Below are 56,490 nucleotides of genomic sequence, written 5' to 3' on the forward strand. Positions count from 1 at the left end.
GGATCAGCTTGCGGGATTTTTCAGGGTCGTCGAGTACCTCGATGCCGGCGCTTTTAAGCAATGGCAGGATGTCGTCGAAGATGCGGCCCTTGGATAAGGCGAGCGTGATCATGCTTTGACTCGCTCTATGTCGGCACCGATTCCGCGCAGCTTGGCTTCCATCTGGTCATAGCCGCGATCCAGGTGGTAAATACGGTCCACCATGGTTTCACCTTCGGCCACCAGGCCGGCAATCACCAGGCTGGCGGAGGCGCGCAGATCAGTGGCCATCACGGTGGCGCCCGACAGCTTTTCAACACCCTCCATAACCGCGACCTTGCCTTCGATCTGGATCTTGGCGCCCAGGCGCACCATCTCGTTGACGTGCATGAAGCGGTTTTCGAAGATTGTCTCGGTCACTGTGCTGCTGCCCTGTGCAATGGCGTTCAGCGCCATGAACTGGGCCTGCATGTCGGTCGGGAAGCCGGGGTATTCGGTCGTGCGGAAGGATTGCGCCTTCATTCGGCCGCTGGCCTGGATGCGGATAAAGCCCTCACCCGCAGTCACCACGGCACCGGCTTCACGCAGCTTGTCGATCACCGCGTCGAGGTGGTCGGCGCGGCCGTGCCTCAAGACAACGTCGCCGCCGGCAGCGGCCACCGCGCACAAAAAGGTGCCGGTTTCAATGCGGTCGGCCACCACCTGGTGGGTGCAGCCATGCAGGCGCTCCACACCCTGAATACGGATGCGGCGCGTGCCGTGGCCTTCAATCTTTGCGCCCATCTTGATGAGCATTTCAGCCAGGTCGCCAATCTCGGGCTCCTGTGCGGCGTTCTCCAGGATGGTTTCGCCTTCTGCCAGGCTGGCGGCCATCAGGAAGTTTTCAGTGCCGGTCACCGTCACCATGTCGGTGGTGATGCTGGTGCCCTTGAGCCGCTTCTGACCGGCCGGCAGCTTGGCGATCATGTAGCCATGCTCCACGGCGATTTCAGCGCCCATGGCCTGCATGCCCTTGATGTGCTGGTCGACCGGCCGCGAACCAATGGCGCAGCCGCCGGGCAGTGACACAGTCGCTTCGCCAAAGCGCGCCAGCAACGGGCCGAGGGCCAGCACGGAAGCGCGCATGGTTTTGACGAGTTCATAAGGAGCTTCGGGTGAGCTCAGGCCGCCGGCATTGAGCACCACGGTGCTGGGCACGTCCTGGCTGCGTTCGGCCTGCACGCCCATGTTGCGCACCAGCTTGAGCATGGTGGCCACGTCCTGCAGGCGCGGCACGTTCTGCAGCGTCACCGTGTCGGCCGTCAGCAGGGCTGCACAAAGCTCCGGAAGCGCAGCATTCTTGGCGCCGGAAATTTCGACCGTGCCGGCGAGTGATTTGCCGCCCCTGATGAGTAATTTGTCCATGTTCTTATTGCGTGTTGTTGTTGGCCCATTCGGTGGGCGTATACGTTTTCATCGACAGCGCATGCACTTCGTCGGTCTGCATGCGGCCACCCAGCGTGGCGTACACCTTCTGGTGGCGCTGGATCAAGCGCAGTCCCTCAAAGGCGCTGGAGATGATTGTCGCGTACCAATGGCGGCCGTCGCCCGACAGCTCGATATGTTCGCACGGCAGGCCTGCGGTGATGATGGATTGAAGTTCTTCGCTGGTCATAGGTTGTCTATTGGGGCATGAGACGAGTGTCTTCGCAAGCAGGGGCCGCGGAACTGGCTTTGCCAGGCCGCAGGCGCAGCGCCCCCTCGGGGGCAGAGAGCGACACGAAGTGCGCGAACGTGGGGGTCATATCTCTAGTGTCTTATTTTGTAGCCGGTGCGCAGCATGTTCACGGCAACGGAGCTAACGACAAGTAAGGCCGTCAAAACAATCCCCAGGCTCAGCCAGGGCGAAACATCGCTGACGCCAAAGAATCCGTAGCGGAACCCGTCAATCATGTAGAAAAACGGGTTCAGGTGGCTGACCTTTTGCCAAAACGGCGGCAGCGAGTGGATCGAATAAAACACGCCGCTCAGGAAGGTCATGGGCATGATGACGAAATTCTGGAAGGCCGCCATCTGATCGAACTTTTCAGACCAGAGGCCGGCAATCACGCCCAGCGCGCCCAGCATGGCGGCGCCCAGCACCGCAAACAGCACAATCCACAGCGGCGCCACAAAAGCGGGTTGGCCGAAAAATACGGTGACGGCAAACACGCCGGTGCCCACCAGCAGGCCACGTGCAACGGACGAGCCGACGTAAGCAAAAAACCAGTGCCAGTGCGACAGCGGTGTGAGCAGCACAAACACCAGGCTGCCCATGATCTTGCTCTGGATCAGCGAGGAAGAGCTGTTGGCGAACGCGTTCTGCAACACGCTCATCATCACGAGGCCGGGCACCAGGAAGGCGGTGTAGCTGACCTGGTCGTAGACCTTCACCTGGTCCTGCAGCACATGACCGAAGATCAGCATGTAGAGCACGGCGGTCAACACCGGGGCTCCGACCGTCTGGAAGCCCACTTTCCAGAAGCGCAGGGTTTCCTTGTAGAGCAGTGTTTGCCAGCCAGTCATTCAAAAGCCCCCACGCTTGTCGCTTCGCGTACTACGCTGCCCCCCGAGGGGGCTGTGCTTGCTTGGGGCGGCCCGGCGCGGCGCACGGCCCGTCCCCGGATGAACGCGATCATGTTGCCACTCCCATTAAATTCAGTTCGGTGGCTTCTCCGGCCGGCTTTTTGTTCATGACGTCCAGGAACACATCTTCCAGGTCGGCCTTGCGGATTTCAACGTCTTCCGCGACCAGCCCGGCCTCACGGATGGCCACGAGGTATTGTTCGATTTCATTGGCGTTGTGCGCCGGGAACTGCACGATGCGCCCGGTGATACGGGCCTGCGCGGCCAGGTGCACCGGTAATTCGCTGTCGATCTTGAAGCGCAACACGTTCGACGAAGCCGCTTTGAGCAGCTCGGAAGTCTGGGCTAGCGCCACCACCCGCCCCTGCTTGAGCATGGCGATGCGGCTGCACAAAGCCTCGGCTTCTTCGAGGTAGTGCGTGGTGAGCAGCACCGTGCTGCCCTGCTTGTTGAGTTTGGCGATGAACTGCCACAGCGTCTGGCGCAGTTCCACATCAACGCCGGCGGTGGGTTCGTCGAGCACGATGACCTGCGGCTTGTGCACCAGCGCCTGCGCCACCAGCACGCGGCGTTTCATGCCGCCGGAGAGCTGGCGCATGTTGGCATTGGCTTTGTCGGCCAGCCCCAGGCTGACCAGCAGTTCGTCGATCCAGTCGTCGTTGCGTTTGATGCCGAAATAGCCGGACTGGATGCGCAGCGCCTCGCGCACGGAGAAAAAGGGGTCGAACACCAGCTCCTGGGGTACGACGCCGAGCTTTCGCCTTGCATTGGCATAGTCGGTGAGCACGTCGCTGCCATGCACCAGGACCCGGCCGCTGCTGGCGCGCGAAAGGCCGGCCAGTATGCTGATGAGAGAGGTTTTGCCGGCGCCGTTGGGACCGAGCAGCCCAAAAAACTCACCCTGCCGGATGTCAAAACTGACGTCGTCAAGCGCCCGGACAATGGGGCCTGTTTGGCTTCGCGCAGAGGAATAGGTTTTGGAGACGGACTGAAATGAGATCGCTGGCATTAGCCCATCATTTTAAGGGCTGGCGCCGTTTTATCCCGGCGGGTACCTGAATGCCCTGTGAGGGCCACTGCGGGCGGCCAGTGCCGAAGCAGTGCGGCTCAGACCGTGGCAGGCACCAGCTCCGCCACGCCATAAAGGCCTGCCAGCTGGCGCAAACGGACAGGCAAGCCGGTTACCGTGAACCCCTTGCCGGCGGCCAGTGCCTCACGGCGGCATTCGAGCAGGACGGCCAGGGCGGAAGAATCAAATTCCGTGAGTGCGCTCGCATCCACCACCACCCCGCCCGGCTGGGACTGCACGGCCTGCTTCAGGCCGCGAGAAAAACCGGCAGCCACCGCATGGGTCAAGGCGGAAGGGAGTGTCAGCATGGCGCGGTCGCCGCTCAGGATTTCTTGGCGCCCGCGCCGGTATTGGACTGATTGCGCTGAACCAGGGAAGCGATCAGGCCGTCGACGCCCTTGGCGCTGATTTCCTGGGCAAACTGGGTACGGTAGGTTTCCACCAGCCAGACGCCCAGCACGTTGAGGTCATAGATCTTCCAGCCCGTGGCGGTTTTTTCCATGCGGTAATCCAGCTGGATTGGATCGCCCCGGCCCAGAACTTCGGTGCGGACGACGACTTCAGTGTCTTCCGGAGCCGCACGCAGCGGCTTGACATTGACGCTCTGGTCGCTGACCTGTGCCAATGCGCCGGAATAGGTGCGGATCAGCAGGATCTTGAACTCGTCCTGAAGCTTCTTTTGCTGCTCAGGCGTGGCCTGGCGCCAGTTGCGGCCGACGGCAGAGGCCGTCATGCGTGTGAAGTTCACGTTAGGCATGATCTTGCTGTCGACGAGCGTGAGCACCCGGGTGAGGTCACCGGCTTTTACAGCCTTGTCCGTCTTGATGTTGTCCAGCACATCGGCCGAGACGCGCTTGATCAGGGCATCGGGTGCCTCATCGGCTGCGCGAACGAGAGGCGCGGCCCCCATCAGGGCCAGGCTGAGGGCGGCAGTAAATAAATGGCCAAGTGTTCTGCGTTTCATGATTTTCCTTCTATGACGAAGCATGCAGCTGCGAAAATTGCAGCACCCCTATGGATACGTCGCTGCTGCAACCGATGGTTCGATGGTTATTCTGCGGGATGGTTTCCGGGCTGAGAATGAAGTTTTACGGCAGTCTTGTAAATATTGTTTGCAATCACCAGCCTTTTGACCCCTGTTCAAACCCGGGATGACACTATTTGGCGGCGGAGGCTGGTGTCGCTGGGGCGGCCGATGCGCCTTCCGGCAAATCGTAACGCTCCTCTTTCTCCTCCGAAGGCCCACCTATCAGGCTACGGCGACGCTGCAGGTAGATTTCGCGGGTGAAACTGTATTTGTCGAGTGCGGCCTGGTCCAGGACATCACCGGCCCCGAGCACGTTGGCCCTGGCATTCACCAGGCGCAAAGTCGTCAGGGAATTGCGGGCACGGACATTGTCGATCCGGCTTACCAGGTCGCCCTGGTAATCAACCAGCGAACCTACCGAATCACGCGCGGAAGAAGGGCCCAGCAAAGGCAGCACGAGGTAGGGGCCCGAGCCCACACCCCAAACGCCGAGCGTCTGGCCAAAATCTTCCGAGTGTTTGGGAATCTTCAGATCGCTGGCAACGTCAAAAATGCCACCCACGCCCCAGATGGTATTGGTCGTGACGCGGAAGAAACTTTCGATAGAAGCCTGGCCTTTACCCTGGAGCAGGTTGTTGACGGTGGACCACACGTCTGAAATGTTGCCGAAGAAATTGGTGACACCGGTGCGCACAGGCGCAGGCGTGATATCCCGGTACGCGGTTGCCACGGGTTTGACGACGGCGCGGTCCACACCGTCATTGAAATTGAACATGGTCCGGTTGAACGGCTCCAGCGGATCGGACGGGCTCGCATTGGGACCGGTAGCACACCCCTGGAGAAGTGCCAGTGCAAGCACTGCCGCAGCCCAGCCGGCCGGTTTTTTCATCGTGATTTCTGCTGTCATTTTTTTTCTGGCGTCCCTGATGGCGGCGCAGACCCTGATCCGGAACTGCTGTCTGCCGCCTTGCTGTATAAAAACTGGCTGATCAGATTCTCAAGCACCACGGCGGACTGCGTGTTTTTGACCACGTCCCCCGCAGCAAGATTTTTCTCGTCCCCACCGGCCTCTACGCCGATGTACTGCTCGCCCAGCAATCCACTGGTCAAAATCTTCAGCGAGCTGTCTTTCGGGAATACGTAACGGCTTTCCATGGCCAGATTGACGCTGGCCTGGTAGGACTTGTCGTCGAAAGTGATATTTTCAACCCTGCCCACTACCACGCCAGCGCTTTTGACCGCGGCTCGCGGCTTGAGACCGCCAATGTTGTCGAATTTCGCCGTCACCTTGTAGGAGGTATCGAAATTCAGGCTGAGCAGATTCGCGGACTTGAGCGCCAGAAACAGGATGGCGGCACCGCCAATCAACACGAACAAACCCACCCACAGATCATTTTTGGAACGTTGCATCGTTTTCTTTCAGTGGCCTGGTCCGGCGTTTTCGCCATTCCGGGCTGTTTTGTCCTTGCGGGGTTCACCCAAGGCAAACACTGGGAAGCAGGATTTTCTCATGGGCGAATTAAAAATGTATGAAGACGGTTTTAAAGGCTGAACATCGAGGCGGTCAGCAGGAAATCCAGCCCCAGCACGGCCAGCGACGCAACCACCACGGTCCGCGTGGTCGCGCGCGACACGCCCTCAGGCGTCGGCTGGGCCTCGAAACCCTGGTGCAAGGCCACAAAAGTGACAGTGACGCCAAACACAAAACTCTTGATGATGCCGTTGCCTACGTCGCGCCAGACGTCCACGCCCGACTGCATCTGGCTCCAGAAGGAGCCCGCATCAATACCGATCATGACCACGCCCACCAGCCAGCCACCCATGATGCCCACAGCGCTGAACACGGCAGCCAGCAGGGGCATGGCGATGATGCCGCCCCAGAAACGGGGCGCCAGGATGCGCCGCACCGGATCCACCGCCATCATTTCCATGGCCGAGAGCTGTTCGCCGGCTTTCATCAGGCCGATTTCGGCCGTCAACGCCGTGCCGGCGCGGCCGGCAAACAGCAAAGCAGTGACCACCGGCCCCAGCTCACGCACGAGGCTGAGCGCCACCAGCAAGCCCAGCGCTTCTGCCGAGCCATAACGCTGCAGCGTGTAGTAGCCCTGCAGGCCCAGCACAAAACCGACAAAAAGGCCCGACACGGCAATGATGGCCAGCGAGTAGTTGCCCAAAAAGAAGATTTGGTCGCGCACCAGGCCAAAGCGGGCCAAGGCGGGGCCGGTGAGGGCCACCAGCCGGGACATCAGCCGCGCGGCGTAGCCCAGCTCGGCCAGCTGGCTGCGCACGGAAAAACCGAGGCCGGAAATCAGGGCGACAGGGCTATAGCGGCTCATGCGCGCTTCCCTGATTTGGCCGCAGGGTTGCCGAAATCGGCATCCACAGTGGGGCCCGGATAGTGGAATTTCACGGGGCCTTCGCTTTCGGCATTGACGAACTGGTGCACCAGCGGATCGGTGGAGCGACGCACCTCGTCAGGTGTGCCCTGCGCCGCAATGCCGCCATTGGCCAGGATGATGACCTTGTCGGCAATGCGGAAGGTTTCTTCCAGATCATGCGACACCACCACGCTGGTAATGCCCAGCGTATCGTTGAGCTGGCGTATGAGCTGCGCGGCGGTACCGAGCGAGATCGGATCGAGCCCCGAGAACGGTTCGTCATACATTATGAGTTCCGGGTCCAGCACAATGGCCCGCGCCAGCGCGACCCGCCGGGCCATGCCGCCCGAAATTTCGCTGGGCAGCAGGTCCCGCGCGCCGCGCAGACCCACCGCATTGAGCTTCATCAGCACGATATCGCGGATCAGGGCCTCACCCAATTCGGTGTGCTCGCGCAAGGGAAACGCCACATTGTCGAAAACACTCAGATCGGTGAACAACGCACCGAACTGGAACAGCATGCCCATGCGACGGCGCGCGGCGTAGAGTTCCGCCTGGGCCAGCTTGCCGACGTCCTTGCCGTCGAACAGCACAGCGCCGCTGACAGCCTTTTGCTGCCCGCCGATGAGGCGCAGCACGGTGGTTTTGCCGCCTCCCGAAGCGCCCATCAGCGCGGTAACCTTGCCGCGAGGCACGGACAGCGTGACCTTGTCCAGGATGACGCGATCACCGGCAGAGCCGGGATAGGAAAACGTCACATCCTTGAACTCAACCAATGATGATGCGGAAATGTCGGGCATTGAAGGAGAAAAGACAGGCCAGCAGGTGTGTTGGCTTGGGTAAGTAATACCGAATGATACGGGGTTTGCCCTTATACAGCCCCTGACCGGAAACCAAAAACCTTGGGCTGAGCGGCCTAAAGCAGCGCGGGCAGCCCAAAAAGGCTGCCGCTTTGTCGGGCAGATAGTGGCCGCAAGCCGCGACTATCCGGCGCAAGCAGCTATTTTTTTGATAGCACCCGGGGTTTTCGGTGTTATTTGCCAACCAGGCAGATGTGCGCAAAGCGCAACGGACCGTCACGCCAATTGGGTGATTCCTGGGGGTTTGGCACCACTTCTCGCAACCCGGGCACCAGCTTGGGCCTCTCAATCGCCCCTTTTTGGCGATTTGCGAAGGCCGGGCGCGGCGCTTAGCGGCGCAGGTCGCTGTAGCCCATCAGGAACTCGTCCACCGCGCGCGCAGCCCGGCGGGGCCTTCGCGCACCCCAAGCGCAAGCGTGGGGTTTATTGAGCCGCCCCTTGGGGCGATTTGTGAGGGCCGGGCGCGGCGTTCAGCGAGGCAGGTCGCTAAAGCCCATCAAAAACTCGTCGACGGCGCGCGCGGCCTGGCGGCCTTCACGAATCGCCCACACCACGAGGCTCTGGCCGCGGCGGATGTCGCCGGCAGCAAACACCTTGGGCACGTTGGTGGCGTAGCCACCGGTGAAGTCGGTGCCGGCCTTGGCGTTGCCGCGGTTGTCTTTTTCGATGCCGAACGCATCCAGAACCGACGCCACCGGCGAGATAAAGCCCATGGCCAGCAGCACCAGGTCGGCCTTGAGGGTTTGCTCGGAGCCTGGCACTTCCACCATCTTGCCGTCTTTCCATTCGACACGAACGGTCTTCAGGCCCGTGACTTTGCCTTTTTCGCCGATCAGTTCCTTGGTGGAGATGGCGAACTCGCGCTCGCAGCCTTCTTCGTGGCTGGAAGAGGTACGCAGCTTGATCGGCCAGTAAGGCCAGGTCATGGGGCGGTTTTCTTCCTCGGGCGGCTGGGGCATCAGTTCAAACTGGGTGACGCTGACCGCGCCGTGGCGGTTGCTGGTGCCCACGCAGTCGGAGCCGGTGTCGCCGCCGCCAATCACGATGACGTGCTTGCCGTCGGCGCGCAGCTGGCCTTTGACCTTGTCACCGGCATTGATCTTGTTTTGCTGGGGCAAAAACTCCATCGCGAAGTGAACGCCGTCCAGGTCGCGGCCGGGGACGGGCAGGTCGCGCGATTGTTCGGCGCCGCCGGTCAGGATGACAGCATCGAAGTCTTTTTGGAGTTGCTCAGGGGTGATGCTTTCTTTCGCCCAGTTGGTGACTTTGGAGTCCTTAGGCAGGCTGCCGACCATCACACCGGTGCGGAAGTTCACGCCTTCGGCCTTCATTTGCTCGACGCGGCGGTCGATGTGGACCTTTTCCATCTTGAAGTCAGGGATGCCGTAGCGCAGCAGGCCACCGACGCGGTCGTTCTTCTCGAACAGCGTCACCTCATGGCCGGCGCGCGCCAGTTGCTGCGCGGCGGCCATGCCGGCGGGACCGGAGCCGACCACGGCAACCTTCTTGCCGGTCTTGTGCTTGGGCATCACAGGCTTGACCCAGCCTTCGGACCAGGCGCGGTCGATGATGGCGTGCTCAATCGACTTGATGCCCACGGCGTCGTCATTCACATTCAGCGTGCAGGCGGCTTCGCAGGGCGCCGGGCAGATGCGGCCGGTGAACTCGGGGAAGTTGTTGGTGCTGTGCAGCGTGTCGATGGCGTTTTTCCAGTCGGCGCGAAACACCATGTCGTTGAAGTCAGGAATGATGTTGTTGACGGGGCAGCCGCTGTTGCAAAACGGCGTGCCGCAGTCCATACAGCGCGCGGCCTGCTTGTTGGCCTGCGCGTCGTCCAGCCCGATGACAAATTCCTTGTAATTCTTCAGGCGCTCCGGCACGGGCTTGTAGCCCTCTTCGATGCGCTCGTATTCCATGAAGCCGGTGATTTTTCCCATGATGCGTCCTGTGCAATTCTTTAAGCGTTTTATGCCCTTAGCCCTTTAAAACCGGGCGCAAGCAGCTATAAATTCGATAGCAGTGAGTTTTGTGTGTGAAAGGCGCAACCGGCTTATTTAGCCGCCACCGCTTCCTGGTTGGTGGCGACCTGAGCCCGGGTGGTCTCGGTCGCGGCTTCCAGGCGGCGTTCCTTGCGCTCGATCAATGCCTTCTTGTATTCGTTCGGGAAGACCTTCACAAACTTCAGGCGTGACTCGCTCCAGTTGTCCAGCAACTCGCGCGCGCGCTTGCTGCCGGTCCAGCGGTTGTGGTCTTGCAAGAGGCGCTTGAGCAATTCCTCATCGCTTTGTTCAGCATGCCAGTCGGCCTTGTCGTGGGTGTGCTGCTCGGCTGTGGTGACGATGCGGTCCATGGACACCATGGAGGTGTTGCAGCGCGTCGCAAACAAGCCGTCTTCGTCGTACACATAGGCCACGCCGCCGCTCATGCCGGCGGCGAAGTTGCGGCCGGTCTTGCCCAGCACCGCGACCGTGCCGCCCGTCATGTATTCGCAGCCGTGGTCGCCCGTGCCTTCAACGACCGCCGTGGCGCCCGACAGGCGCACGGCAAAACGTTCGCCGGCCACACCGCTGAAGAAAGCTTCGCCGGTGGTCGCGCCGTACAGCACGGTGTTGCCGACGATGGTGTTTTTCACCGCGTCGCCGCGAAAGTCGATGCTGGGGCGCACGACGATGCGGCCGCCCGACAGACCCTTGCCGGTGTAGTCGTTCGCGTCACCGATCAGGTACATGGTGATGCCCTTGGCCAGGAAGGCGCCGAAGGACTGGCCGCCCGTGCCTTCAAGCTGGATGCGCAGCGTGTCGTCCGGCAGGCCTTGCGGGTGGTGGCGTGTCAGCTCACCCGACAGCATGGCGCCGACGGTGCGGTTGACGTTGCGCGCCACTTCGATGAACTGGACTTTTTCGCCCTTTTCAATGGCGGCCTTGGACTTTTCGATCAGACGCACATCCAGTGCTTTTTCAAGCGCGTGGTCCTGCTCCATCACATGCATGCGCGGCACGTCGGCCGGCACGTTCGGCTGGTAGAACAGGCGAGCGAAGTCAAGGCCGCTGGCCTTCCAGTGCTCGATGCCTTTTTGCGTGTCGAGCAGGTCGGCGCGGCCGATCAGGTCGTCAAACTTGCGCACGCCGAGTTGCGCCATGAGCTGGCGCGCCTCTTCGGCGACGAAGAAGAAGTAATTGACCACATGCTCGGGCTTGCCGCTGAATTTCTGGCGCAACACAGGGTCTTGTGTGGCCACACCCACAGGGCAGGTGTTGAGGTGGCACTTGCGCATCATGATGCAGCCCTCAACGACCAGCGGCGCGGTGGCAAAACCGAACTCATCGGCGCCCAGCAGCGCGCCGATGATGACGTCACGGCCGGTCTTCATCTGGCCGTCGGCCTGCACGCGGATGCGGCCGCGCAGGCGGTTGAGCACCAGGGTTTGCTGGGTCTCGGCAAGACCAATTTCCCAGGGCGAACCGGCATGCTTGATGGACGACCAGGGCGAAGCGCCCGTGCCGCCGTCATGGCCGGCGATCACCACGTGGTCGGACTTGGCCTTGGCCACGCCCGCGGCAATGGTGCCCACGCCGACTTCACTGACCAGCTTGACGCTGATGCTGGCGCGCGGGTTGACGTTCTTCAGGTCGTGGATCAGCTGGGCCAGATCTTCAATCGAATAGATGTCGTGGTGCGGCGGCGGAGAGATCAAACCGACGCCGGGCACCGAGTAGCGCAGGTGGCCGATGTATTCGCTGACCTTGCCGCCAGGCAGCTGGCCGCCCTCGCCGGGCTTGGCGCCCTGCGCCATCTTGATCTGGATCTGGTCGGCAGACACCAGGTATTCGGCCGTGACGCCAAAACGCCCCGACGCAACCTGCTTGATGCGCGAACGTAGCGAGTCGCCGTCTTGCAACGGTAAATCAACCTCAACCTGTTTAGGGCCGATCACGCTTTTGAGGGTCTCGCCCTTCTTGATCGGGATGCCTTTGAGCTCTTGCCGGTAACGGTTCGGGTCTTCACCGCCCTCGCCCGTGTTGCTCTTGCCGCCGATGCGGTTCATGGCTACGGCCAGCGTGGCGTGGGCCTCGGTGCTGATGGAACCCAGAGACATGGCACCGGTGGCAAAACGCTTGACGATCTCTTTGGCCGGCTCGACTTCATCAATCGGGATGGCTTTGGACGGATCAATCTTGAACTCGAACAGGCCGCGCAGCGTCATGTGACGGCGGTTCTGGTCGTTGATCAGCTGGGCGTATTCCTTGTAGGTGTTCCAGTTGTTGGAGCGCGTGGAATGCTGCAGCTTGGCGATTGCATCGGGCGTCCACATGTGGTCTTCGCCGCGCACGCGCCAGGCGTATTCGCCGCCGGCGTCCAGCATGTTGGCCAGCACCGGGTCGTCGCTGAAGGCGGCGCGATGCATGCGCAGGGCTTCTTCAGCGATCTCGAACACGCCCATGCCTTCGACCTGGCTGGCGGTGCCGGTAAAGAACTTCGCCACGGTGTCGCGGTTCAGGCCGATGGCCTCGAACAGTTGCGCGCCGCAGTAGCTCATGTAGGTCGACACGCCCATCTTGGACATGATCTTGGACAGGCCCTTGCCGATGGCCTTGGTGTAGTTGTAGACGGCCTTGTCGGTGCTGAGGTCGCCCGGCAAACCTTTGGACAGCTCAGCCAGCGTTTCCATGGCGAGGTAGGGGTGCACGGCTTCGGCGCCGTAGCCGGCCAGCACGGCGAAGTGGTGCACTTCACGGGCGGAGCCGGTTTCGACCACCAGGCCGGCGGTTGTGCGCAGGCCTTCCTTCACCAGGTGCTGGTGAATGGCCGACAGGGCCAGCAGGGCCGGGATGGCAACCTGCGTGGCGCTGATGCCGCGGTCGCTGATGATCAGGATGTTCTTGCCGTCCTTGATCGCGTCGACCGCCTCGGCGCACAGCGAAGCCAGCTTTGCCTCGACACCTTCATGGCCCCAGGCCAGCGGATAGGTGATGTCCAGGGTGTAGCTCTTGAACTTGCCCTGGGTGTGCGACTCGATATCGCGCAGTTTCTGCATGTCGGCCACGTTGAGCACCGGCTGGCTGACTTCCAGCCGCATCGGCGGGTTGACCTGGTTGATGTCCAGCAGGTTGGGCTTGGGGCCGATGAAGGACACCAGCGACATCACGATGGCTTCGCGTATCGGGTCGATAGGCGGGTTGGTCACCTGCGCGAACAACTGCTTGAAGTAGTTGTACAGCGGCTTGTTCTTGTTGGACAGCACAGCCAGCGGGCTGTCGTTGCCCATGGAGCCGGTGGCTTCCTCGCCGTTGGCGGCCATCGGGGACATCAGGAATTTGATGTCTTCCTGCGTGTAGCCAAAGGCCTGCTGGCGATCAAGCAGCGCGATGTTCGAAGCCGCGGGCACAGTGACCGGAGCGGTCTTGGCGGCCTTGCCTGCCACGTCGTCCAGCTTGATGCGCAGGTTTTCAATCCATTGCTTGTAGGGCTTGCTGTGGGCCAGCGTGGCCTTGATTTCCTCGTCGTCAACCATGCGGCCCTGTTCCAGGTCGATCAGGAACATCTTGCCGGGCTGCAGGCGCCATTTGCGCACGATCTTGTGCTCAGGAATCGGCAGCACGCCGGATTCGGAGGCCATGATGACCAGGTCATCGTCGGTCACGCAGTAACGCGAGGGGCGCAGGCCATTGCGGTCCAGCGTGGCGCCGATCTGGCGGCCGTCGGTGAAGACGATGGAGGCCGGGCCGTCCCAAGGCTCAAGCATGGCGGCGTGGTATTCATAGAAGGCCTTGCGGCGCTCGTCCATGGTGGTGTGCTGCTCCCAGGGCTCGGGGATCATCATCATCACGGCCTGGCTGATGGGGTAGCCAGCCATGGTCAGCAACTCAAGGCAGTTGTCGAAGGTGGCGGTGTCGGACTGGCTGGCAAAGCTGATGGGATAGAGCTTTTGCAGATCGGCGCCCAACACCGGCGAAGACATCACGCCTTCACGCGCCTTCATCCAGTTGTAGTTACCCTTGACGGTGTTGATCTCGCCGTTGTGCGCCACATAGCGGTAGGGGTGGGCCAGCGGCCACTCGGGGAAGGTGTTGGTGGAAAAGCGCTGGTGTACCAGGCCGAGCGCCGAGACGCAGCGTGGGTCGGTCAGGTCGCGGTAGTAGGTGCCCACCTGGTCAGCCAGCAACAGGCCCTTGTAGACCACCGTGCGGCTGGACATGCTGGGCACGTAATATTCTTTGCTGTGAGTCAGGCGCAGGTTCTGGATGGCCGCGCTGGCGGTTTTGCGGATCACGTACAGCTTGCGCTCCAGCGCGTCCTGCACGATCACATCGTTGCCGCGGCCGATGAAGATCTGGCGCAGGATGGGCTCTTTTTCGCGCACGGTGGGCGACATGGGCATGTCGCGGTTGACCGGCACGTCGCGCCAGCCCAGCAGCACCTGGCCCTCAGCCTTGACGGCGCGCTCCAGCGCCTGCTCGCACGCCAGGCGGGATGCGTGCTCTTTGGGCAGAAACACCATGCCGACGCCGTACTCACCGGGCGGCGGTAGCTGCACGCCCTGGCTGGCCATTTCTTCGCGGTACAGCGCGTCGGGCAGCTGGATCAGGATACCGGCGCCGTCGCCCATGAGCTTGTCAGCGCCCACTGCGCCCCGGTGGTCGAGGTTCTCGAGGATCTTCAGGCCCTGCTGGACGATGGCGTGGCTTTTGTGCCCCTTGATGTGCGCCACGAAACCGACGCCGCAGGCATCGTGTTCGTTCGCACCGGAGTACAAACCGTTTTCTTCAAAATGCTTGATTTCAGCAGCCGTGGTCATGGCAATTCCTCGTCAGTTGGGGATGACGGCGATGCCCGAACGACCGTTAAAGGCCCTGGCAACGCTTCCATCCGCAAGGTTCATAATTTTTCGCAGGGAATGGGAGCATATTGCATTGCAACAACAATGCCAAGCGCTTTAAATGGGGTCAGATTCTAATTAAATGTCGATTAATTTAATCAACAATAAATTGGGGACATATTAATTCCAAGCGCATCAAGCCTGGATAAATAAGGAATCAATCGTCATCCAGCATCTCAGCCACGCGTAGAGGCGGGCGCCCCGCCTGGTTCCTGGTGACACGGCGCTCCGTGCGCTTCTGCAACTCCACCAAAAAGCCATCTCCACCCAGGGCCCAGCCGCTCAGGGCGGATCGGGTCAGCTGGTCTTGCTGCTCCAGCGTGATGCCGGCGCGCACCAGTTCGGCGTAGGCCGCTTCACGGGCGAAGGGCGTGTTGCCCAGCGCCCAGACCAGCGGGTGCGGCGTAAGCAGGCCGTCGACCCGCAGGCCTGCGTAATGGCCGTAGCTGGACCACGGATAGTCTTTGACCTCGGCCACCAGTCCCGCGCGGACCGGATTGAGGTCCATGTAGGCCATGCACGCCAGCAGGTAGCGCTCGGCCTCGATCACGGTGGCCCGGTAACGCCCTTCCCACAAGGTGCCGGAGCGGGCCTGGCTGTCGTTGAAGTAACGCACATAGCGCCGCCCGGCCGCTTGCATCATCTGCGGGAGGCTTTCTGCTGTGGACGGCGTGGCGAGCAAATGGAAATGGTTGTCCATCAGCACGTAGGCATGCAGGGCAACGCCGAATTTTCGGGCGCTTTCGTCCAGCAGCGCCAAAAACATCTGATGGTCGGCAGCTGAAGAAAACACGGCTTGCCGGTTATTCCCCCGCTGGATGATGTGGTGGGGGTAACCGGGAAGCGTCAGACGGGGAAGACGGGCCATGGGATGCAATGTCGGGAGTTTGCACCATGATAAAAGGAATCTGACCCCGATTTTTGCCGGCAGCAGTCCATCGAAGCGCCGTTAAAACACCCCGGAGTAAAGGCGCTTAACGAACGACTTTGCCGTCAGGCGTGATGGTGACGAGGTCAATCGCACGCACTGATTCGTATTTCTTGGGGCGCAGGTTCACACGAAAGCCGCCCACGTCGTAGTCCGTCATGGTTTCAAACGCCTTTTGCAGGCCTGCCCGGTCGGGCTTGCCGCTGCCGGCCGCACTGCGACGCACGCCTTCGGCAAAAGTACGGGCAGCAATATAACCCTCCACACTCTCGTAACTCGGCGTCTGGTCCGTCTGGTTCAATACATCCAGGTACTCCTTGATGATGGGCGTACCCGTACTGCGTGGCGACGGCACCACCTGCGAGATCACCACACCGCCTATCTCCTTGCCCAAGGCACTGAATAGCGGATCGATACCCACGACGGAGAAATTGAGGAACTGCCCGCCGAAGCCGGCCTGGCGCATCTTGCGGATGAACGCTGCCGATGAATTGAACAGGCTGACCTGAATCACGGCCTGGGGTTGCGCCTTCATCAGCTGCGCCACCGCAGCATCGACCTTGTCGCTGTTGACGGGCGACAGGGCGCTGCCAACGATGGCTGGGCGCTTCAGGTCGATCAGGGCCTGGTTCACCGCTGCAAGGCCGCCCCGCCCCATGGCGTCATCTTCGGCAAATACACCGATACGGTCCTGGTTGAGGGTGGCGCAGTGGCGTGCAATTTTGTAGGCCTCGTCGGCCAGCGCCGGGCGCACATGAAAGATGTTTGCCAGAGCAGGATCATGCAGCGCGTCCGACGCCGCAAAAGGTGCGAAAAAGAGCGCCCCGGATGCCTTGGAAGCGGCAAACGCGGCATCACAGCTGGCTGTACCGGCAAAGCCGAACAGCGCATCGACGCCTTCGTCGATCAACTGCTTGGCATTGGCGGCAGCCTTGGCCGGGTTGTAGCCGTCGTCGAGTGTCTTGACTTCTATCCTGTGGCCGCCGGCACCGCCCTTTGCATTGATGGCATCGAAATAAATCTTTGCCCCATTCAGATACGCCAGGCCGATCTGGTCGGCTGCACCTGTCAAGGGCACTGATTGGCCAAGAAGAATCTTGCGGCTGGTTTTGCTTTGAGCCCAGAGCGCAGGGCTTGCTACCGCAGCGCCCGCGGAAACCCCGCGAAGAATTAGTTGACGTCGATTGAAACCCATGAAAACACCTTTTGAGAGACGAAATAGCCAAAGCAGGTTTGATGCCCGTACTCCAGCATGCGCTCAATATTCCGAAGAAATGTCACAAATTGTGCGCAGACCCTCAGCGTAATCTGTGCGACCCCCAAAAACCACCGTGGAAATGCCAACACGTCATAAGCCTATGCGCATGGGGCGCCAACATGCGCCCGTTCAAGTGCGTTGTCGGGCAGATCCAGGCAGGCGATGAAGCAAGATTGCCAACACGAGGGCGATGGCGCAGCTGGCCGTCGCAAGCCAGCCCGTCCATTGCCATCCTCCCGCAGTGCCGGCCACCCAGGCAACCAGCGGAGGACCGACAAATTGCCCCAGCGCCGACCACTGCTGGACCCAGCCGACGGTGGTGGACACGGCATCACGGCGGGGCGCAAGCTGGATGGCCAGGTTAAACAGTGTTGCGGGGATCAGGCCGCCCACCATCGAGAAGACCAGTATGGCCACGTACTGTATTTCCGGGAGCAATTGCACGGCAAATGCGAGCTGCGCGCCTCCAGCCATCGACAGGAAGCCTGCGCCAAGCAGAACCACCGGTCGTACACCACGCTCCAGCAGCCTGCCTGCCGCGACGTTGCCGATGATATTGACGGCCGCCGCAAGCGCCGTAAGCCATGCCACCCACACACCGCTCACGCCAGCCTGGGTGTAGATGGACGGCAGGAACCCGACCACGGCAAGCCACTGTCCCGAGTACATCGCAAAAGCAACAGCCATGTACCAGGCTGCGCGCGACCGCAGGGTCGCACGGACAATATCTCCGCCACGGAAATGAGGAGCCGGCGATTGCCGGGGGGGCATGCCATCATGCAGATGCCCCTCTTCTGCAGGAACTTGCCACACGACCAGCAAAGCCAACACTGCGGCCAGCGCGGCCAGAAGCCACCACAAGATTCGCCAACCCCAGTCAGGTGCGGCCAGGCCGATGATCGCGGGGCCGCCCAGCAAGGCCAGAGAGGCGCCCAGCGGCATGTAGGCGCCCCATACTCCCAGCATGCCGTTGAGCCGCTCTTGTGGCACCAGCTGGCGGATCAGGGCTGGAGCCGGTAACACCACCCAGAGGAATCCCAGCCCTTCGAATACACGTGCGGTCAGCAGCCAATGCACATCGGGAGACATGCCGCCCAACAGGCCGGCACCGGACAACACCAGCAGCCCGGCCACCATGCTGCGCTTGAGGCCGGCACGCTGCACAACAAGCCCGATGAGCAGCCCGAGCACCATACCCGCCAGCTGCACCAGCGACAGCAGAAATCCGGCCTGCAGCAATGTCACGCCCAATACCTTTCCCAGCACAGGCAGCGCAGGCGGTAGTTTTCCCACGTAAAGGGCGGCCACCACACCGGCAGCCACCACGTACCTGGCCGCATTCGGGCCCGGGGTTGTTGCTGGCCGGGGCTCAGTCAAGTTGTTTGCTGCGATGGGCGGCCACAATTCCACCTAAACCGGAAAGGCTGCGCGCCCCTTAAGGCGTTCATGCTCTTTGGCGGCAAAGCGGTCTGTCATGCCGGCAATGTAGTCGGCGACCACCCTCTCGGGTTTTGCGCCCGCCGCATGGGGGGCATCAATGCCGTCAAACCGGTCGATGTGAGCCTGCGGCATCTGGGCCGGGTCGGCCATATAGGCTTCGAACAGATCACGAACTACCTGCTTGGCAGCCTGCGTGGTTTCCACCACTTTCGGGTGGCGGTACAAGTTTCGCAGCAAAAAACGTTTGAGGGATGCAGACTGCGTCGCCATTTCTTCGGTAAAACACACCAGCGCCGGATGCCTGCGAACTTCGTCCACGCTGGCAGGGGCAACCTTGTAAATCGCAAGCGATGTCGCATCCATCACGTTATAGACCTGCGCACTGAGCATGCGCCGTATGGTCTCAAACAGCAGCCGCCGGCCTTTCAAGGCCCGGTGCGCCAGCTGCGTTTCCCGGCAGTGTTGCGCGAACAGCTCGACACCCTCCAGTTGCTCCAGGCTTAACAGGCCGGAGCGCACGCCGTCGTCAATATCGTGTGCGTTGTAGGCTATTTCGTCCGCAAGATTGGCCAGTTGTGCTTCCAGACCGGGTTGCTGCCAGCGCGGCCCGTCAGCGGGCTCTACGAACCGGCGGGCAACACCGTCCGGCTCGCGGGCTTCAATATGGCGTGCATTGCGCCTGGAACAATGTTTCAGGATTCCCTCGCGCGTCTCAAAGGTCAGGTTCAGCCCGTTGTAGGCCGGATAGCGCTCCTCAAGGGAATCCACCACGCGCAGGCTTTGCAGGTTGTGCTCAAAGCCTGCGCTGTCTGGGTTACAGGCTTTCAGACACGCGTTCAAGGCATCCTGGCCGGCATGGCCGAACGGCGTGTGGCCCAGGTCATGCGCCAGCGCAATGGCTTCCACGAGATCTTCATTGAGCTGAAGCGTGCGGGCGATGGACCGTCCCAGCTGGGCGACCTCCAGCGAATGAGTCAGCCGGGTGCGAAACAAATCACCTTCGTGATTCAGAAACACCTGGGTTTTGTACACCAGGCGCCGAAAAGCGGTGGAGTGCACGATACGGTCGCGGTCGCGCTGAAACTCGGACCGGGTTGGCGCAGCAGGCTCGGCAAAGCGGCGGCCGCGCGAACGCGAAGGGTCACAGGCGTAGGGCTGGAGATTCATGGATTAAGCATAAAAACGACCGGAGTCCCATACCGTATAAGCGCAAGAAGCTCCTGAATTGATAGCAATCTCAGGTACTCCTTCCATATTTTCCGCCGCTTATGCACAGCACATATCTATGACACTGCGCACCATGGCATCCGGCGCGCTGCGAACGGCTGCCTTCCCGGGGCCGTCGATCACAACAAACCGTATCTCCCCCGCTTCGGATTTTTTATCGATTCGCATCAATTCGAGATAGCGGCCTGCATTATCGGTGGTTGACAGCACAGGTCCTCGCACCGGCAGGCCGCATCGTCGGACAAGATTGGTCAGGCGCTCCGTAAAAGGCTTGTCAACCAGGCCCAGACGCTCTGACAGATGCGCGGCCATCACCATGCCGCAGCCCACACCTTCGCCATGCAGCCATTCCCCATAGCCCAGGCCGGATTCAATCGCGTGGCCAAAGGTGTGACCGAAATTCAGGATGGCCCGCAAGCCCGACTCCCGTTCGTCCTGGCTTACAACCCATGCCTTGATCTCACAACTGCGCCGGATGGCGTGGGCCATGGCAACGGGCTCCCTGGCAAGCAGCTCTTGCAAGTTGGTTTCGATCCATTCAAGGAATGCCATGTCGGCAATGGGGCCGTATTTAATGATCTCGGCCAGGCCCGCACTCAGTTCGCGGGAAGGCAGCGTCGCCAGGACATCCAGGTCGCACACCACCTGCAAGGGCTGGTAGAACGCGCCGATCATGTTTTTACCCAGCGGATGGTTGATCGCCGTCTTGCCCCCTACCGACGAGTCCACCTGGGCCAGCAATGTCGTGGGCACCTGCACAAAAGGTACGCCGCGCATGTAGCTGGCCGCGGCAAAGCCGGTCATGTCCCCGACCACGCCGCCACCCAGGGCAAACAGCACCGTCTTTCGGTCGCAGCCGTTTTCCAGCAGGGCATCAAAAATCAATTGCAGGGTTGGCCAGTCTTTATGGGTTTCACCATCCGGCAGGGTGACCAGCAGCACCTTGTCATAGCGTTGCTGCAACGCACGGGTGAGTTGCACGGCATACAGCGGTGCTACGGTGGTGTTTGAGACTACCAGTGCGGTTGCGGCCTTAGGAATACCCAGATAGGTATTGCTGCTTCCCAGAAGCCCGCTGCCAATGACGATCGGATAGCTGCGTTCGGCCAGATCAATCCGGATTGTCGCAACGGCGGAAGAGGAATTTTCTTGCATGCAAGAAGTGTAGAGGCTTCCACCCTTTCCAAGGCTTGCCAATGGTTATGGCCGGCCAGGATGCGGAGCCATCGCGCCTGCCAGCTCCAGCTGCATCAGGATCATGTTGACCAGCGTAGAGACCGAGGGACGGCCTGTTTCAATGACAAAGTGTGCTGTTTCCCGATAAAGAGAGTCGCGGGCGGCGTAAAGGTCCCTCAGTCGCGCCAGCGGGTCAGCCACCTGAAGCAAGGGGCGGTTCTGGTCATGCCGCAAACGGCGAAAAACCTCTTCGGGAATGGAATGCAGGTAAACCACCTGCGCCCGCCCCCGAAGATGTTGGCGGTTGGCGGGGCGCAGCACAGCCCCTCCGCCGCTGGAGAGCACACAAGCCTCACCCTGAGTCAACTCATCGATGACCAGCTGCTCGATGTCGCGAAATGCGTCTTCACCTTCGCGCTCAAAAAACTCCCTGATAGAGCAACCGATACGTTGCTCTATCACCTGATCCGAGTCAATGAACCGCAACCCCATTCTTCGGGCAAGATGCCTGCCGACGGTGGATTTCCCCGACCCAGGCAAACCCACGCAGGCGATTCTCAACGGATGTGCATTCAATTGATCCATGAAACGGCTGCCGGGCGCGCAAGCATCGCCGGTCGGCCTGCTTGCGCATGAAGATAATAAACCAGCTATTTCAACGTTACCGGCGCTGCGCCGTGCAGCTGTGAAGCCTGACCTCCAATGCGCGCTGATAGCCCATTATCTGGTTTAACGCAGCGCGCCTCCATTTGTCAGCATCTTGGGAGTCAGGAACACCAGCATCTCTGACTTGGTGGCTGAGCGTGTTCTTTGCTTGAACAGATTACCGACGCCCGGAAGATCACCCAGGAAAGGAACCTTTGTTTCGTTATCGCGATCATTCTGCTCAAAAATTCCGCCAATCACCACAGTTCCACCATTTTCCACGAGTACCTGTGTCTGGATATGTTTGGTATCAATGGCAAAACCGTTAGAGGTTTCTCGCCCCACGCTGTCCTTGTTCACGTCAACATTAAGAATGATGTTGCCTTCCGGCGTAATCTGGGGGGTGACCTCCAGCTTCAGATTGGCCTTGCGGAAAGCAATAGACGTCGCACCGCTGGAAGTTGCCTGCTGATACGGCAATTCCGTGCCCTGCTCGATCAGAGCTTTGACCTGGTCTGCGGTAATGATTCGAGGGCTAGACACAATTTTGGTTTTGCCGTCTGCTTCCGAAGCAGAAATTTCAAGGTTCAAAAGCCTGGTCATTGACGAGTTGAAGAGTGACAAGGCAAACGTGGAAGCTCCAAATCCATTCTGACCAACGGCGGGCATACTCAGGAAGTCACCGGCATTGGTCCCAATGTTTCCTCCGAGAATAGCCGGTGTACCCGTAGGAACATTGGGTGCGATGTAAGTACTCCCGAACATAACGTTATTGGTAGTATTGAATGGCCGACCGCCCAACCTGACACCTAATGATTTACCCCATGAATCGGATGCTTCCACAATACGGGCTTCAATCAATACCTGACGGACGGCCACATCGAGCTTTGCAATCAGCGCTTGGACTTGCTCCAGTCGAGAGGGTATATCGGTAACGAATAACTGATTGGTACGCGTTTCTGAAATCACGCTTCCACGAGCCGAAAGTATCTTTGTTGCGCCGGCATTGGTGCCCAGCAATCCTGCGGCAATATCCGTCGCCTTTGCATAGTTAAGCTTGAAGTCCTGAGTACGAAGCGTTTCCAGGCTTTGAATCGCATTCTTTGATTCCAGCTCCAGCTTGTCTTTTGCTGCGAGTTCATCTTTGGGCGCTATCAGCAAGACGTTGCCCGTTTTACGCATCCCCAGACCCTTGGCTTGAAGAATAATGTCCAACGCCTGATCCCACGGCACATCTTTTAGGCGCAAGGTAACCGCACCAGTCACTGAATCCGACGTCACGATGTTGAAGTTTGTAAAGTCGGCGATCACCTGCAAGAGCGAGCGAATTTCAATGTTCTGGAAATTCAGGGACAGCTTCTCACCGTTATACCCAGGTCCTTGCGTCAGTTTGCTCGGATCAATTTTTTGCTGACGTACTTCCAATACAAACTGGTTATCGCTTTGGTACGCACTGTGCTCCCAAGCACCTTTGGGTTCGACCACCATGCGGACTTTGTCGCCCGTTTGAAACGTGGTGACGGTTTGTATCGGTGTACCGAAATCGCCGACATCCAGGCGCCGACGCAAGCCTTCGGGCAGCGCAGTTTTGAGGAACTCAACTACCAGAGTCTGGCCTTGCTGGCGAATGTCCACGCCCACCTGGTTATTAGGCAGGTCCACAACGATGCGGCCAGAACCTTCGACGCCCCGCCGAAAGTCGATGTCCTTCAAAGGAAGTGTGTCAGTGTTGCGGTTTTCTGCAAACACTGGCGGTGTAATGGCCGAGGGCGCCGCCACCGCTACGGAATCGAGGGTGATCAACAGCGATTTGCCCTGAATCTCGGCCTTGTACGCCGTTGGCACTTTGAGATTCAGGACCACCCGAGTCCTCTCCCCTGCTTGTACAACATTTGCCGAACGCAAATTTCCCAGGTTGATATCTACTGCAGACCGCCCCATGGAATTTCCCACACCCGGGAAATCCAGTGCGATGCGCGCTGGCGTCTGGATACTAAAGCCCGTTGGTACCGCGGCCAAAGGCTCTGCCAAATCGATTCGAATGACTTCTGCGCCTCCCTGAACTGATCCGGAAACGGCCTGGATGGCATTCTGTGCCTGCGCCAGCAAAGGAGAGGCAGCTACTGAAAATGCCAAACTGAGCGAAGCGCAACGCAACACACGCCCAAACAAAAGCTGCAGGCGGCCCCTTTTTTCCTGCGTCTCTAGTACCGGTGTCTGCTTGTTCATTTTGATCCCTCTAATAACTGTAATGTCGCGGTCCGCTCTATCCATTCACCCGCTGCGTCTTGCACTATTTCGCGCAAAGCGAGATCCGTTTCAGTGACTTTGGTGATTCGGCCGTAGTTCTGACCCAGGTAATTCCCAACCCGAGCCTGGTAAACCAGGTTGTCCACCCGCACCAGTGCGACGGGCTGTCCAACCTTGATTAGGCTGCCCACCATGACAATGGCATCCAAGGGATACGCCTCCAATGGTTCTTTGCGCCGGCTCAGTTCGGGTGCAATCAAGGCGGCGTTGGCCGTCGCCTGATTGGATTCGCGCTTCAAGGCCTGTGTCAGTTTTTGGTTGCTAAAGGGTTCAATTGAACTCTCCTGACCATATGGTTGCGGCGAAAACTTCGTGGGCTCCGGCAACGGCTCCACTTTTGGCTTGGTGGCATTACGCTGTTGCGTCATCCACTCCTGCAACTCCTCTTGCTCAGAAGAACCACAACCGGACAGGCCCAATAACGTTCCCGCCAGACTACAGACGACTATCGTGTATTTGCCTGCATTCATTTTTTGGCTCCCGGAGCACTCTTGCGCTGCAAGGCTACTTCGTCAGTATCCAGATAGCGGAACGTCTTGGCTGTGGTGTCCATGACCAGGATGCCGTCCTTGACTGGCGTTATGGTCAGGTTATTCAAAGTGACGATGCGGGAAAGATTGGCGATATCAGCGGCAAAAGCACCCATGTCATGGTATTTACCGGTGACTCGAACAGCGATCGGCAATTCTGCGTAATACTCTTTCACGCTGACCTGGCCAGGACGAAACAATTCGAACTGCAGACTGCGGCCCAAACCCGCCTGGTTGATATCGGAAAGCAACGCATCCATTTCGGCTTTGCTAGGCAGTTGCTTTTCAAGCTGCGTGACATATTGCTGAACCTGCTCGCGCTGCTTCTTTAGTGCGTCCAGATTAACGGCCTGCGCAAGCTTCTTTGAGTAATCGTCTTTGAGTTGAACCTCCTTGGCTTTCTCCAAGGTCAACTCTTCATCTGACGCACTGAGCCATACAAACCATAGAGCCACGACGACAAAAATCGTCACAGCCACACACAGGAGGTAACGCGGAAGCGCAGGCCAGGAAGGTGGGTCGTTGGCATCCAGACCCGTGAATTGGGATTTGAGACTGCTTTGAATCGCAGCAACGTCAATGGAATTTTTAGAGATTTTTGCCATGATCAAACTCGTTCATTCCGCCTCATACCTTGGCCGGCGCCGAGGCGGCCGAGGCTGGCTTGGCAGCCGCCCCAGACACCACCGGTACCGTCCCTGGGCCTGCCGGTGCTGAACCAGCCGTCTTCGGATCGCTGGCCCGCTTCAGCCCGACCCTCATCGAAAAATTGGATACCCTGCGCTGGTCACGTGCAGTCAAGGCCACCGTACTGGCGGTGATTTCAACAAGCTCCGGCCGGGTTAACCACGCACTGTTGTTAGCAAGGTTGCGCAACAGCTCCGAAACTCGCTCGTTGGACTGGGCGACACCGCTGATCAATACTGTCTGGTTTTCCTGCCGCATGGTTGTGATGTACACGCCATCCGGTAACTGCTTGACCAGTTCGCTCAGCAAATACACCGGCAGATTGCGGTTTCCCTGCAGATCTTCCACGGCATTCTGGCGAGCCCTGAGTGCGGAAATTTCTGCCTGCAGCGTGGCGATATCCTTGATCTGCCCTTCTAATCGGGTAATTTCCGTTTTCAGAAAATTGTTCTTTCCCCGCTGACCCTCAATCTGGGCAAGGTACCAGGAATAAACAGCGCCGCAAATAAGACCGCCGACCAAGGCCGCCATACCCAGCGTGGCAAAAAATACTTCGCGCCTGCGCTTGCGCGCAGCTTCGCGATGGGGAAGCAGATTGACGAGAATCACTGCAGAAACCTCCGCAAAGCCAGACCGCATGAGGTCAGATAGGATGCCGCTTCGCGCCGCATCTTCTTTTCACGTACGCCGTCACCGAGTTCCATTCCTTCAAAAGGATTGGCAAGCACGCAGGCAAACGACGTCTGCTGGGTAACGGAGTCGGTCAGACCTGGCAGGGCGGACGAGCCGCCGGCCAACATGACATAGTCAACTTTGTTGTGCGGTGTACTGGTAAAGAAAAACTGCAAGGCCCGTCCGATTTCCTGCGCCATGCTCTCGACAAAAGGCTTCAGCACGCCGGATTCGTAGTCTTCCGGCAAATCGCCACTGCGTTTTTTGCTTTCCGCTTCTTCAGGGGAAAAGCCGTACTGCCGAATGATGAGCTGCGTCAGCTGTGCTCCACCGAAGGCCTGGTCACGCTCGTAAAGTACTTCGTCGTTTTTGATGACCTGCATGCTGGTCGTCAATGCACCCACTTCAAACAGGGCCACCATGGTGTCCACGCCCTTGTTGGGAAGGCTCTCAATGAGGCGTGCGGTGGCCAGGCGAGAGGCATACGACTCCACATCTATAACAATAGGCTTGAGCCCGGCGGCTTCTGCCAGACCCTGCCTGTCCTGTACTTTTTCCTTGCGCGAAGCGGCAATCAGTACTTCAACGTCGCCGCTGGAGGTAGCGCTCGGGCCCACCACGCAGAAATCGAGACTGACTTCATCCAGAGAGAACGGAATATATTGATTGGCTTCGGATTCGACCTGGATTTCCAGCTCTGCGTCGCTGAGGCCGCCCGGGAGGATGATTTTCTTGGTAATGACTGCCGAAGCCGGCAGGGCCATTGCCACATTCTTGGTACGGGTTCCGCTTTTTTTAACGAGCCGGCGCACCGCGTCGGCCACTTCGTCGAATTTTTCGACGTTACCATCGGTAATCCAGCCTCGCTCCAGTGGTTCGATCGCACAGCGATCCAGCACCAGATTACCGGCCTTGTCACGGCTCAACTCCACCAGCTTGACACTGGATGAGCTGATATCTAAACCCAGCAAAGCGGGTTGTTGGCGGTTGAATAACGATCCCAGAGAGATCAAGGCGGTCCCCAAATGACGGCTAATATGTAGCCCTGCATACTTAAGAAATCACTTGAATAGTAGCAGTAAGCTCTTTGTGCAGTAAGGATTTTTCCTGTTTTGGGCGCTCGGAACGTTGTCAAAAGCAGACGGTCTTACCGAGCCATGTCCTGACAGGGTTCCCCAAAACGATGTCTGCAAACGTAAAAGTATGGGGCTTGCGCTGACACCCCGCCCGCCCGGCTTGTCAGGATTTTTATAATGGTGACGCGACTTTACGATTGTCTACATGCCCTCCACACCCACGTCTTCTGATTCAAACTCTGCCCCGGTCAAGCAAGGTCGCGCAAAGTCCCTCGTCCCCCGCTGGCTGGTCATGCTCTTTTTGTGGAGTGGCGGCCTGTTGCTGGCTGGTGTTGCCGCCGTCTTGCTGTTTGTGGCTGTAGCGCTGTCGGTTGCCTACCCCAATCTGCCGGATATCTCTGACCTGTCAGACTACCGGCCAAAGTTGCCATTGCGGGTTTACTCCGCCGATGGGGTGGTTATTGGCGAGTTCGGGGAAGAACGCCGCAGTCTCACCCCGATCAAGGACATCCCGCAGGTCATGAAGGACGCGGTGCTGGCCATTGAAGATGCCCGCTTTTTCTCGCATGGCGGCGTGGATTACCTGGGCGTGATCCGGGCCGGCTTTGCCAATGTGGGTCGAGCCAAGAGCCAGGGCGCCTCCACTATCACCATGCAGGTGGCCCGCAATGTCTATCTGTCAGCCGAGAAAAGCTATACCCGCAAGATCTATGAAATCCTGCTGACCTTCAAGCTGGAGCACCTGCTGACCAAGGACCAGATCCTTGAGATCTATATGAATCAGATTTTTCTGGGGAACCGGGCTTATGGCTTTGCCGCGGCCTCAGAGGCCTATTTCGGCAAGCCCCTGAAGAACATCTCCATCTCCGAGGCAGCCATGCTGGCGGGCCTGCCCAAGGCGCCTTCGGCCTACAACCCCATCATCAATCCCAAGCGAGCCCGGGCCCGCCAGCTCTACATCATCGAGCGCATGGAAGAAAACGGCTTCATTACCGCCGAACAGGCCAAGGCCGCCAAGGAAGAAGAGCTCAAGGTCAGGACCGGGCCAGACGCGGGCCGGGTACACGCGGAATATGTCGCTGAAACCGTGCGCCAGCTGGTTTACAACCAGTACGGGGACGAAACCTACACCCGCGGCCTGAATGTCTATACCACCCTGCGTGCCACCGACCAGATGGTCGCCTACAAAGCCTTGCGCAAGGGCATCATGGACTATGAGCGCCGGCAAATTTACCGGGGCCCCGAGAAGTTCATCGATCTGCCGGCCAATGCGCAGGAAACAGAAGATGCGATTGACGACGCACTGACCGACAACCCCGACAACGGAGATGTGATGTCGGCGATCGTGCTGGAAGCCAATCCCAAACGGATTCTGGCCATGCGCCAAAACAGCGAAACGGTTGAAATTACCGGCGACGGCCTGAAACCCGCTCAATCCGGGCTGGCTGACAAGGCGGGGCCCAACATCAAGATTCGCCGCGGCGCCCTGATCCGCGTGGCGAAAACACAAAAAAACACCTGGGAAATCACCCAGTTGCCTGAAGTGGAAGGCGCTTTTGTGGCCCTTGATCCGCGCGACGGTTCCATCCGGGCACTGGTGGGCGGGTTTGATTTCGAAAAAAACAAGTTCAACCATGTGACCCAGGCCTGGCGCCAGCCGGGTTCCAGCTTCAAGCCTTTTATATACTCCGCCGCCCTCGAGAAGGGCTTTACCCCAGCGACCGTGGTGAATGACGCCCCGCTGTTTTTCGACGCCGGCGTCACTGGGGGCCAGCCTTGGGAGCCCAAAAACTACGACGGCACTTTCGACGGCCCCATGAGTCTGCGGACCGGCCTGAAGAAATCCAAGAACATGATTTCCATCCGCATACTGCAGGCTATCGGTGCCCCGTATGCGCAGGATTGGATCACCCACTTCGGCTTTGAGGCCGAAAAACATCCCGCCTACCTGACGATGGCGCTGGGCGCCGGATCGGTCACCCCGATACAAATGGCCACCGCTTATTCGGTATTTGCCAACGGCGGTTACCGCGTCAATCCCTACCTGGTCACCAAAATCACCGACCAACGCGGCAAAGTCCTGCTGGAAAGCAAGCCCCCCGTGCTGGACGAATCGGCCCGGGCCATCGATGCGCGCAATGCGTTCATCATGGACAGCCTGCTGCAGGAAGTCGCACGCTCGGGTACCGCGGCCAAAGCGCAAGCCACGCTCAAGCGCCCCGACCTTTTCGGCAAGACCGGTACCACCAATGACTCGATCGACACCTGGTTCGTGGGTTTCCAGCCTACTCTGACGGCGGCGGTGTGGATGGGTTACGACACGCCGAAAAAACTCGGCGACCGTGAAACCGGCGGCGGCCTGAGCCTGCCGATCTGGATCAACTTCATGGAATACGCCCTCAAGGGCGTGCCGGTGACCGAATACCCGCCGCCCGAAGGTGTCGTCAACGTTGGCGGAGAGTGGTATTACAGCGAATATGCCAAAGGCTCCGGGGTCAGCACGGTCGGTATACAACAGGACCCGGCAGCAGCGGCCACGCCGGCAGCGCCAGGCGCGATCCAGGTGCTACCGCCTTCGGACGAGAAAAAGCGCATTCTGGATCTGTTCAAAAACTGAGATGAAACGCATCAAAAAAGGGCTCCACGGAGCCCTTTTTTGTTTCAACGCCAAGCACGGCACACCTGCAAGCTCCTGCTGCTACGCCTTATTTGCTTCCGCCGAAGCCGCGAACACCAATGTCTGGCCGGCCTGCTCGCTGGCATAGCGAGACAAATTGGCAAAAAACTCGCTCGAGTCCTTGGTGTCAGCCCAGTGCCCGTCCCTGAATTTGTAGTGGAATCCGCCGGCCTTGGCCGCCATCCATATTTCCTGCAAGGGTTTCTGGAGGTTGATGATGATCTGGCTGCGGTTGGAGAAAGTCAGTGTGACCATGCCGCCAGTGCGCTGGTTATCGATATCCGCGTCGGTCTCATCATTGATCCGGTCACAGGCGGTTTCAACGGCCCTGAGCGCGCTCTCGGCCAGATCCTGGTATTCAAGGTCCGTCATTACAATCCCATCATGGTTTCTTCAGCTCAAATTTTAGGCCGCATCCGCCCTTCGGCCTCCCGCTATGGCCTTGCTGCAATTGTGGTCGGCGCGGCCTTGCTGGCCGGTTGCGGACAAAAAGGCGCACTTTACCTGCCAGTTCCCCCGAAGGTGCCGGCCACGGCCACCACAGCGCCGCCGGCTGCCGCGCCTGCAACACCGCCGGCGTCAGCCGCTCGCTGACCTGCAACCTGGCCGATTCATTGAAGATTCAGGCCATCCGGTGGCTGGGCCTTCAATCTAAAGGCGCCCGACCGTTCATGCCGTCAATCGATCATGGCGCGCAAGCCCTGCGCTCCTTAAGATAGTTGCCAATAACTCCAACCGCTTCAAAGCCCATTCTTCATGACCCGCCAACCTCTCCCCGGCCACCCCCATTTCGCTTACCGCGATACCGAGCTGTTTGTTGAAAATATCCGGCTTCGCGATCTGGCCGCGGCACACGGCACGCCGCTGTTTGTGTATTCCAAGGCGGCCATGCTTTCGGCGCTGGCGGCTTACCAGCGTGGCTTTGCAGGGCGCAACGCGCAAATTTGCTATGCCATGAAGGCCAACTCCTCCCTCGGCATCCTGCAGGCGTTTGCCCGGGCGGGTTGCGGCTTCGACATCGTTTCGGGCGGAGAACTCAACCGCGTACTGGCCGCCGGCGGCGAAGCGCGGAAGATTATTTTTTCGGGTGTGGGCAAAACCCGCGGCGAAATGCGCCAGGCCCTGAGCGCCGGCATCGGCTGCTTCAATGTCGAAAGCGAAGCCGAGCTGGATGTGCTGTCCGGGGTAGCCTTGGCCATGGACATGCGTGCGCCCGTCAGCATTCGCGTCAACCCCGATGTGGACCCCAAGACGCACCCCTACATTTCCACGGGCCTTAAAGACAACAAGTTCGGCGTGGCACACGAAGACGCATTGCGTATTTACCGGCATGCGGCTTCGCTCAAAGGTTTGCAGGTCGTGGGCATCGATTGCCACATCGGCTCGCAGATCACCGACACCACGCCGTACCTTGACGCCATGGACCGGGTGCTCGACCTGGTGGCGGCCATTGAAACCGCGGGCATCCCGCTCGAACATATCGATTTCGGAGGTGGCCTGGGCATCAACTACAACAACGACACCCCGCCCGAAGCCGACGCGCTCTGGCAGCAGCTGCTCACGAAGATCGACGCACGCGGCTATGGCAGCAAAAAACTGATGATCGAGCCGGGCCGTTCGCTGGTCGGCAATGCAGGGGTTTGCCTGACGGAAGTGCTCTACGTCAAGCCGGGCGAACACAAGAACTTCTGCATCGTCGATGCGGCGATGAACGACCTGCCGCGCCCCGCGATGTACCAGGCTTTCCACGCCATCGTGCCCGTGTTGGCCGAAGGCAAAACTGCCGAAGCGACGTATGACGTCGTGGGCCCCGTCTGCGAAAGCGGTGACTGGATAGGCCGCGACCGCGTGCTGTCTGTCACGGCGGGTGACCAGTTGGCCGTGATGTCGGCAGGTGCGTATTGCATGAGCATGGCCAGCAACTACAACACACGTGGCCGGGCCGCCGAACTTCTGGTTGACGGTGGCGAAGTGCACCTCATACGCCGCCGGGAAACCGCCGAAGACCAGATGCGGCAGGAACAGCTGGTAGCGGGTTGAGACTGGAGCCGGGCTCACCGGTCACAAGCCGGCCTCGTGAAGCGCGCATATTGCTATTATTATGATAGCTGGTTGCGCACGTCGTATATGGGTTTCAGCCTCTTTTTCCTCAAGAACTGCTGCGCACGCCAGCCGAGCAGTACGGCGATGATCACAGCGTAAACGAACACTTCGGCAAAATTGTTCTTGCCGGCGCGCATCCAGAAAAAATGCAGCAGCCCCAGCCCGGCGATCAGGTAAACCAGCTTGTGCAGCCACTGCCAGCGTTTGGCACCCATGGCTTTGATGGCCGCGTTGAAGGACGTCGCCGCCAGGGGCGTCAGCAACACAAAGGCCGAGAACCCGACCAGGATGAACGGCCGCTTGGCGATGTCTTTGGCAATATCGGCAAAGTCAAAGCCCATGTCAAACCAGCTGTAACTCAACAGGTGGACGACTACATAAAAATACGCGAACAGCCCCAGCATGCGCCGAAAGCGCGCAAGTGCAGGCGTGCTGGTGATGACCCGAAGCGGCGTGACCGTCAGGACGATGCAGATAAAGCGCAACGTCCAGTCGCCGGTGGCGCGTATCAACGCCTCGGCCGGGTTGGCGCCCAGCTGGTTGGTGAAGGCGCCGTAGAACAGCCAGGCAAAGGGCAGCAGGCAGACGAGGAACAGCACCGGTTTGGCGGCAGGGTGCAGCAACCATTTTTGCGCCGTCGACATCACAGCAATCCACCGCCGGGTCGACCTACATCGAAACACAGCGCAGCGTGCGTCCCAACCCAGCAGGGGCCGCGGAACCGGCTTTGCCGGGCCGCAGGCGCAGCGGCCCCCTCGGGGGGCAGCGCAGTACGCGAAGCGACAAGCGTGGGGGCCATATCTTTTAGAAGTTCTTCTTGAGGTCCATGCCAGCGTAAAGCTGGCCAACCTGCGCTTCGTAACCATTGAACATCAGCGTCTTGCGCTTCTTGGCAAAGAGGCCGTCTTCACCGATACGGCGTTCGGTGGCCTGGCTCCAGCGCGGGTGGTCGACGTCCGGGTTCACGTTGGAATAAAAACCGTATTCCTGCGCAGCGGCCTTGTTCCAGGCGGTGCGTGGCTCCTTGTCGGTAAAGCGGATCTTGACGATGCTCTTGCCGCTCTTGAAGCCGTACTTCCAGGGCAGCACCATGCGCACCGGTGCGCCGTTCTGGTTGGGGAGCACTTCGCCATACATGCCGAAAGCCAGCAGCGCCAGCGGGTGCATGGCTTCGTCCATGCGCAGGGCTTCCACATACGGCCAGTCGAGCACGCGGGAGCCTACAAACGGCATGGTCTTGGGATCGGCCAGGGTGACGAATTCAACGTATTTGGCGTTGCCGAGCGGCTCGACCTTCTTGATGAGTTCCGACAGCGAATACCCCACCCACGGGATCACCATGGACCAGCCCTCGACACAACGCAGGCGGTAAATACGCTCTTCCTGCGGCGCCAGCTTGATCAGGTCTTCGAGCGTGAAAGTCTTGGGCTGTTTGACCAGGCCTTCGACAGCCACCGACCAGGGCTTGGTCACCAGGGTGTGGGCGTTCTTGGCGGGGTCGGCCTTGTCGGTGCCGAACTCATAGTAATTGTTGTAGGTAGAGGCGTCTTTGTAGTCGGTGATCTTTTCCATGGTCACCGCACCGGCCACCGCCGATTTGCCACCGGCCAGCGCCGCCAGCTTGCCGGGTTTTTGTACCGTTTGCGCCATCGCCTGGCGCCCGGCCCATCCGGCCATGGCAGCACCTGCGGCGCCAGTGGCCATCAGTTTGATGAGGTCGCGCCGGCCATGATAAATGCCCTGCGGCGTGATCTCGCTGGGAACGGGGTGGTCGAAGCCGCTGGCGTGGGTCCTGATGAGCATGTGAGGTCCTTGAAATCCGTTTAAGGGTTAGTCTGAATACGCAGCAACTTCTTACAGGGATTCAACCCGGCCGGCGAATTAACCCGACCTTACAAGGACTTGCTGCCGGCTACAAGGTTCCGTAGCTGTGCAGGCCAGAGAGGAACATGTTGACGCCCAGGAAGGCAAAGGAAGTCACGACCAGCCCCACCAGCGCCCACCAGGCAGCGACCGTGCCGCGCAGCCCTTTCATCAGCCGCATGTGCAGCCAGGCGGCGTAGTTGAGCCAGACAATCAATGCCCAGGTTTCTTTGGGGTCCCAGCTCCAGTAGCCGCCCCAGGCCTCGGCGGCCCACAAGGCACCCAGCACCGTGGCGATGGTGAAGAAGGCAAAGCCTACAGCGATGGCCTTGTACATCAGGTCGTCCATAACGACGGCATCCGGTGTGTGCGCATTAATCGCCTTGCGCGCCCAAATGACGGCCACAAAGAAGATGACGGTGGGAACGACCATGCGCAGAGCCTTACCCATGGCGGGAGCCATTTCAGCCGATCCGAAAAACATCACGGCCGTCAAAGGCAAGACAACAAGGACGGTCGGCAAGGCAACCAGGCCAATCCACAGAGATTTGCTGGTCGCGGTTTTCAGCAACATGGTCAGCGCAACCATCGCGGAGAGTGCGAAAGTCCCGTAGCCGATAAAGTTGGCCGGCACATGCAATTTCATCCACCAGCTTTTGAGCGCAGGCACTAGCGGCTGGATCTCATGCGCTTCCCGCACAACGGTGTACCAAAGCAGAAAACCGACGGCTGCGCTGACCACCAACATGACAAACGCCCCTAAAGTGCGCGTGTTGTACTGCGCTTCGAAATAGAGATAAAAGGTGGTGGTCAGCCAGCAGAAAAGCACGAACACTTCATACAGGTTGCTGACCGGAATGTGTCCCACATCTGCGCCTATCAGGTAACTTTCGTACCAGCGCACCAGCGTACCGATCAACGCCATGCTGACGGCGGCCCAGGCAATTTTTGAACCTACCGACTCGAGCACGGCGCTATGGCTGCTATGGCCCTGCGCATTGGTCGCGCCGCTTGCGAACATGCCCAGCCAATAAAAAATCGTGCTCATGAAGAACAGCACGCTCATCCACAAAATGGCCGACTGGCTGGAGAGGAAATACTTGAGCCAGAACACCTGTTCGGCGCGCGCCAGATCTCCCTGGTAGGACGCGATGCCCAGCAGCGCGAAGGCGCTGACCACCATCATCAGCACCCGCAACGGCCGCCAGAACCAGCCCATGGCGATAGCCGCCGGAATGGCCGCGAACAGGATGCCTTTTTCATAGACATCCATGAAATCACTGTAGCGGGCGAAGGCATACAGCAAGCCGCCGGTGACCAGCGCAGCAAACACCCAGTCCAATACATTGCGCCGGGCGAAATAGCCCTCGTTCAGGCTCAGCGTGCTGTCGCCGCCGGCCTTCAGCGTGGTGGTGTTCACTGCGGTGTGGTTGATCGTGGAGGTATTCATAAAGGCGCCTGCAACAGTTTCGTTTTCAACATCTCAAACTCCTTGTCACCGTCCATGGTCTTGCGGTTGGTCGACAAGGCCATGGTGGCCTGACTGTGGCCTTCGGCCGATTCTGGCATTGAACCCGCAACATTGCCATCTTCTGCCGGACCGCCCCCTGCGCCGCGCGGTGCCAGCCAGACCCAGACGCGGCGTTCGCGCACATAAAGCATGGCGAACACGCCCAGGATCAGGAAGGCGCAACCCAGGTAGACGATGGTCTTGCCCGGTGCACGCGCCACCTGGAACACACTGGCCTGGACCTGGGTGAAGTCTTTCAGCTCAAACGCCATGGGCGCGGGATAGAAATTGGCGTCCGACAGGCTCAGCACCATTTGCGACATAAAGGCCCGCGTCTTTTCATCCTGGCCCAGCGGCTTGAGCCCGGCCTGCTCGCGGGTCATCTGCGTCAGCTCAAACAACGCGCCGTTGAGGATACGGATCAGCACCTCGCCGGCGCGGTTGCGCTCGGCCTCGGGCACGTTGGCCTCCATGAAATCAGAGATGGCCTGCAGGCCTGCAGCGGTTTTGGGCTTGCCCGTCGAGCCTTGCGCTGCGCCCGCTGCGTCTGCAACGTCACCGGCAAAAAGGGCCAGTGCCCGCGACGTCGACGCAGCAAGCTGCTGCGTCAGCTCCGGCCGCTCCCGGCCAATGGCCTGGCTTGCGTAGCGCCTGACCGCCAGCTCACGCTGCGCCGGATTGGCGAGCGCCGCGCGCAGCCGCAAAAAGGTCTCCATGCCGCCTTCGGCATCCACCGGGATCCGGAGGTACTGGAAAGGCGCGGACGGTGTTTCGCGCACGCCCATCAGGTAGACCGCCGGGCTGTCTTCCGCCGGATCCGTCTTGACCGGCAGCATGTAGTTGTGAAATTCACGGGCCTGCCCGGATGCATCGCGCAGCTTGTAGCTCACGCTGGGGCCTACGTTGCGCAGCTCTTTTTGCGTCACGGTCTTGTTCGCCGCGCCAAGCCGTGTGTCAATCGCCTGGTGCAGGTCGACCTTGCGCACGTCAGCGCCGGAACCCATGCTCCCGCCCGACGCGAAATTTTCCACGTTGATGACCCGCAGCGCGGTGTATTCCAGCGTCAGCTTTTCGGCGCCATCGCCCTGCCCGTTGGTCAGGCCGCTTGAGCCGCCAATCGTGCCCTGAATTTCAAACGGCTTGCTCGCCGCAGCCATCGGAATGGCCTTGAGCGTCACGCTGGAGCCGCCGTCGTCGAAGCTCGACTGGTAAATCTCGATCCCGCGGTGGTTGGCCGGGTGATTGACCTCCACCCGCGCCGGGATCTTTTCGCCGGTTTCCTTGTCGTGGATGATGATGTCGCTGGCAAAGAGCTTGGGCATGCCGGTCGAGTAATACTCAACGATGAACTTCTTGAGCTCAATGGAAAACGGCAGTTCCTGCAGCAATACGCCGCCCGGCTGGTTCAGGATGGCGGTGCTGGACTGAGTGCCTTCGGCCACCAGCAGGTTGGCGCGAAACGTCGGGTTTTTGTCGCTGAGCCGGTGCTGGGCCGGCACATCGGCAATCAGGCCGCCGCCGGCATAAATCGACTTGCCGTTCAGCCACATCTGCGCGCGCACGATCATGTCGCCGTCGAGCAGGCCGCCCACGCAGACCAGCACGATGGCGCTGTGCGCTGCGATGTAGCCCAGTTTGTTGGCCGCGCCTTTTTTGGCCGCCACCATCCAGCCGTTGCCGGCGCGCTGCTGCAGTTTCACCTTCCAGCCGCTTTGCACCAGCGTCTGGCCAATGCGGCGCGCAGCCGTTTCGGGTGACTCTGCCAATGCAGCCTCGGCACGGTGGCCAAAGGCCTTGAGGCTTTGCTCCCGGACGTTTTCCTTGAGCTGGTTCAGGTCCGCGAAGATCTTGGGGGCGTTGCGCGCAATGCACAAAGAAGTAGAGACCACCAGAAAAGCCAGGATCAACAGGAACCACCAGGCGCTATACACGGTGTTGAGGCTGAGCAGGCTGAACACCTGCGCCCAGAACGGGCCGAACTGGTTCACGTAGTTGCCCAGCGGCTCTGCCTGCTTGAGCACCGTGCCGATGATCGATGCAATGCAGATCACCGTCAGCAGCGAAATGGAAAACCGCATTGACGACAGCAGTTCCACCGCCGCCCGCCAGCTGCGGGAGCCCCAATTGACCTTCATACCCTCGGTGGAAACTGTCATGCTTGAAATGGAACCTGCGGTTGGCTCAGGAAAGCCTGCGAACCAGAAAAAGAAGGGAAAAAGAAAAAAGGCGGGCTTTCATCAGAAAGACCCGCCTTGGTGTGATTGGTTTTGGAGGCTTGGGTTCAATACTGCAGGCAGCCTGCGGGTACTTTCAGCAAAAAAACGCTCGCCTGCCAGTCCTTTGCTGTACTTTGCTTAACGCAGGCCGGCAATGTAGTCGGCCAGCGCACGGATTTCACGGTCGTTCAGCTTGGCAGCCACCTGGCTCATGGGCAGGCTGTTGCCTCGGCCGCCGTCACGGAAAGCCGTCAACTGCGTCACTGTGTAGTCAGAATGCTGGCCGCTCAGGCGGGGATATTGGGAAGGAATGCCGGCGCCAGTCGGGCTGTGGCAGCCTGCGCAGGCTGCGATCTGGCGGTCCTGCACGCCGCCGCGGTAGATACGCTCGCCGAGTGCAACCAGTTCCTTGTCTTTGGCAAAGCCGGTTTTGGCTTTCTTGGACGTCGCCCAGTAAGCGATGTTTTTCATGTCGTCTTCAGACAGTGCCGCCGCAAAGCCCTGCATGATGGGGTTCTTGCGCTTGCCGGCCTTGAATTCCTGCAGCTGCTTGACCAGGTATTCGGGGTGCTGCTGCGCCAGCTTGGGGTTGGCAGGGGTGCCGGAATTTCCGTCAGCGCCGTGGCAGCTGGCGCAAACCGCGGTGAAGCTGGCCTCGCCCTTGACCAGATCAGGCTTGGCAACCTTGGCCGGGGCTGCTGCAGGAGCCGAAGCGGCGCCGTGTGCAGGTGCGGCTTCACCGGCAGCAAAAGACGACACGGCAGGCACGGCCAGCAAGGCGGCCAGGAGAGAAGTAACGAACAGCTTCATATCGGGGGTTTTAATTGGTTGGCGCACAAAACTTATAACTTTCTGATTTTACAATGGCTTCAGGGCACCCCCGATTATTCGGGTCTTGCCGCGGCAACGGGCCAGCAGCTCCGCACCGCCTCAGCGCTTCCCGGGTTCCGTCCCCGAAGCCATTGCTCCCTCCAACGCATGCCGGTAGCGTGCAACCGATCTCCAGGGACCGCCCGATCATGACCTCACCTTCTCCATCCAAACCATCTTTAGCGGCAACCGGCGCGCCCGACCCCAAAATCGCGATGGGCTGGCTGCACACGGCCAAATTCCTGACCACAGCGCCCGAGCTCAAGCACCTGCCCCGTGTCGACGTGCCCGAAATCGCCTTTGTCGGCCGTTCCAACGCCGGTAAGTCCACCTGTATCAACACGCTGACGCAGCAACACCGGCTGGCATTTGCCTCCAAGACACCGGGCCGCACGCAAAGCATCAACCTCTTCAGCCTGGGCAAACAGGGCGTGACGGATGCCGTGCTGGCCGACCTGCCGGGCTACGGCTATGCGGCCGTGCCCAAGGAAGCCAAGTACCGCTGGCAGCAGGTGATGGGCAACTATCTGCAGACGCGCGACAACCTCAAGGCCGTGGTGCTGCTGTGCGACCCGCGCCTGGGCCTGACCGAGCTCGACGAAATCCTGCTGGACGTGATCCGGCCGCGGGTGGAAGACGGCCTGAAGTTCCTCGTGCTGCTGACCAAGTCCGACAAGCTCAACAAGACCGAAGCGGCCAAGGCGCTGTCCATTGTGCGACTGCAGGCCGGCGGCGGAGACGTCAAACTCTTTTCTTCGCTGAAGCGCCGCGGTGTCGAGGAAGTAGCCCAGCATTTGTGGGACTGGGCCCATCCGGCAGAGAAGCCGGTAAAACCCGCCAAAGCGGCACCTGAAGAGCTGCCTGAGATTAACGACTGAGCAGTTTCAGCCGCAAGGAGTGCCGGGGCCTGGATTTTTAAGGAAAAAGCGGCTTTAACCCCACAGGAGCGGGCGCAAGCAGCTATAAAAAATATAGCAACATGATCGCCACCAGCTTGTGCACATTGCCCCACGGCATCACCTTGTCTTGCCGGACTGCCGGTGAAAAAGGCCGCCCTGTCCTGATGTTCCTGCACGGCTTTCCGGAAGCAGCTTTTGTCTGGGACGGCTTGCTGGAACACTTTGCGCGGCCTGAAAACGGCGGTTTTCGGTGTGTGGCACCCAACCTGCGCGGCTTTGAACATTCCAGCGCGCCGCTGGAGGCGGCCGCCTACCGGCCCAAACACCTGGTGCAGGACATTGCAGCGCTGATTGCGCTGGAGGGTGGCCAACTAGCTTGTCTGGTGGCCCATGACTGGGGCGGCGCGGTGGCCTGGAACCTGGCCGCGGGCCACCCCGCGCTGATGAAAAAGCTGGCCATCATCAACTCGCCGCACCCCGGCACTTTTCTGCGCGAACTGCAGCATTCACCGGCACAGCAAGCCGCCAGTGCCTACATGAACTTCCTGATTCGCCCCGATGCCGAAGCCTTGCTGGCCGAAGATGACTTTCGGCGGCTCTGGGATTTTTTTACCAAGATGGGCGCAGCCGATGGGCCGCACGCCTGGCTGACCGAAGCCGTCAAGAACCAATACCGCGAAATCTGGCGCCAGGGCCTGACAGGCCCCTGCAATTACTACCGTGCTTCGCCCTTGCGCCCGCCCCGGCCCGGGCCGCCGCACAACGACCCGGCCGCCGCCGCAGTGAGCATTCCGCGCGACATGCTGCAAGTTCACCTGCCGACGCTGGTGCTCTGGGCACTGGACGATACGGCCTTGCCGCCCGCGCTGCTGGAGGGCCTGGGCGACTACGTGCCGCAGATGGATTTACGCCGCATCGAAGGCGCAACCCACTGGATCGTGCACGAGCAGCCCGCATTGGTGGCGGCCCACCTGCAGGATTTCCTGCGCTAGATTGCTATTGATTTAATAGCTGCTTGCGCTCGTCCTGCCTGGCCTGAAGGCCTGTTTCCCTAAAATTTTGGCCCCAACCCGCCAGCCATCAATACAGGGACGGCTCGCCTTCGGGCCGGGTTTTAAAGCGCTTGTGCACCCAGTAGTACTGGGCCGGCATGGTGTTGATGTAGTCCTGCAGCTGCGCATTCATGCGCGCGGTGTCGGCCACCGGGTCGTCGCTGGGGAAATCCACCCAGGCCGGCAGCACCTCCACCTTATAACCCGTCGGGGTGATCCGGGGCAACAGGGGCAGCACCTTGGCGCGGCCCAGGCGTGCAAATCGAGAGAGAGATGGGACCGTTGCGGTGGGTATGCCGTAAAAAGGCACGAACACTGAATCGTCGGGGCCGAAGTCCATGTCGGGCAACAGGTAAAGCGGCTGCCCTTCCCGAAGGGCGGCCACAATGGGTTTGACGCCATCACCCCGCCCAAAAAGCCGCAGGTTGCCAAACCGCCGCCGGCCTCGCAGTATCCAGCGGTCGACCAGTTTGTTCGACTGGTCGGTGTAAATGGTGGTCGAGGGCCGCGGCATCTGCAGCGCCACACCGGCCCATGCTGCATCCAGGCCGACGAAATGCGGCAGGAATATCACCGTGGGCTCATTGCCCTCCAATTCCTGCACAGCCCCCGTCACCTGAACGCGCCGCTGCACCCAGGCCTGGGGCGCATGCCAGAGCCACGCGCGGTCCAGCCAGGCCTGGGCAAAAAATACAAATGTCAGCACCGTGAGGCGGCGCCGCTCTGCGACCGGGTAATCGGGAAAGCACAACGCGAAATTGGTGGCCACCACGCGCCGGCGCGAGCCTACCACCGCATACAACATCCAGCCGAGCAGCACGCCCAGGCCACGCGTCCAGGAAAGCGGCAGCAGCGCCAACACGCGCATGAAAAAAATGCCGCCGCGGGTCACGATCCGGCTGGCCATCTGGCGGGGAGTCTTCAAAGGGGAGTTTCCTTGCGAGGTGTCTTGTAGCGTGCATAGCCCCACAAATACTGGCCAGGCTGGCTCAGCACAATGGCTTCGATCGCCCGGTTGATCTGTGTCACCCCATGCAGCAGGTCGGCGCGCGCGCCGGAATCTGAGGCGTCCATCCCCTGCACCGGTGGCCATATCTTGAGGAAATACCCTTTGCCGCGGGCCAGGCGCTCGCAACTGACGGGCAGCAGCACCGCACCGCTTTGCAACGCCAGCCGCGCAGCCAGTGTCATCGTGTAGGCCGGCTTGCCAAAAAAAGGCGCCCACACGCCCAGGCCTTCGGGCGGCACCTGGTCCGTCAGCAGAGCCACGGCCTGGTTGGCCTTGAGGGTTTTATGCATGAGGCGGATACCGCTCAGGGAGGCGGGCACGACAGTGAGGTTGGCCCGGTCACGCGCAAGGCGTTCCAGACGGGCCAGCCAGGCCTTGCGCGCGGGCCGGTAAATCGCGGTAATGGGCCCATACAGTTCGGCGAGCGCCTGAGGGCCCAGCTCGAAGCTGCCGCAATGCGGGCCAAAAAATATCACCCCGCGGCCTTCGGCAAAAGCCTGCTCCGCGTGCACCTGGCCTTCAACACGGACATTACCCAGGCAGGACTCCGAAGCCGGCCGCATCCACAGTTTGGGTAGTTCGGCAATAAAGCGCCCAGCCTCGGCAATCGCCGGGCGGGCGACCGCGAACGGCAGTCCGGCCTGCGCCACATGTGCCCTGAACTGGGCGCGGTAGCGCGGACTCAAGCCCCACACCAGCCAGCCCAGCATGCCGCCCAGCGCATGCAGGGCGGCCAGCGGCCAGAGGGAAAAGAAGCGAAACAACCAGGGCATGAATCAGGCGAAAGGGGTATCGAAAGGTTACGCCGGCCAAAAACCAGCCGTCATATAATGCGGGCTGTCGCCGAGTTACTGAACTACTTGCAGGGCGACATTAAACCAAACTGCTAAAGCGTTCGCCGAGGCATTCCAGCCGGCAACGCGCCGACAAACTTCATGGAGTGTACGCAATGGCGAACGATTTTCTCTTTACATCCGAATCCGTCTCTGAAGGCCATCCCGACAAGGTCGCCGACCAGATTTCCGACGCAATCCTCGACGCAATTTTCAAGCAGGACCCACGCAGCCGCGTCGCCGCCGAAACCCTGACCAACACCGGCCTCGTCGTGCTGGCCGGTGAGATCACCACCAACGCGCATGTCGACTACATCCAGGTCGCGCGCGACACCATCAAGCGCATCGGCTACGACAACACCGAATACGGCATCGATTACAAGGGCTGCGCCGTCATGGTTTGCTATGACAAGCAGTCCAACGACATCGCCCAGGGCGTAGACCATGCCAGTGACGACCACCTGAACATCGGCGCCGGCGACCAGGGCCTCATGTTCGGCTATGCCTGCGACGAAACCCCGGACCTGATGCCCGCGCCGATTTACTACGCTCACCGCCTCGTCGAGCGCCAGGCCCAGCTGCGCAAGGATGGCCGCCTGCCTTTCCTGCGCCCCGATGCCAAGAGCCAGGTGACCATGCGCTACGTGGACGGCAAGCCGCACAGCATCGACACCGTGGTGCTGTCGACCCAGCACAGCCCCGACCAGAGCGAAACCGCCCACAAGATGAAGGCCTCGTTCACCGAAGCCATCATTGAAGAGATCATCAAGCCGGTACTGCCCAAAGAGTGGCTCAAGGACACCAAGTACCTGATCAACCCGACAGGCCGCTTCGTTATCGGCGGCCCGCAGGGCGACTGCGGCCTGACCGGCCGCAAGATCATCGTCGACACCTACGGCGGCGCCTGCCCACACGGCGGCGGCGCGTTCAGCGGCAAAGACCCCAGCAAGGTGGATCGCTCAGCCGCCTACGCAGCCCGTTATGTGGCCAAAAATATTGTGGCCGCGGGCCTGGCACGCCAGTGCCAGATCCAGGTGGCGTATGCCATCGGCGTAGCCCGCCCCATGAACGTCACGGTCTACACCGAAGGCACCGGCGTGATCTCCGACGAGAAACTCTCGGCCCTCGTCAACGAACACTTTGACCTGCGCCCCAAGGGCATCATCCAGATGCTGGACCTGCTGCGCCCCATCTACGAGAAGACGGCAGCCTACGGCCACTTCGGCCGCGACGAACCGGAATTTACGTGGGAAAGAACTGATAAAGCTGCTGCGCTTCGCGCTGCAGCCGGCCTGTAAGGCCGCCGGGCGGACAGCCCGGTATCAGTTCTTCAGCGCAGGCTCACTTCGCGCAGCGAAGTTAAGGGCCGAAGGCCTGCGCCGACGCTAAACGACCGATAAAGCAGCTGCGCTTCGCGCGGCTGCAGGCCTGTAAGGCCCCGAACGAAACAAGCTTGTGCGGCTTTCAGCGCAGGCTTGCTTCGCGCTGCGAAGTTAAGGACCAAGAGGTCCCTCCCCCTCGCTAATCCAGAAGATCACCCCGCGATTCAACCGCGCGTGTAGGGGCTTTTCCCGACATGCGGGGTATTGCCCAACTCTTCGGACGGCGCGTTGTCGGCTTTGGGCTGCGCGATGGTCTTGTTGGTGCCCTCTCTGCCGTATTCCTCGGCAGATATGGCGTCAGGCTGTGCGGCTGACCCGTTCTTGCGGTCACGATCACTCTTTGGATCGATGCGTTTTTTCAGGCCCATCTTGTGTCCTTCGTGTCGCCGGACATCAGGTAACAAAGCTGCTGAAATCCGCGGCGGGAAATGCAGATGCCGACATTGATGGCATTCCCCCCCTGGAATCACGGGCAGCGTGCGATACACCAAAACCGTTGCCGGTAACGATGAACGGCCAGGCACTGCGGGATTTCCCCGTTTCCATGGCGATTTCGCGTGCAGGCCGGGTTGCCCGGATTTCCGGTTCATGCAGGGGAAAGCTGTCTAGAAACATGGCGGCGCCAATGAAGGCTTTGAGTGGCTGGGTTTTGACTGTAGGTTCACGCCTGGCCGCGATGCGTCAGCGGGATAGGAAATGCGTGTAGGACAAGCTCGAATCAGGCACCACTTCCTTTGGTTGGAGCTTTAATTCCCGGCATTCCGGCCGCTGCTTTTTACCCACATCAGGCAACGAGGCAGGACATCAGGCTTTCGTAATCCACCGGTTTGACCAGGTGATGGTTAAACCCGGCCAGACTGGCAAGGGCTTTGTCTGTTGTCTGTCCCCAACCAGTGAGTGCAATAAGGACCATGGTTTCAGTGGCCGGCTGCTGGCGGATCAAGCGTGCTGCGTCGTACCCGTTCATGCCGGGCATTCCGATGTCCATGACGATAACGTCCGGCCTGTGAGCCTTGGCGGCGGCAACGGCGGCCACACCGTCATACGCCGTTGTCACTGCAAAACCATCCATGCCAAGCAAAGCTCCCAAGGTATTGGCCGCGTCCACGTTGTCGTCCACCACCAGGATTTTTTTGGCGTTTCCGGACCGGGCGGGGCCCGCCACTTGAACAGGCGATACAGGATGCCCGCCCTCCAGAACCACCGGCAGCGCCAGGACGAACTCACTGCCATGACCAAGGCCTTCACTGCTGGCATGCAGAGTGCCGCCGTGCATCTCGGCAAACTGCCTGGCCAGGCTCAGACCGATTCCCAGACCGGTCGGCGCTTCGCCAGGCACGGGCGTCTGGGCAAACAGGTCAAAGATTTTTACCAGAGAAGACGCCTCAAGCCCGATCCCGTTGTCGGCGACACGGAAAGTCACCACAGGCCCCTCGACGTCCGCGCGCAGCACGATATGACCGCCTGGATGCGTGAACTTGGCGGCGTTGACCAGAAGGTTGGCGACGCTTTGCACCAGGCGCGCGTGATCGGCATCCAGCAGATACGGTGCGTCCGGCTCCTGCACGTCCAACCGGTGCTGCTTGCTTTCCATGGCGGTACCAGAAATCTCCACCGCATGGTTAATCACTGATTGCAGTGTGATCTGCCCCCTTTTCAGGGTGACCTTGCCGCTGGTGATGCGGGCCACGTCCAACAGGTCATCCACCAATCGCGTCAGGTGAGCCACCTGGCGGTCCACGACATTGCGCAGTTGCGTGATCTGGCCCGAGTCCGGGTAAAGATGCCTGAGGATTCCCATGGACGTACGGATCGGCGCCAGCGGATTGCGCAGCTCATGCGCGAGCGTAGCCAGGAACTCGTCCTTGCGCTTGTCGGCATCGCGCACCTGGTATTGCCTTTCGCGTGCCCGCACGGCCGAGCGGGTGGCGGTAATCAGGGCAATGGTGCGCACGGGCCGTTCCACCAGCGTCACATTGCCAAGATGCTCGACCGCCCGCTGCACATCCAGCGAATCTGCGCCGCTGCGCGTCAGCAGCAGGATGGGGATGTCCGACCAGGTGGGTTGTGAGGCCACGTAGTCAGCCAATGGCCGCATGGCGGCACCACTGACAACCTCTTCCACCAGCAAGAGGGCGCCGGCACCCAGCGGGAGTTGCGTCATAAGCTCATCGCTGTTTGCACACACAATGCTGTGGATACCCACCGACTGAAGCACCCTGGCGGTCAGCGCCGCGTCCCGCCCTGTAGGCGCACAAATGACGATTCGCCGCTCCACCTATCTTGCTCCGCGGGCAGCACCCACCTCAGGATCGTTGCCGAGGTAGACGGGCACCCCCGTCAGAATGCCGCGGAAGCCGCGCAGCGGCGCGCCGACATGGATGCCCTTGTGCGACATCGAGAATTCGCGGATGGTGCGCTCGTGCAGGCTGCCTCGCTTTTTGAACACCGATACGGCCTGCTTGACTTCGCCGTCATGCTCGAAGTAGCGCAGCATGAGTACGTTGTCGGCCAGGTAACTGGCATCCACCGTGGTGGACATCTGGCCGCCCAGCATGCCTTGCTGAACGCCTATCAGGATGGTCACCACACCGCGCTGGCCCAGGTAGGTCAGCAATTCGTGCAAATGCGTTGTCAGAAAACGCTCGTCCGGCATGGCATTGAGGTAACCGTTGATGCTGTCGATGACGATGACTTTGCAGCCCCGGTCTGCGGCCCGGCACACTACGGTCGTGAACTCCCCAGGGGACAGCTCGGCCGGGTCAATCTGCTGAATGCTCAGCACGCCGCTTTCATAGGGCTCGCGGATTTTCATGCCCAGGCCGTCTGCGCGGTTCAGCAAATTGTTTGCCGCTTCTTCAAACAGGAACATGGCGCTGGTCTGCCCGCGTTCCGCTGCGGCGGTGACGAACTGGGCCGCCAGCGACGACTTGCCGGTACCCGGGGGGCCGGCAATCAGCGTGCTGGTGCCCTCTTCCAGGCCGCCGCCCAGGAGAGTGTCGAGTTCGGGAAGGCCGCTTTTGAGCTGTGCCCGTTTTCCCATCACGCGCGACTCGGCCGCCACCAGGCGCGGGTACACGCACAGGCCCCCGTACTGGATGTCGTAGTCATGCAGGCCGCCACGAAAGGCGATGCCGCGGTACTTCACCACGCGCACCCGGCGCCGCTCGGCCCCGTAGTCCTTCACGGACTGGTCCAGCGTGATCACGCCGTGCGCAATGCTGCGCACCTGAAGGTCTATGCCGGCAGCCGTGCGGTCGTCGAGCAACATCACGGTGCAGGAACGGCTGGCGAAGAACTGCTTGAGCGCCAGCACCTGGCGGCGATAGCGTAGCGGCGTATCGGCCAGCAATTGCAATTCGGAGAGGGAATCAATCACCACCCGGGTCGGTTTTCGCTCTTCAATCACGGACAGAATCATCTGTGTGGTGGTGCCCATCTCTACCTCCGAAGGGTGGAACATGGTGTATTCCGCCTCCGGCATCAGCAGGTTTTCAGACGGCAGTACCTCATGGATGTGAATGCCCCCCATGTCCCAGCCATGGGACTCGGCAACCCCGGCCAGTTCTGCCGCCGTTTCGGCCAGTGTGATGTACACAACGGACTCACCCTGCCGGGCGCCTTCCACCAGAAATTGCAGGCCGGTGGTGGTCTTGCCGGTGCCAGGCTCACCTTCAATCAGGTAGATCCGGTCCTTGATGAGGCCGCCTCCAAGGATGTTATCCAGGCCTGGGATGCCGGTTGAAAGGAACTGAAGCTCGGTTGAGGTCTTTGTGGTCATGGTTACAGGGATGCGGTTGTGAGCCAACATGGCACGGAAAGAACAATCCGCAACACCCCGTTAAAGAACGAAGCGGCTTGTAACACCTGGATAAATAGTAGCCAGCAGCCTCCAAAATCTCCGGTTTGCAGAGCCTGAGTTGAGCGTAGGACGACACGCCGTCCCTTCGTCTCCCGTCAGCGTTTCTCCACTCGCCCCCTCCGGGACGCCGCCGGACGGCCCGGGGGTGGGAATCCAAGAATCAGTCCGGTTCACGGGTAAAGCACCAAAACAGCGGTTTTCAGTAGCACCACCTTGAAAACGGGTCTGATTGCCTCTATGATTAGCACTCGATGGTATTGAGTGCTAACAAAGCCCAGTCAATCCACCAAGTTAACAGGCACTCACTTTTACGCGGGTGCTTTTTGATTCCCAAAACCATTGTTCTCAAACAAGGAGCTCTCATGAAACTTCGTCCTTTGCACGACCGCGTGATCGTCAAACGCGTGGAAAACGAAACCAAAACCGCTTCCGGCATCGTCATTCCTGACAGCGCCGCTGAAAAGCCTGATCAGGGCGAAGTGCTGGCCGTTGGCCCAGGCAAGAAGAACGACAAGGGCGAACTGAGCCCCGTGGGTGTGAAAGTTGGCGACCGCGTGCTGTTCGGCAAATACAGCGGCCAGACCGTCAAGGTCGACGGCGACGAACTGCTCGTCATGAAAGAAGAAGACCTGTTTGCAGTGGTCGAGAAGTAATCTCTCTTCTGCTATTTATTTGATAGCTGCTGGCGCACGTTGTATATGGGCTGGCAGGCGATTTCATCCATAAACTTTAAGGAATCTGCATCATGGCAGCAAAAGACGTAATTTTCGGCGGCGAAGCCCGCGCACGCATGGTCGAGGGTGTGAACATCCTGGCCAACGCCGTCAAGGTAACCCTGGGCCCCAAAGGCCGTAACGTGGTTCTGGAGCGCTCGTTCGGCGCCCCCACGGTGACCAAGGACGGTGTGTCCGTCGCCAAAGAGATCGAACTGAAAGACAAGCTGCAGAACATGGGCGCGCAGATGGTCAAGGAAGTCGCTTCCAAGACCTCCGACAACGCCGGCGACGGCACCACCACCGCCACCGTTCTGGCTCAAGCCATCGTCCGCGAAGGCATGAAGTACGTGGCCGCGGGCATGAACCCGATGGACCTGAAGCGCGGTATCGACAAGGCCGTGCTGGCCCTGACCGAAGAGCTCAAGAAGGCTTCCAAGCCCACCACGACTTCGAAAGAAATCGCCCAGGTCGGCTCCATCTCCGCCAACTCCGACGAATCCATCGGCAAGATCATTGCCGACGCAATGGACAAGGTTGGTAAAGAAGGCGTGATCACCGTGGAAGACGGCAAGTCCCTGCAAAACGAGCTCGACGTCGTCGAAGGCATGCAGTTCGACCGCGGCTACCTCTCCCCTTACTTCATCAACAACCCTGAAAAGCAGTCCGCACTGCTGGACAACCCCTTTGTTCTGCTCTACGACAAGAAGATCAGCAACATCCGTGACCTGCTGCCTACCCTGGAGCAAGTCGCCAAGGCCGGCCGTCCGCTGCTGATCATTGCTGAAGAAGTCGAAGGCGAAGCCCTGGCTACTCTGGTCGTGAACACCCTGCGCGGCATCCTGAAGGTTGTGGCTGTGAAGGCCCCTGGCTTCGGCGACCGCCGCAAAGCCATGCTGGAAGACATCGCCTGCCTGACCGGCGGCAAGGTCATCGCTGAAGAAGTCGGCATGTCGCTCGAAAAAGTGACGCTGGCTGACCTCGGCCAGGCCAAGCGCATCGAAGTGGGCAAGGAAAACACCATCATCATCGACGGCTCCGGCGCCGCTGCCGACATCGAAGCACGCGTCAAGCAAGTGCGCGTCCAGATCGAAGAAGCGACCAGCGACTACGACCGTGAAAAACTGCAAGAGCGCGTGGCCAAGCTGGCCGGCGGTGTTGCCGTGATCAAGGTTGGCGCTGCTACCGAAGTCGAAATGAAGGAAAAGAAGGCCCGCGTGGAAGACGCACTGCACGCTACCCGCGCTGCCGTGGAAGAAGGCATTGTGGCCGGCGGCGGCGTGGCCCTGCTGCGCGCCAAGCAAGCTGCTGGCAAGATCGCCGGCGACAATCCTGACCAGGATGCCGGTATCAAGCTGGTGCTGCGCGCCATTGAAGCCCCCCTGCGCGAAATCGTTTACAACGCAGGCGGCGAAGCCTCTGTGGTGGTGAACGCTGTTCTGGCCGGCAAGGGCAACTATGGCTTCAACGCCGCCAATGACACCTACGGCGACATGATCGAAATGGGTATCCTGGATCCCACGAAGGTCACCCGCACCGCACTGCAGAACGCAGCCTCCGTCGCATCGCTGATGCTGACGACCGAAGCCATGATCGCCGAAGCTCCGAAGGAAGAGTCCGGCGCCGGCGGCGGCATGCCAGGCGGCATGGGTGGAATGGGCGGCATGGGCGACATGGGCATGTAATACCTGCCTGAGCTTCTCGCTCCATCAAAAAGGGCCGCTTTCGCGGCCCTTTTTTTATTGTCCGCTCACTTTGTACGAAAAACGTTTTCACACAGCGAGACCCTTCGTCGGCGGCGCCACACTCTCTTCACAAAATCGGGAAGGAAGATGCTGCGCATTGGCGCTTGCCACTACCATGATTTCTCATGAGCCACCGGATGACTTCCCTCGCCCCGTGCGGCGGCGCGCATACCGCCGGCACAAACAATGACGCCATAGCAACCCGAACACATCCTCGCATTGCACTCGCCCATGAATCCCTCCCAGAAACTATTCATAGCGGCCGCCCTGGCGGTTTCTTCCGTATACGGCTTTGCACAACAGGCCGGCACGTGGTCCGTGTCGGGCGGTGTCACGCGCATCGCCCCTTCCGTGAACAGCGGCAGCCTTTCGGCGCCGTCCGGAACTGGCGTAATTCAGGACGCGAAAGTCGACGTCAGCAGCAGTTCCAGGTTAACGGCCGCCGTGAACTACATGGTCACCGATCACATCAGCCTGCACCTGCCGCTCGGTTTGGGCTTCAGGCATGACGTCAGCGGTGCAGGTGTGCTCGCTGGCGTTGGCACGGTGGCCGACACCCGGGCCTTGCCCATCACGCTGATCGCGCAATACCGGTTTCTTGATGCCGACGCCCGGTTTCGTCCCTACCTGGGCGCGGGCCTCTCCTACGTGAAGTTCTACAAGGAACGCGGCACAGCCCTGCTGACCGCGTTGACCAACCCAGGCGGCCCCGCCACAAGCGTATCCTTCAAGTCGAAATTTGCCCCTGCGTTGCAATTGGGTGGTATTTTCAACCTCGACAAAAAATGGTTTGTGGAAGCCAGCTATACCAAGACTTTCCTGAAAACCCGCGGCACGCTCAGTACCAACCAGACCATCGATGTGGGCCTTGACCCTGATTGCTTCACCTTGCAACTGGGGTACAAGTTTTAATTTCACGCTACAGGACCTTCAGGATAACCGGCCAAAACGGTCGTCTGTCTGCCGCCTGAACTCGGTAGGCGTCATGCCCTTGATCTCCAGGAAACGCCGGTTGAAGTTTGCAACATTGTTGAAACCGACCTGATAGCAGATGTCGGTGACGTTGTGGTCGGTCTGCATCAGCAGGTGGCAGGCGCTGTTGATGCGCACACGGTTGACGAAGTCGGTAAAGCTGTTGCCGGTGGAGCGCTGGAAGAAGCGGCTGAAGCGGCTCTCGCTCATGCCGAGCTCGGCCGCCACGACTGACATCGAGATCGGTTCCGCCATGTTGGCGGTAATGCGGTTGACGATGCCGTTGATCTGGTCAACCTGCGCGTCGCCATCGGCGCCCTGTGTGCCCTGCATCTGTACGCTCGACAGCAGCCGGTAGTCCGTCCATTGCGCCAGGTCGGCCATGAACTCAAAAAAGTGGCCGAGGCGGCGCACGCCGCGTGCGGCCTTGATGTTGTCCCAATGCGTCTGCGCCTGCTGCGACATGCCGAAGAACTCGATGCCATGGCGCGCCCGTTCGAGCAACTGCATCACCTCGCGCAATTCGGGAATCCCGGCTGCCGCGCGCTCAATGGGTTCGTGGTGGAACTGGATCACCCGGTCGCGTCCCGCGGCGCCGCCTTCGGGGGCGTCGAGCGAAATCCAGTTGTGCGGCAGGCGCGGGCCGCACAACACCAGATGACCTGGCTGGAACGGTCCGATCCAGTCGCCGACAAACGCCTTGCCCGAGGTCTCGGTGATCAGGTGCAGTTCATACTCTTCATGAAAATGCCAGCGTACCAGCGGGCTCGGGAAGCCGTGTGCAAGACAGCGCACCAGACCGGTTTCAGGTGCCTCGTAACCCAGCGCCGGGGAACGCGCAATATCGCGCTCCAGCTCGGGCTGGCGCTGACGGGGGATCGAGCGTCTGGATGTGGACGTTGTCATTGCAGTCTGGGTCAGGACCGTGAAGCAATGGCCTCATTGTCCTCCCGCACGAGCGCGGCGTGAACGGCCTCCAGCGTGGGCGGATCGGCGCCTTCGCGGGTGCAGTTCAGCGCGGCGGCCGTGGCGGCAAAGCGCATCACCGCGTGCCAGGCGTCGCCGCTCAGCTCGCCAAGCTGGGCGGGGTGTTCGACGCCATGCGCAAGCAGCGAGACCGAAAGCCCGGCCGTAAAAGTATCGCCCGCGCCGATGGTGTCGACCACCTTGACACGCGGTGCCGCCACGGTCAACGGCTCGTGCCCCGTACGCCAGAGCGTGGCACCGCGGGCGCCGCGCGTAACAATCACCGCTCGCGCACCGGCTTGCAGGCAATCTGCCGCCAGCGCATCGACTGGCCTGCCGGGTGCCAGCAGTCCGGCGTCTTCGTCGCTGAGCTTGACCAGATCGGCCATTGCAAACCAGCTCATGACGCGCGCGCGGTAGGCTGTCATGTCGGAAATCAGGCTGGGCCGCACGTTGGGATCGAACACGATCACACGGCGCCCGGCATTGGCGGTCATCAGCCCGGTGATGCACGTGGCAGCAGGTTCCTGCAGGAGCGCGATTGAGCCGAAATGCAGGAAGCGGCATTCCGCCGGCAACTGCGGCAGTGGCTCGGGTGCCCAGGTCGCATCGGCGCTGCCGTGCGTGTAGAAGGCATAGCGGTTGGTCTGTGGTGTGCGCTCAACGAAGGCCAGGGTCGACGGCGCGTGGCTGCGCAGGATGAAACGGGTCTCCACACCGTTTCGTTCGAGAAAACGCATCAAGCGTTCACCGAACAGGTCGGTCGACAACTGTGTAAGAAAACCGGTGGGCTGCCCGAGGCGCGCGCAGGCCACAGCCGTGTTGAGCGGCGAGCCGCCCTCGTGGCCCAGGAACGCCAGCGTGCCGGCCTCGCTGGCGGTGAAATCGATAAGGGCCTCGCCCGTGATTGCAATGCGCATGGTGAATTCTCGGTCAATGCAAGGCGCCGTCGTCGGCCAAATCAGCTCATGACATTGCCGCCATCGACATTCAGGGTCTGCGCCGTGATGTAGCGCGCCTCGTCGCTGGCCAGAAATACGGCCGCTCCCGCGATGTCGGCCGGTACACCCATGCGGCCGAGTGGCACATCAAGGCCCACGCGCCGCTTCTTTTCCCCCGGGGGCAACCCTTCTGCCCTGGCGAAAAGGCTGTCGACATGGTCCCACATCGGCGTATCGACCACGCCGGGTGCGATGCCGTTGACGCGAATGCCATGCGGCGCCATGGCCAGCGCAGCACTCTGGGTGTAGCTGATGACCGCGGCCTTGGTGGCGCAGTAGTGCGACACCAGGGCCTCGCCGCGCCGCCCGGCTTGCGAGGCCATGTTGATGACCGACGCGCCCTGGGTGCCGGCCTCGACCATGTGACGAAGCACGGCCTGCATGACAAAGAACATGCCTTTCACGTTGACGGCAAAGAGCCTGTCGAAAGAAGCCTCGTCGCTGTCAAGCAAAGGCGCGAGGTCGAACACGGCCGCGTTGTTGAACAGGGTATGAATGGGGCCAAGAGCGGCCTGTGCCTGCACCAGCAGGCGCGCAATCGCCTGGGCGTCCGTCACGTCCGCCGCGATGTAGGCCAGGCAGCCGGAATGACGTTTCTGCAGTGCCTGCACGGCTTCAGGCGTCGCCACTGCCCGGTCGACCACGCTGCAGTGCGCGCCCTCGGCGATGCAGGCTTCAGCCACCGCCAGACCGATGCCACCACCGGCGCCCGTCAGAAGCACATGACGGTTCTTCAGACGTTCGCTCATGCTTTTTTTACCCCTGAATTGACAAAATCGGCTACTCGCCCGATCGCTCCGCGCACGGCATCCGTCAGCCGTGTATCGCCTGCGGCACTCCCCCATAGCCCCGCGTCGGAGCACAGCGCGCGCACAGGATCGACAGCGTCGCAGATCGCGCGGGCCACGGCCTCGTCCATACCCTGGTCCTGGTAGGCGTAGGGCAGCGCCCCCCGATGCCAGCGCCGCAGGAAAACAAGGAACAGCGCAGGCAGCACTGCGACGCTGTCGATGGGCTGTCCCGCGGCGAGCCGCTCCCGTACCGTGGGCGCGATAAACCCTGGAATCTTCGAGAAACCGTCCGCCGCCACGCGTTGGTTGGTGTCGCGGATCGCAGGGTTGCCAAAGCGCTCGAGTACCACATCGCGGTACGCCGCGAGGTCGATCGGCCCGGGAGAGTCGGGAGAACTCAGGCAGGGAATCACGTCGTCGGTCACATAGTCGTAGGCCATCTTCCGGATTGCCGCGTGGTGTGTTCCTTCGTGGATGAAGTCCAGCCCGGCCAATGTGCCGGCCCATGCAATGCAGCTGTGCGTGGCATTGAGGATGCGGATCTTGGCTTCCTCGTAAGGCTGCACCGATTCCACCAGCTCAACGCCCACACGGCCCCAGTCGGGGCGTCCGGCCGCGAAATTGTCTTCGATCACCCACTGGATGAAACTCTCGCCAGTGATCGCGGCCGCATCATCCCTCCCCGTGGCGGCCTTGACGCGAGCGCGCAGCTCGGGTGGCGGACGCGGCGTGATGCGGTCGACCATCGTGTTGGGACTGCGGGTGTTCCCCGCGACCCACGAAAGCAGCCCGGTATCGCCTGTGAGTTCAATGAATTCGCGCAACCCGGCACCGAAGCGGTCGCCGTTGTGACGCAGGTTGTCGCAGTTGAGCAGGGTCACCGGGCCGGCCTGCGCCGCCTTGCGCGCACGCAGGATCGCGCAGACGGCACCATAGATGGTCACGCCCTCCCCGCCCGCCTCGCCGCGGCGTGCACGCTCAAGGTCTGCCGCGAGATCATTGAAAGACAAGTCCAGCTTGCCTTTCGTGTCGAGGTAGTAGCCTGCCTCGGTCACGGTGAATGAAACGATGCGGGTGGACGGCGCCGCACCGCGAGAGATCACCGCAGCCAGCGAGGCTTCCCAGGGAAACACTTCGCGGATGGCCTCAATCTGTTCATAGCGGTACTCGCCGGCCGGCGATACGGTTTCCAGCGTGTACCGCCCGCCCTGTGCCTGCAAGGCCGCGACGACCTCGGCCATATCGGGCCGGATGTTGGCGCCCACGATGGACCAACGGGTATCGCCCGCATCGATCAGCCGCTGAAGATAAACGGCCTGGTGGGCTCGATGAAACGAACCCAGTCCAAGGTGAAGCACCGTGAATTCCGAAGGTGCCAATGGCGTTTTCGCAGGAAGCGCTGTTGCGAGAGTCAAGGGAATGTCCGAAAGAAAGAATCAGGCCGGGACCGCACGGCCTTCACGGTTGAACAGATGAAGCACCGAGGGGTCGAGCTCGACCGCTACATCGTCACCTGCATGCAGCGGTGTCCGTTCGTTCTGGCGCGCTATCAACGGCACGCCGCCGACGTCGACGTGAATCAGGGTGTCGGCACCGAGTGCCTCGATCAGCTCCACGCGGCCCTGCACACCCAAAGCAACGGCCTGCTTCGGATGCACGCGCAAGCCTTCCGGCCGGACGCCCAGGAAACCGTCGCTTGGCAGGCGCCCGCCAGTGGCGGCCGAGAAGCTGGGAATTGCGCTCGCCGCCACCATGTTCATCGACGGCATGCCGATGAACTGCGCGACAAACCGGTTCGCCGGGTGGTCGTAGAGCTCGAGCGGCGTACCGACCTGCTCGATCAGCCCGTCCCTGAGCACCACCACGCGGTCGGCCAGCGTCATCGCCTCGACCTGGTCGTGCGTGACGTAAATGGTCGTCGCGCCGAGCGCACGGTGCAGCTTGTGGATTTCGACGCGCGTGTTGCCGCGCAGCGCGGCATCCAGGTTGGACAAGGGCTCGTCGAACAGGAACACCTTGGGTGCACGCACGATGGCGCGGCCAATCGCCACGCGCTGCCGCTGTCCACCCGACAGGTCTTTCGGCGTGCGGCCCAGGTACTGGGTGAGATTCAGCGTTTTGGCCGCGTACTCGACCTTGGTCTGGATCTCGTCCTTCGGCACGCCCGCAAGCTTGAGCGCAAAGGACATGTTGTCGTACACACTCATGTGCGGGTAGAGCGCGTAGCTCTGGAACACCATCGCCAGGTCACGCTTGCCCGAAGGCGTCCAGGTGATGTCCTTTCCGTCCAGCAGCAAATTGCCTTTGGTGATGGGCTCCAGCCCGGCGATGAGGCGCAGCAGTGTCGATTTGCCGCAACCCGAAGGTCCGACGAAGACGATGAACTCGCCCTTGTTGATTTCAAGATCAACACCGCGGATGATTTGGGTTTCCCCGAAACTTTTCTCGATGTTCTTGAGTTCCAGATAAGCCATAAGTCAATTCCTTTCACTTCACCGCGCCGAATGTCAGACCCTGCACCAGCTGTTTCTGGCTGAACCAGCCGAACACGACGATGGGTGCGATCGCCATCAGCGAGGCGGCTGACAATTTGGCCCAAAACAGGCCTTCAGGGCTGGAGTACGAGGCGATCAATGTCGCCAGCGTGCCGGCCTTGGCCGAACTGAGGTTGAGCGCCCAGAAGGCCTCGTTCCAGCTCAGCACCAGGCACAGCAGGCCGGTCGAAGCGAGACCGCCCACCGACAGCGGCAGCACAACATGGCGGAATTCGGTCCAGAGGCTCGCACCGTCCATGCGTGCGGCTTCCAGGATCTCGTTCGGGATGTCCTTGTAGGCGCTGTAGAGCATCCACACCATGATCGGCAGGTTCGCCAGCGTAAAGACAATGGTCAGTGCGGTGAGCGAATCCAGCAGGCCCGCGGTTTGCGCGAGAACGTAAATCGGCACCAGCGCGCCCACCGCCGGCATCATCTTGGTGGAAAGCATCCACATCAGGATGTCGCGTGTCCTCTTCGTGCGGAAGAAGGCCATCGAGTACGCGGCGGGCGCCGCGATCAGCAGGCCGATGATGGTTGAACCCAGGCTGGTGATGAGCGAGTTGCGCGCATACAGCAAGTAGTCGCTGCGGCGCTGCACTTCGCTGAAGTTGTCGAGCGTGGGCTCGAAAATAAAGAGCGGCGGCACATGGATTGCCTGAAGTTCGGTCTTGAAAGCCGTGAGAAACAGCCAGCCGAGCGGAAAGAACAGCAGCAGCGCTACGGCCCAGGCACCCACAGTGCGTAGC

The 56,490-nt window shown here is 60.6% G+C and carries 53 protein-coding genes (2 of these 53 cut by a window edge); 11 read left to right on the forward strand and 42 right to left on the reverse strand.

Annotated elements, in window-relative coordinates; translation table 11 throughout:
• The 19 genes from hisG to AC1D1J_RS09855 form a co-directional block, all read right to left on the reverse strand.
• Window positions 1-112 carry the beginning of an ATP phosphoribosyltransferase gene (gene hisG, locus AC1D1J_RS09765; RefSeq protein WP_477649154.1) on the reverse strand. It extends 542 nt beyond the left edge of the window, so the window shows 112 of its 654 coding nt (coding positions 1-112); its start codon is at window positions 110-112; its stop codon lies off the left edge, out of view.
• Complete coding sequence (gene murA / locus AC1D1J_RS09770; protein WP_477686081.1) at window positions 109-1,383, reverse strand: UDP-N-acetylglucosamine 1-carboxyvinyltransferase; 1,275 nt, start codon at window positions 1,381-1,383, stop codon at window positions 109-111. Before murA ends, hisG begins: the two co-directional genes overlap by 4 nt.
• A gap of 4 nt (window positions 1,384-1,387) precedes the next feature.
• Complete coding sequence (locus tag AC1D1J_RS09775; protein WP_457279715.1) at window positions 1,388-1,633, reverse strand: BolA family protein; 246 nt, start codon at window positions 1,631-1,633, stop codon at window positions 1,388-1,390.
• A 134-nt stretch (window positions 1,634-1,767) separates the two neighbouring features.
• Window positions 1,768-2,523: an ABC transporter permease gene (locus AC1D1J_RS09780; RefSeq protein WP_477686082.1), complete on the reverse strand. Its 756-nt coding sequence runs from the start codon at window positions 2,521-2,523 to the stop codon at window positions 1,768-1,770.
• A gap of 109 nt (window positions 2,524-2,632) precedes the next feature.
• Complete coding sequence (locus AC1D1J_RS09785) at window positions 2,633-3,592, reverse strand: ABC transporter ATP-binding protein (RefSeq protein WP_477694569.1); 960 nt, start codon at window positions 3,590-3,592, stop codon at window positions 2,633-2,635.
• A 98-nt stretch (window positions 3,593-3,690) separates the two neighbouring features.
• Window positions 3,691-3,960, reverse strand: coding sequence for an STAS domain-containing protein (locus tag AC1D1J_RS09790; RefSeq protein ID WP_477686083.1), 270 nt, complete (start codon window positions 3,958-3,960; stop codon window positions 3,691-3,693).
• A gap of 14 nt (window positions 3,961-3,974) precedes the next feature.
• Window positions 3,975-4,616, reverse strand: coding sequence for an MlaC/ttg2D family ABC transporter substrate-binding protein (locus tag AC1D1J_RS09795; protein WP_477686084.1), 642 nt, complete (start codon window positions 4,614-4,616; stop codon window positions 3,975-3,977).
• 193 nt (window positions 4,617-4,809) lie between these two features.
• Window positions 4,810-5,586, reverse strand: a complete 777-nt coding sequence (locus AC1D1J_RS09800) for an MlaA family lipoprotein (RefSeq protein ID WP_477686085.1) — start codon at window positions 5,584-5,586, stop codon at window positions 4,810-4,812.
• Entirely contained in the window at window positions 5,583-6,089 is a 507-nt protein-coding gene (gene mlaD / locus AC1D1J_RS09805; protein ID WP_457279721.1) for an outer membrane lipid asymmetry maintenance protein MlaD, read from the reverse strand. The genes AC1D1J_RS09800 and mlaD overlap by 4 nt, the downstream gene beginning before the upstream one ends.
• A 131-nt stretch (window positions 6,090-6,220) precedes the next feature.
• Window positions 6,221-7,015: a lipid asymmetry maintenance ABC transporter permease subunit MlaE gene (gene mlaE, locus AC1D1J_RS09810; RefSeq protein ID WP_457279722.1), complete on the reverse strand. Its 795-nt coding sequence runs from the start codon at window positions 7,013-7,015 to the stop codon at window positions 6,221-6,223.
• The gene (locus AC1D1J_RS09815) at window positions 7,012-7,857 is read right to left on the reverse strand and encodes an ABC transporter ATP-binding protein (RefSeq protein WP_457279723.1); all 846 of its coding nucleotides are present in this window, start codon (window positions 7,855-7,857) and stop codon (window positions 7,012-7,014) included. The genes mlaE and AC1D1J_RS09815 overlap by 4 nt, the downstream gene beginning before the upstream one ends.
• 530 nt (window positions 7,858-8,387) lie before the next feature.
• Window positions 8,388-9,854, reverse strand: a complete 1,467-nt coding sequence (locus tag AC1D1J_RS09820) for a glutamate synthase subunit beta (RefSeq protein WP_477686087.1) — start codon at window positions 9,852-9,854, stop codon at window positions 8,388-8,390.
• 113 nt (window positions 9,855-9,967) lie between these two features.
• The gene (locus AC1D1J_RS09825; RefSeq protein ID WP_477694570.1) at window positions 9,968-14,713 is read right to left on the reverse strand and encodes a glutamate synthase-related protein; all 4,746 of its coding nucleotides are present in this window, start codon (window positions 14,711-14,713) and stop codon (window positions 9,968-9,970) included.
• Window positions 14,714-14,951: 238 nt separating this feature from the next.
• Window positions 14,952-15,662, reverse strand: coding sequence for a transposase (locus AC1D1J_RS09830; RefSeq protein WP_477694571.1), 711 nt, complete (start codon window positions 15,660-15,662; stop codon window positions 14,952-14,954).
• A 106-nt stretch (window positions 15,663-15,768) separates the two neighbouring features.
• Window positions 15,769-16,917 carry an ABC transporter substrate-binding protein gene (locus tag AC1D1J_RS09835; RefSeq protein WP_477694572.1) on the reverse strand — a complete coding sequence of 383 codons (1,149 nt, stop codon included), beginning with the start codon at window positions 16,915-16,917 and terminating at the stop codon, window positions 15,769-15,771.
• Between the two features lie 192 nt (window positions 16,918-17,109).
• Window positions 17,110-18,357, reverse strand: coding sequence for an MFS transporter (locus AC1D1J_RS09840; protein ID WP_477694573.1), 1,248 nt, complete (start codon window positions 18,355-18,357; stop codon window positions 17,110-17,112).
• A gap of 33 nt (window positions 18,358-18,390) precedes the next feature.
• Complete coding sequence (locus tag AC1D1J_RS09845) at window positions 18,391-19,587, reverse strand: deoxyguanosinetriphosphate triphosphohydrolase (protein WP_457279729.1); 1,197 nt, start codon at window positions 19,585-19,587, stop codon at window positions 18,391-18,393.
• A gap of 99 nt (window positions 19,588-19,686) precedes the next feature.
• Window positions 19,687-20,802, reverse strand: a complete 1,116-nt coding sequence (gene aroB, locus AC1D1J_RS09850) for a 3-dehydroquinate synthase (RefSeq protein WP_477686092.1) — start codon at window positions 20,800-20,802, stop codon at window positions 19,687-19,689.
• Between the two features lie 45 nt (window positions 20,803-20,847).
• Window positions 20,848-21,408 carry a shikimate kinase gene (locus AC1D1J_RS09855; protein WP_477686093.1) on the reverse strand — a complete coding sequence of 187 codons (561 nt, stop codon included), beginning with the start codon at window positions 21,406-21,408 and terminating at the stop codon, window positions 20,848-20,850.
• Here AC1D1J_RS09855 and AC1D1J_RS09860 point away from each other — a divergent pair.
• Window positions 21,407-21,556 (forward strand): hypothetical protein, encoded by a 150-nt coding sequence (locus AC1D1J_RS09860; RefSeq protein ID WP_477686094.1) that lies wholly within the window; start codon window positions 21,407-21,409, stop codon window positions 21,554-21,556. The genes AC1D1J_RS09855 and AC1D1J_RS09860 overlap by 2 nt on opposite strands.
• Here the strand turns inward: AC1D1J_RS09860 and AC1D1J_RS09865 are convergent.
• Genes AC1D1J_RS09865 through AC1D1J_RS09885 form a run of 5 tightly spaced genes read right to left on the reverse strand, consistent with a single transcriptional unit; the run spans window position 21,553 to window position 26,680 of the window.
• Entirely contained in the window at window positions 21,553-23,697 is a 2,145-nt protein-coding gene (locus AC1D1J_RS09865) for a type IV pilus secretin PilQ (RefSeq protein ID WP_477694574.1), read from the reverse strand. The genes AC1D1J_RS09860 and AC1D1J_RS09865 overlap by 4 nt on opposite strands.
• Window positions 23,694-24,248, reverse strand: a complete 555-nt coding sequence (locus tag AC1D1J_RS09870; RefSeq protein ID WP_477686096.1) for a pilus assembly protein PilP — start codon at window positions 24,246-24,248, stop codon at window positions 23,694-23,696. The genes AC1D1J_RS09865 and AC1D1J_RS09870 overlap by 4 nt, the downstream gene beginning before the upstream one ends.
• Window positions 24,245-24,913 (reverse strand): type IV pilus inner membrane component PilO, encoded by a 669-nt coding sequence (locus tag AC1D1J_RS09875; RefSeq protein WP_477686097.1) that lies wholly within the window; start codon window positions 24,911-24,913, stop codon window positions 24,245-24,247. The genes AC1D1J_RS09870 and AC1D1J_RS09875 overlap by 4 nt, the downstream gene beginning before the upstream one ends.
• A 22-nt stretch (window positions 24,914-24,935) precedes the next feature.
• Complete coding sequence (locus AC1D1J_RS09880) at window positions 24,936-25,604, reverse strand: PilN domain-containing protein (protein ID WP_477686098.1); 669 nt, start codon at window positions 25,602-25,604, stop codon at window positions 24,936-24,938.
• On the reverse strand, window positions 25,601-26,680 hold the full coding sequence (locus tag AC1D1J_RS09885) for a pilus assembly protein PilM (protein ID WP_477686099.1): 1,080 nt from the start codon (window positions 26,678-26,680) through the stop codon (window positions 25,601-25,603). The genes AC1D1J_RS09880 and AC1D1J_RS09885 overlap by 4 nt, the downstream gene beginning before the upstream one ends.
• 268 nt (window positions 26,681-26,948) lie before the next feature.
• Here AC1D1J_RS09885 and AC1D1J_RS09890 point away from each other — a divergent pair, with 268 nt between their 5' ends.
• Window positions 26,949-29,360 (forward strand): penicillin-binding protein 1A, encoded by a 2,412-nt coding sequence (locus tag AC1D1J_RS09890; protein WP_477686100.1) that lies wholly within the window; start codon window positions 26,949-26,951, stop codon window positions 29,358-29,360.
• An 81-nt stretch (window positions 29,361-29,441) separates the two neighbouring features.
• Here AC1D1J_RS09890 and cyaY read toward each other — a convergent pair whose 3' ends face one another.
• A complete protein-coding gene (gene cyaY, locus AC1D1J_RS09895; protein WP_477686101.1) occupies window positions 29,442-29,792 on the reverse strand; it encodes an iron donor protein CyaY in 351 nt (116 codons plus the stop codon).
• Between the two features lie 12 nt (window positions 29,793-29,804).
• On the opposite strand from cyaY, the gene lptM reads away from it, so the two are divergent.
• Both lptM and lysA read left to right on the forward strand, forming a co-directional pair.
• Complete coding sequence (gene lptM, locus AC1D1J_RS09900) at window positions 29,805-30,014, forward strand: LPS translocon maturation chaperone LptM (RefSeq protein ID WP_477686102.1); 210 nt, start codon at window positions 29,805-29,807, stop codon at window positions 30,012-30,014.
• 162 nt (window positions 30,015-30,176) lie between these two features.
• Complete coding sequence (gene lysA, locus AC1D1J_RS09905) at window positions 30,177-31,460, forward strand: diaminopimelate decarboxylase (protein WP_477694575.1); 1,284 nt, start codon at window positions 30,177-30,179, stop codon at window positions 31,458-31,460.
• Window positions 31,461-31,519: 59 nt separating this feature from the next.
• Here the strand turns inward: lysA and AC1D1J_RS09910 are convergent, their stop codons facing one another.
• From AC1D1J_RS09910 to AC1D1J_RS09925, 4 genes are all read right to left on the reverse strand, one after another.
• Window positions 31,520-32,167, reverse strand: coding sequence for a protein-methionine-sulfoxide reductase heme-binding subunit MsrQ (locus AC1D1J_RS09910; protein ID WP_477694576.1), 648 nt, complete (start codon window positions 32,165-32,167; stop codon window positions 31,520-31,522).
• A 160-nt stretch (window positions 32,168-32,327) separates the two neighbouring features.
• Window positions 32,328-33,326 carry a protein-methionine-sulfoxide reductase catalytic subunit MsrP gene (gene msrP / locus AC1D1J_RS09915; RefSeq protein ID WP_457279741.1) on the reverse strand — a complete coding sequence of 333 codons (999 nt, stop codon included), beginning with the start codon at window positions 33,324-33,326 and terminating at the stop codon, window positions 32,328-32,330.
• A gap of 109 nt (window positions 33,327-33,435) precedes the next feature.
• Window positions 33,436-34,836, reverse strand: coding sequence for a c-type cytochrome biogenesis protein CcsB (ccsB, locus tag AC1D1J_RS09920; protein WP_457279742.1), 1,401 nt, complete (start codon window positions 34,834-34,836; stop codon window positions 33,436-33,438).
• Window positions 34,833-37,052, reverse strand: coding sequence for a cytochrome c biogenesis protein ResB (locus tag AC1D1J_RS09925; RefSeq protein WP_477694577.1), 2,220 nt, complete (start codon window positions 37,050-37,052; stop codon window positions 34,833-34,835). The genes ccsB and AC1D1J_RS09925 overlap by 4 nt, the downstream gene beginning before the upstream one ends.
• Between AC1D1J_RS09925 and AC1D1J_RS09930 the strand changes: the two genes are divergently transcribed.
• Entirely contained in the window at window positions 37,051-37,254 is a 204-nt protein-coding gene (locus tag AC1D1J_RS09930) for a hypothetical protein (RefSeq protein ID WP_477669895.1), read from the forward strand. The two genes, AC1D1J_RS09925 and AC1D1J_RS09930, sit on opposite strands and share 2 nt — an antisense overlap.
• On the opposite strand, the gene AC1D1J_RS09935 is transcribed toward AC1D1J_RS09930, so the two are convergent.
• On the reverse strand, window positions 37,251-37,922 hold the full coding sequence (locus tag AC1D1J_RS09935; RefSeq protein WP_477694578.1) for a c-type cytochrome: 672 nt from the start codon (window positions 37,920-37,922) through the stop codon (window positions 37,251-37,253). The genes AC1D1J_RS09930 and AC1D1J_RS09935 overlap by 4 nt on opposite strands.
• 209 nt (window positions 37,923-38,131) lie before the next feature.
• Between AC1D1J_RS09935 and yihA the strand changes: the two genes are divergently transcribed.
• Window positions 38,132-38,860: a ribosome biogenesis GTP-binding protein YihA/YsxC gene (gene yihA, locus AC1D1J_RS09940; protein WP_477686107.1), complete on the forward strand. Its 729-nt coding sequence runs from the start codon at window positions 38,132-38,134 to the stop codon at window positions 38,858-38,860.
• A 101-nt stretch (window positions 38,861-38,961) separates the two neighbouring features.
• A complete protein-coding gene (locus tag AC1D1J_RS09945) occupies window positions 38,962-39,873 on the forward strand; it encodes an alpha/beta fold hydrolase (RefSeq protein ID WP_477694579.1) in 912 nt (303 codons plus the stop codon).
• 88 nt (window positions 39,874-39,961) lie between these two features.
• On the opposite strand, the gene AC1D1J_RS09950 is transcribed toward AC1D1J_RS09945, so the two are convergent.
• Complete coding sequence (locus AC1D1J_RS09950; RefSeq protein ID WP_477686109.1) at window positions 39,962-40,858, reverse strand: lysophospholipid acyltransferase family protein; 897 nt, start codon at window positions 40,856-40,858, stop codon at window positions 39,962-39,964.
• Window positions 40,855-41,715, reverse strand: coding sequence for a lysophospholipid acyltransferase family protein (locus AC1D1J_RS09955; RefSeq protein WP_477686110.1), 861 nt, complete (start codon window positions 41,713-41,715; stop codon window positions 40,855-40,857). The genes AC1D1J_RS09950 and AC1D1J_RS09955 overlap by 4 nt, the downstream gene beginning before the upstream one ends.
• 176 nt (window positions 41,716-41,891) lie before the next feature.
• Between AC1D1J_RS09955 and metK the strand changes: the two genes are divergently transcribed.
• Window positions 41,892-43,073: a methionine adenosyltransferase gene (metK, locus tag AC1D1J_RS09960; RefSeq protein WP_457279749.1), complete on the forward strand. Its 1,182-nt coding sequence runs from the start codon at window positions 41,892-41,894 to the stop codon at window positions 43,071-43,073.
• 248 nt (window positions 43,074-43,321) lie between these two features.
• Here metK and AC1D1J_RS09965 read toward each other — a convergent pair whose 3' ends face one another.
• The 4 genes from AC1D1J_RS09965 to AC1D1J_RS09980 form a co-directional block, all read right to left on the reverse strand.
• Window positions 43,322-43,525: a hypothetical protein gene (locus tag AC1D1J_RS09965; RefSeq protein ID WP_477673515.1), complete on the reverse strand. Its 204-nt coding sequence runs from the start codon at window positions 43,523-43,525 to the stop codon at window positions 43,322-43,324.
• Between the two features lie 25 nt (window positions 43,526-43,550).
• Complete coding sequence (locus tag AC1D1J_RS09970) at window positions 43,551-43,772, reverse strand: hypothetical protein (RefSeq protein ID WP_477686111.1); 222 nt, start codon at window positions 43,770-43,772, stop codon at window positions 43,551-43,553.
• 169 nt (window positions 43,773-43,941) lie between these two features.
• Entirely contained in the window at window positions 43,942-45,321 is a 1,380-nt protein-coding gene (locus AC1D1J_RS09975) for a hybrid sensor histidine kinase/response regulator (RefSeq protein WP_477686112.1), read from the reverse strand.
• Between the two features lie 114 nt (window positions 45,322-45,435).
• The gene (locus tag AC1D1J_RS09980) at window positions 45,436-46,938 is read right to left on the reverse strand and encodes an ATPase domain-containing protein (RefSeq protein WP_477694580.1); all 1,503 of its coding nucleotides are present in this window, start codon (window positions 46,936-46,938) and stop codon (window positions 45,436-45,438) included.
• Between the two features lie 443 nt (window positions 46,939-47,381).
• Here AC1D1J_RS09980 and AC1D1J_RS09985 point away from each other — a divergent pair, with 443 nt between their 5' ends.
• The 3 genes from AC1D1J_RS09985 to AC1D1J_RS09995 all read left to right on the forward strand — a co-directional run bounded on the left by AC1D1J_RS09985 (window position 47,382) and on the right by AC1D1J_RS09995 (window position 50,389).
• Window positions 47,382-47,672, forward strand: coding sequence for a co-chaperone GroES (locus AC1D1J_RS09985; protein ID WP_007872916.1), 291 nt, complete (start codon window positions 47,382-47,384; stop codon window positions 47,670-47,672).
• 92 nt (window positions 47,673-47,764) lie between these two features.
• On the forward strand, window positions 47,765-49,417 hold the full coding sequence (gene groL / locus AC1D1J_RS09990) for a chaperonin GroEL (protein WP_411877453.1): 1,653 nt from the start codon (window positions 47,765-47,767) through the stop codon (window positions 49,415-49,417).
• A 291-nt stretch (window positions 49,418-49,708) separates the two neighbouring features.
• On the forward strand, window positions 49,709-50,389 hold the full coding sequence (locus tag AC1D1J_RS09995) for an OmpW/AlkL family protein (protein ID WP_477694581.1): 681 nt from the start codon (window positions 49,709-49,711) through the stop codon (window positions 50,387-50,389).
• 18 nt (window positions 50,390-50,407) lie between these two features.
• Here AC1D1J_RS09995 and AC1D1J_RS10000 read toward each other — a convergent pair whose 3' ends face one another.
• The 6 genes from AC1D1J_RS10000 to AC1D1J_RS10025 form a co-directional block, all read right to left on the reverse strand.
• Window positions 50,408-51,355 (reverse strand): AraC family transcriptional regulator, encoded by a 948-nt coding sequence (locus AC1D1J_RS10000; protein ID WP_477694582.1) that lies wholly within the window; start codon window positions 51,353-51,355, stop codon window positions 50,408-50,410.
• A gap of 11 nt (window positions 51,356-51,366) precedes the next feature.
• A complete protein-coding gene (locus AC1D1J_RS10005; protein WP_477694583.1) occupies window positions 51,367-52,335 on the reverse strand; it encodes a carbohydrate kinase family protein in 969 nt (322 codons plus the stop codon).
• Window positions 52,336-52,376: 41 nt separating this feature from the next.
• Window positions 52,377-53,165, reverse strand: a complete 789-nt coding sequence (locus tag AC1D1J_RS10010) for an L-iditol 2-dehydrogenase (protein ID WP_477694584.1) — start codon at window positions 53,163-53,165, stop codon at window positions 52,377-52,379.
• Window positions 53,162-54,565, reverse strand: coding sequence for a D-arabinitol 4-dehydrogenase (dalD, locus tag AC1D1J_RS10015; RefSeq protein ID WP_477694585.1), 1,404 nt, complete (start codon window positions 54,563-54,565; stop codon window positions 53,162-53,164). The genes AC1D1J_RS10010 and dalD overlap by 4 nt, the downstream gene beginning before the upstream one ends.
• Window positions 54,566-54,643: 78 nt before the next feature.
• Complete coding sequence (locus AC1D1J_RS10020; protein WP_477694586.1) at window positions 54,644-55,681, reverse strand: ABC transporter ATP-binding protein; 1,038 nt, start codon at window positions 55,679-55,681, stop codon at window positions 54,644-54,646.
• A gap of 13 nt (window positions 55,682-55,694) precedes the next feature.
• Window positions 55,695-56,490 carry the 3' portion of a carbohydrate ABC transporter permease gene (locus AC1D1J_RS10025; RefSeq protein ID WP_431095103.1) on the reverse strand. It continues 29 nt past the right edge of the window, so 796 of the gene's 825 nt are visible here — the last part of the coding sequence; its start codon lies beyond the right edge, outside the window; the stop codon is at window positions 55,695-55,697.

This window comes from Polaromonas sp. P1_F8 (assembly GCF_056405635.1).

Bases quoted from the DNA above. Each gene is read 5' to 3' on its own strand.
- murA (WP_477686081.1), bottom strand. From the start codon at position 1,383: ATGGACAAATTACTCATCAGGGGCGGCAAATCACTCGCCGGCACGGTC.
- AC1D1J_RS09775 (WP_457279715.1), bottom strand. From the start codon at position 1,633: ATGACCAGCGAAGAACTTCAATCCATCATCACCGCAGGCCTGCCGTGC.
- AC1D1J_RS09780 (WP_477686082.1), bottom strand. From the start codon at position 2,523: ATGACTGGCTGGCAAACACTGCTCTACAAGGAAACCCTGCGCTTCTGG.
- AC1D1J_RS09785 (WP_477694569.1), bottom strand. From the start codon at position 3,592: ATGCCAGCGATCTCATTTCAGTCCGTCTCCAAAACCTATTCCTCTGCG.
- AC1D1J_RS09790 (WP_477686083.1), bottom strand. From the start codon at position 3,960: ATGCTGACACTCCCTTCCGCCTTGACCCATGCGGTGGCTGCCGGTTTT.
- AC1D1J_RS09795 (WP_477686084.1), bottom strand. From the start codon at position 4,616: ATGAAACGCAGAACACTTGGCCATTTATTTACTGCCGCCCTCAGCCTG.
- AC1D1J_RS09800 (WP_477686085.1), bottom strand. From the start codon at position 5,586: ATGACAGCAGAAATCACGATGAAAAAACCGGCCGGCTGGGCTGCGGCA.
- mlaD (WP_457279721.1), bottom strand. From the start codon at position 6,089: ATGCAACGTTCCAAAAATGATCTGTGGGTGGGTTTGTTCGTGTTGATT.
- mlaE (WP_457279722.1), bottom strand. From the start codon at position 7,015: ATGAGCCGCTATAGCCCTGTCGCCCTGATTTCCGGCCTCGGTTTTTCC.
- AC1D1J_RS09815 (WP_457279723.1), bottom strand. From the start codon at position 7,857: ATGCCCGACATTTCCGCATCATCATTGGTTGAGTTCAAGGATGTGACG.
- AC1D1J_RS09820 (WP_477686087.1), bottom strand. From the start codon at position 9,854: ATGGGAAAAATCACCGGCTTCATGGAATACGAGCGCATCGAAGAGGGC.
- AC1D1J_RS09825 (WP_477694570.1), bottom strand. From the start codon at position 14,713: ATGACCACGGCTGCTGAAATCAAGCATTTTGAAGAAAACGGTTTGTAC.
- AC1D1J_RS09830 (WP_477694571.1), bottom strand. From the start codon at position 15,662: ATGGCCCGTCTTCCCCGTCTGACGCTTCCCGGTTACCCCCACCACATC.
- AC1D1J_RS09835 (WP_477694572.1), bottom strand. From the start codon at position 16,917: ATGGGTTTCAATCGACGTCAACTAATTCTTCGCGGGGTTTCCGCGGGC.
- AC1D1J_RS09845 (WP_457279729.1), bottom strand. From the start codon at position 19,587: ATGAATCTCCAGCCCTACGCCTGTGACCCTTCGCGTTCGCGCGGCCGC.
- aroB (WP_477686092.1), bottom strand. From the start codon at position 20,802: ATGCAAGAAAATTCCTCTTCCGCCGTTGCGACAATCCGGATTGATCTG.
- AC1D1J_RS09860 (WP_477686094.1), top strand. From the start codon at position 21,407: ATGAAACGGCTGCCGGGCGCGCAAGCATCGCCGGTCGGCCTGCTTGCG.
- AC1D1J_RS09855 (WP_477686093.1), bottom strand. From the start codon at position 21,408: ATGGATCAATTGAATGCACATCCGTTGAGAATCGCCTGCGTGGGTTTG.
- AC1D1J_RS09865 (WP_477694574.1), bottom strand. From the start codon at position 23,697: ATGAACAAGCAGACACCGGTACTAGAGACGCAGGAAAAAAGGGGCCGC.
- AC1D1J_RS09870 (WP_477686096.1), bottom strand. From the start codon at position 24,248: ATGAATGCAGGCAAATACACGATAGTCGTCTGTAGTCTGGCGGGAACG.
- AC1D1J_RS09875 (WP_477686097.1), bottom strand. From the start codon at position 24,913: ATGGCAAAAATCTCTAAAAATTCCATTGACGTTGCTGCGATTCAAAGC.
- AC1D1J_RS09890 (WP_477686100.1), top strand. From the start codon at position 26,949: ATGCCCTCCACACCCACGTCTTCTGATTCAAACTCTGCCCCGGTCAAG.
- cyaY (WP_477686101.1), bottom strand. From the start codon at position 29,792: ATGACGGACCTTGAATACCAGGATCTGGCCGAGAGCGCGCTCAGGGCC.
- lptM (WP_477686102.1), top strand. From the start codon at position 29,805: ATGGTTTCTTCAGCTCAAATTTTAGGCCGCATCCGCCCTTCGGCCTCC.
- lysA (WP_477694575.1), top strand. From the start codon at position 30,177: ATGACCCGCCAACCTCTCCCCGGCCACCCCCATTTCGCTTACCGCGAT.
- AC1D1J_RS09910 (WP_477694576.1), bottom strand. From the start codon at position 32,167: ATGTCGACGGCGCAAAAATGGTTGCTGCACCCTGCCGCCAAACCGGTG.
- msrP (WP_457279741.1), bottom strand. From the start codon at position 33,326: ATGCTCATCAGGACCCACGCCAGCGGCTTCGACCACCCCGTTCCCAGC.
- ccsB (WP_457279742.1), bottom strand. From the start codon at position 34,836: ATGAATACCTCCACGATCAACCACACCGCAGTGAACACCACCACGCTG.
- AC1D1J_RS09930 (WP_477669895.1), top strand. From the start codon at position 37,051: ATGCTTGAAATGGAACCTGCGGTTGGCTCAGGAAAGCCTGCGAACCAG.
- AC1D1J_RS09925 (WP_477694577.1), bottom strand. From the start codon at position 37,052: ATGACAGTTTCCACCGAGGGTATGAAGGTCAATTGGGGCTCCCGCAGC.
- AC1D1J_RS09935 (WP_477694578.1), bottom strand. From the start codon at position 37,922: ATGAAGCTGTTCGTTACTTCTCTCCTGGCCGCCTTGCTGGCCGTGCCT.
- yihA (WP_477686107.1), top strand. From the start codon at position 38,132: ATGACCTCACCTTCTCCATCCAAACCATCTTTAGCGGCAACCGGCGCG.
- AC1D1J_RS09945 (WP_477694579.1), top strand. From the start codon at position 38,962: ATGATCGCCACCAGCTTGTGCACATTGCCCCACGGCATCACCTTGTCT.
- AC1D1J_RS09955 (WP_477686110.1), bottom strand. From the start codon at position 41,715: ATGCCCTGGTTGTTTCGCTTCTTTTCCCTCTGGCCGCTGGCCGCCCTG.
- metK (WP_457279749.1), top strand. From the start codon at position 41,892: ATGGCGAACGATTTTCTCTTTACATCCGAATCCGTCTCTGAAGGCCAT.
- AC1D1J_RS09965 (WP_477673515.1), bottom strand. From the start codon at position 43,525: ATGGGCCTGAAAAAACGCATCGATCCAAAGAGTGATCGTGACCGCAAG.
- AC1D1J_RS09970 (WP_477686111.1), bottom strand. From the start codon at position 43,772: ATGTTTCTAGACAGCTTTCCCCTGCATGAACCGGAAATCCGGGCAACC.
- AC1D1J_RS09975 (WP_477686112.1), bottom strand. From the start codon at position 45,321: ATGACGCAACTCCCGCTGGGTGCCGGCGCCCTCTTGCTGGTGGAAGAG.
- AC1D1J_RS09980 (WP_477694580.1), bottom strand. From the start codon at position 46,938: ATGACCACAAAGACCTCAACCGAGCTTCAGTTCCTTTCAACCGGCATC.
- AC1D1J_RS09985 (WP_007872916.1), top strand. From the start codon at position 47,382: ATGAAACTTCGTCCTTTGCACGACCGCGTGATCGTCAAACGCGTGGAA.
- groL (WP_411877453.1), top strand. From the start codon at position 47,765: ATGGCAGCAAAAGACGTAATTTTCGGCGGCGAAGCCCGCGCACGCATG.
- AC1D1J_RS09995 (WP_477694581.1), top strand. From the start codon at position 49,709: ATGAATCCCTCCCAGAAACTATTCATAGCGGCCGCCCTGGCGGTTTCT.
- AC1D1J_RS10000 (WP_477694582.1), bottom strand. From the start codon at position 51,355: ATGACAACGTCCACATCCAGACGCTCGATCCCCCGTCAGCGCCAGCCC.
- AC1D1J_RS10005 (WP_477694583.1), bottom strand. From the start codon at position 52,335: ATGCGCATTGCAATCACGGGCGAGGCCCTTATCGATTTCACCGCCAGC.
- AC1D1J_RS10010 (WP_477694584.1), bottom strand. From the start codon at position 53,165: ATGAGCGAACGTCTGAAGAACCGTCATGTGCTTCTGACGGGCGCCGGT.
- AC1D1J_RS10020 (WP_477694586.1), bottom strand. From the start codon at position 55,681: ATGGCTTATCTGGAACTCAAGAACATCGAGAAAAGTTTCGGGGAAACC.